This window comes from Pseudomonas sp. Root401 (assembly GCF_001425105.1).
Taxonomy (GTDB): domain Bacteria; phylum Pseudomonadota; class Gammaproteobacteria; order Pseudomonadales; family Pseudomonadaceae; genus Aquipseudomonas; species Aquipseudomonas brassicacearum.
This window is the reverse complement of record NZ_LMDO01000001.1, coordinates 401882-459427: the sequence shown is the minus strand read 5'-3', so window position 1 is coordinate 459427 and position 57546 is coordinate 401882. Positions and strand designations below refer to the sequence as shown.

General features: G+C 62.1%; 49 protein-coding genes and 1 pseudogene (2 of these 50 only partly in view). 19 read left to right on the top strand and 31 right to left on the bottom strand.

The genetic code is table 11. The annotated features are described in order from the left end of the window. Positions 1–902, bottom strand: partial view of a putative bifunctional diguanylate cyclase/phosphodiesterase gene (locus tag ASC85_RS01985; RefSeq protein ID WP_057448029.1) — the 5' end (the start) only. Its footprint begins 1471 nt before the window's first position; the window shows 902 of its 2373 coding nt (coding positions 1–902); it begins with the start codon at positions 900–902; its stop codon lies off the left edge, out of view. A gap of 354 nt (positions 903–1256) precedes the next feature. Here ASC85_RS01985 and ASC85_RS01980 point away from each other — a divergent pair, with 354 nt between their 5' ends. After that, positions 1257–2267 (top strand): response regulator, encoded by a 1011-nt coding sequence (locus ASC85_RS01980; RefSeq protein WP_057448028.1) that lies wholly within the window; start codon positions 1257–1259, stop codon positions 2265–2267. Positions 2268–2270: 3 nt separating this feature from the next. Beyond that, on the top strand, positions 2271–3224 hold the full coding sequence (locus ASC85_RS01975) for a GGDEF domain-containing protein (RefSeq protein WP_057448027.1): 954 nt from the start codon (positions 2271–2273) through the stop codon (positions 3222–3224). A 200-nt stretch (positions 3225–3424) separates the two neighbouring features. On the opposite strand, the gene treA is transcribed toward ASC85_RS01975, so the two are convergent. Both treA and ASC85_RS01965 read right to left on the bottom strand, forming a co-directional pair. Beyond that, positions 3425–5053, bottom strand: a complete 1629-nt coding sequence (gene treA / locus ASC85_RS01970) for an alpha,alpha-trehalase TreA (protein ID WP_057448026.1) — start codon at positions 5051–5053, stop codon at positions 3425–3427. A 201-nt stretch (positions 5054–5254) separates the two neighbouring features. After that, positions 5255–6811: a carbohydrate porin gene (locus tag ASC85_RS01965; RefSeq protein WP_057448025.1), complete on the bottom strand. Its 1557-nt coding sequence runs from the start codon at positions 6809–6811 to the stop codon at positions 5255–5257. 170 nt (positions 6812–6981) lie between these two features. Between ASC85_RS01965 and ASC85_RS01960 the strand changes: the two genes are divergently transcribed. From ASC85_RS01960 to ASC85_RS01935, 6 genes are all read left to right on the top strand, one after another. Beyond that, the gene (locus ASC85_RS01960; protein WP_057448024.1) at positions 6982–8256 is read left to right on the top strand and encodes an ABC transporter substrate-binding protein; all 1275 of its coding nucleotides are present in this window, start codon (positions 6982–6984) and stop codon (positions 8254–8256) included. A 21-nt stretch (positions 8257–8277) separates the two neighbouring features. After that, positions 8278–9243 (top strand): carbohydrate ABC transporter permease, encoded by a 966-nt coding sequence (locus tag ASC85_RS01955; RefSeq protein ID WP_046065723.1) that lies wholly within the window; start codon positions 8278–8280, stop codon positions 9241–9243. Next, positions 9240–10082: a carbohydrate ABC transporter permease gene (locus ASC85_RS01950; protein WP_018600596.1), complete on the top strand. Its 843-nt coding sequence runs from the start codon at positions 9240–9242 to the stop codon at positions 10080–10082. The genes ASC85_RS01955 and ASC85_RS01950 overlap by 4 nt, the downstream gene beginning before the upstream one ends. 31 nt (positions 10083–10113) lie before the next feature. Further along, positions 10114–11253 (top strand): ABC transporter ATP-binding protein, encoded by a 1140-nt coding sequence (locus ASC85_RS01945; protein ID WP_057448023.1) that lies wholly within the window; start codon positions 10114–10116, stop codon positions 11251–11253. Beyond that, the gene (locus tag ASC85_RS01940; protein WP_057448022.1) at positions 11250–12752 is read left to right on the top strand and encodes a glycoside hydrolase family 32 protein; all 1503 of its coding nucleotides are present in this window, start codon (positions 11250–11252) and stop codon (positions 12750–12752) included. The genes ASC85_RS01945 and ASC85_RS01940 overlap by 4 nt, the downstream gene beginning before the upstream one ends. A 75-nt stretch (positions 12753–12827) precedes the next feature. After that, positions 12828–13820, top strand: coding sequence for a LacI family DNA-binding transcriptional regulator (locus ASC85_RS01935; protein WP_057448021.1), 993 nt, complete (start codon positions 12828–12830; stop codon positions 13818–13820). 250 nt (positions 13821–14070) lie between these two features. Here ASC85_RS01935 and ASC85_RS01930 read toward each other — a convergent pair whose 3' ends face one another. After that, on the bottom strand, positions 14071–14673 hold the full coding sequence (locus tag ASC85_RS01930; protein ID WP_057448020.1) for a TetR/AcrR family transcriptional regulator: 603 nt from the start codon (positions 14671–14673) through the stop codon (positions 14071–14073). A 170-nt stretch (positions 14674–14843) separates the two neighbouring features. Here ASC85_RS01930 and ASC85_RS01925 point away from each other — a divergent pair, with 170 nt between their 5' ends. The 4 genes from ASC85_RS01925 to ASC85_RS32020 all read left to right on the top strand — a co-directional run bounded on the left by ASC85_RS01925 (position 14844) and on the right by ASC85_RS32020 (position 18061). Next, on the top strand, positions 14844–15938 hold the full coding sequence (locus ASC85_RS01925) for an alkene reductase (protein WP_057448019.1): 1095 nt from the start codon (positions 14844–14846) through the stop codon (positions 15936–15938). A 76-nt stretch (positions 15939–16014) separates the two neighbouring features. Further along, entirely contained in the window at positions 16015–16803 is a 789-nt protein-coding gene (locus tag ASC85_RS01920) for an SDR family NAD(P)-dependent oxidoreductase (protein ID WP_057448018.1), read from the top strand. Positions 16804–16902: 99 nt separating this feature from the next. Continuing rightward, positions 16903–17919 carry an NADP-dependent oxidoreductase gene (locus ASC85_RS01915; RefSeq protein ID WP_057448017.1) on the top strand — a complete coding sequence of 339 codons (1017 nt, stop codon included), beginning with the start codon at positions 16903–16905 and terminating at the stop codon, positions 17917–17919. Further along, positions 17912–18061 (top strand): hypothetical protein, encoded by a 150-nt coding sequence (locus tag ASC85_RS32020; protein WP_156395603.1) that lies wholly within the window; start codon positions 17912–17914, stop codon positions 18059–18061. The genes ASC85_RS01915 and ASC85_RS32020 overlap by 8 nt, the downstream gene beginning before the upstream one ends. An 18-nt stretch (positions 18062–18079) precedes the next feature. On the opposite strand, the gene ASC85_RS01910 is transcribed toward ASC85_RS32020, so the two are convergent. From ASC85_RS01910 to ASC85_RS01880, 7 genes are all read right to left on the bottom strand, one after another. Then, a complete protein-coding gene (locus tag ASC85_RS01910) occupies positions 18080–20164 on the bottom strand; it encodes a 3-hydroxyacyl-CoA dehydrogenase NAD-binding domain-containing protein (RefSeq protein ID WP_057448016.1) in 2085 nt (694 codons plus the stop codon). A 27-nt stretch (positions 20165–20191) separates the two neighbouring features. Continuing rightward, positions 20192–21442, bottom strand: coding sequence for an OprD family porin (locus ASC85_RS01905; protein WP_043042832.1), 1251 nt, complete (start codon positions 21440–21442; stop codon positions 20192–20194). A 76-nt stretch (positions 21443–21518) separates the two neighbouring features. Then, positions 21519–22517, bottom strand: a complete 999-nt coding sequence (locus tag ASC85_RS01900) for an ABC transporter substrate-binding protein (RefSeq protein ID WP_057448015.1) — start codon at positions 22515–22517, stop codon at positions 21519–21521. 38 nt (positions 22518–22555) lie between these two features. Then, complete coding sequence (locus ASC85_RS01895; RefSeq protein WP_053184098.1) at positions 22556–23323, bottom strand: ABC transporter permease; 768 nt, start codon at positions 23321–23323, stop codon at positions 22556–22558. A gap of 26 nt (positions 23324–23349) precedes the next feature. After that, complete coding sequence (locus ASC85_RS01890; RefSeq protein WP_043042833.1) at positions 23350–24180, bottom strand: ABC transporter ATP-binding protein; 831 nt, start codon at positions 24178–24180, stop codon at positions 23350–23352. A gap of 104 nt (positions 24181–24284) precedes the next feature. Further along, positions 24285–26366 (bottom strand): acetate--CoA ligase family protein, encoded by a 2082-nt coding sequence (locus ASC85_RS01885; protein ID WP_057448014.1) that lies wholly within the window; start codon positions 26364–26366, stop codon positions 24285–24287. 3 nt (positions 26367–26369) lie between these two features. Beyond that, a complete protein-coding gene (locus ASC85_RS01880; protein WP_053184094.1) occupies positions 26370–27176 on the bottom strand; it encodes an enoyl-CoA hydratase/isomerase family protein in 807 nt (268 codons plus the stop codon). An 82-nt stretch (positions 27177–27258) separates the two neighbouring features. Here ASC85_RS01880 and ASC85_RS01875 point away from each other — a divergent pair, with 82 nt between their 5' ends. Continuing rightward, positions 27259–28095 carry an IclR family transcriptional regulator gene (locus ASC85_RS01875; RefSeq protein ID WP_057448013.1) on the top strand — a complete coding sequence of 279 codons (837 nt, stop codon included), beginning with the start codon at positions 27259–27261 and terminating at the stop codon, positions 28093–28095. Positions 28096–28111: 16 nt separating this feature from the next. On the opposite strand, the gene ASC85_RS01870 is transcribed toward ASC85_RS01875, so the two are convergent. The 5 genes from ASC85_RS01870 to ASC85_RS01850 form a co-directional block, all read right to left on the bottom strand. After that, positions 28112–29722 carry a gamma-glutamyltransferase family protein gene (locus tag ASC85_RS01870; protein ID WP_057448012.1) on the bottom strand — a complete coding sequence of 537 codons (1611 nt, stop codon included), beginning with the start codon at positions 29720–29722 and terminating at the stop codon, positions 28112–28114. Between the two features lie 42 nt (positions 29723–29764). Continuing rightward, positions 29765–30544, bottom strand: a complete 780-nt coding sequence (locus ASC85_RS01865) for an amino acid ABC transporter ATP-binding protein (RefSeq protein ID WP_028236534.1) — start codon at positions 30542–30544, stop codon at positions 29765–29767. 2 nt (positions 30545–30546) lie between these two features. Beyond that, entirely contained in the window at positions 30547–31323 is a 777-nt protein-coding gene (locus ASC85_RS01860) for an amino acid ABC transporter permease (RefSeq protein ID WP_014337982.1), read from the bottom strand. A 12-nt stretch (positions 31324–31335) separates the two neighbouring features. Further along, on the bottom strand, positions 31336–32142 hold the full coding sequence (locus ASC85_RS01855; protein WP_057448011.1) for an ABC transporter substrate-binding protein: 807 nt from the start codon (positions 32140–32142) through the stop codon (positions 31336–31338). Between the two features lie 76 nt (positions 32143–32218). Beyond that, positions 32219–32887, bottom strand: a complete 669-nt coding sequence (locus ASC85_RS01850) for a GntR family transcriptional regulator (protein WP_057448010.1) — start codon at positions 32885–32887, stop codon at positions 32219–32221. On the opposite strand from ASC85_RS01850, the gene ASC85_RS32015 reads away from it, so the two are divergent. After that, on the top strand, positions 32886–33095 hold the full coding sequence (locus ASC85_RS32015; RefSeq protein WP_156395602.1) for a hypothetical protein: 210 nt from the start codon (positions 32886–32888) through the stop codon (positions 33093–33095). The two genes, ASC85_RS01850 and ASC85_RS32015, sit on opposite strands and share 2 nt — an antisense overlap. A gap of 77 nt (positions 33096–33172) precedes the next feature. Here ASC85_RS32015 and ASC85_RS01845 read toward each other — a convergent pair whose 3' ends face one another. From ASC85_RS01845 to ASC85_RS01800, 10 genes are all read right to left on the bottom strand, one after another. After that, positions 33173–34114 (bottom strand): helix-turn-helix domain-containing protein, encoded by a 942-nt coding sequence (locus ASC85_RS01845; RefSeq protein WP_057448224.1) that lies wholly within the window; start codon positions 34112–34114, stop codon positions 33173–33175. Between the two features lie 262 nt (positions 34115–34376). Next, positions 34377–35141: a 2-keto-4-pentenoate hydratase gene (locus tag ASC85_RS01840; RefSeq protein WP_057448009.1), complete on the bottom strand. Its 765-nt coding sequence runs from the start codon at positions 35139–35141 to the stop codon at positions 34377–34379. Continuing rightward, entirely contained in the window at positions 35138–36745 is a 1608-nt protein-coding gene (locus tag ASC85_RS01835) for a bifunctional 3-(3-hydroxy-phenyl)propionate/3-hydroxycinnamic acid hydroxylase (protein WP_057448008.1), read from the bottom strand. The genes ASC85_RS01840 and ASC85_RS01835 overlap by 4 nt, the downstream gene beginning before the upstream one ends. A gap of 2 nt (positions 36746–36747) precedes the next feature. Beyond that, positions 36748–37611: an alpha/beta fold hydrolase gene (locus ASC85_RS01830; RefSeq protein ID WP_057448007.1), complete on the bottom strand. Its 864-nt coding sequence runs from the start codon at positions 37609–37611 to the stop codon at positions 36748–36750. A 25-nt stretch (positions 37612–37636) separates the two neighbouring features. After that, positions 37637–38239 carry an amino acid synthesis family protein gene (locus ASC85_RS01825; protein WP_057448006.1) on the bottom strand — a complete coding sequence of 201 codons (603 nt, stop codon included), beginning with the start codon at positions 38237–38239 and terminating at the stop codon, positions 37637–37639. Positions 38240–38253: 14 nt separating this feature from the next. Beyond that, complete coding sequence (locus ASC85_RS01820) at positions 38254–38703, bottom strand: VOC family protein (protein ID WP_003200799.1); 450 nt, start codon at positions 38701–38703, stop codon at positions 38254–38256. An 11-nt stretch (positions 38704–38714) separates the two neighbouring features. After that, positions 38715–39755 carry a VPS10 domain-containing protein gene (locus tag ASC85_RS01815; protein ID WP_003200797.1) on the bottom strand — a complete coding sequence of 347 codons (1041 nt, stop codon included), beginning with the start codon at positions 39753–39755 and terminating at the stop codon, positions 38715–38717. A 12-nt stretch (positions 39756–39767) separates the two neighbouring features. Continuing rightward, positions 39768–40562: an SDR family NAD(P)-dependent oxidoreductase gene (locus tag ASC85_RS01810; protein ID WP_003200796.1), complete on the bottom strand. Its 795-nt coding sequence runs from the start codon at positions 40560–40562 to the stop codon at positions 39768–39770. 26 nt (positions 40563–40588) lie between these two features. Beyond that, complete coding sequence (locus tag ASC85_RS01805; protein WP_057448005.1) at positions 40589–42079, bottom strand: aldehyde dehydrogenase family protein; 1491 nt, start codon at positions 42077–42079, stop codon at positions 40589–40591. 10 nt (positions 42080–42089) lie between these two features. Further along, positions 42090–43631, bottom strand: coding sequence for an acetolactate synthase large subunit (locus ASC85_RS01800; protein WP_057448004.1), 1542 nt, complete (start codon positions 43629–43631; stop codon positions 42090–42092). 275 nt (positions 43632–43906) lie between these two features. On the opposite strand from ASC85_RS01800, the gene ASC85_RS01795 reads away from it, so the two are divergent. Next, on the top strand, positions 43907–44659 hold the full coding sequence (locus tag ASC85_RS01795) for an IclR family transcriptional regulator (protein ID WP_003200792.1): 753 nt from the start codon (positions 43907–43909) through the stop codon (positions 44657–44659). A gap of 186 nt (positions 44660–44845) precedes the next feature. Here the strand turns inward: ASC85_RS01795 and ASC85_RS01790 are convergent, their stop codons facing one another. The 4 genes from ASC85_RS01790 to ASC85_RS01775 form a co-directional block, all read right to left on the bottom strand. Next, a complete protein-coding gene (locus ASC85_RS01790; protein ID WP_057448003.1) occupies positions 44846–46171 on the bottom strand; it encodes a hypothetical protein in 1326 nt (441 codons plus the stop codon). Positions 46172–46253: 82 nt separating this feature from the next. Continuing rightward, positions 46254–47603 carry an aminotransferase class III-fold pyridoxal phosphate-dependent enzyme gene (locus ASC85_RS01785; RefSeq protein WP_057448002.1) on the bottom strand — a complete coding sequence of 450 codons (1350 nt, stop codon included), beginning with the start codon at positions 47601–47603 and terminating at the stop codon, positions 46254–46256. 11 nt (positions 47604–47614) lie between these two features. Continuing rightward, positions 47615–49036 carry an aldehyde dehydrogenase family protein gene (locus ASC85_RS01780; protein WP_046063952.1) on the bottom strand — a complete coding sequence of 474 codons (1422 nt, stop codon included), beginning with the start codon at positions 49034–49036 and terminating at the stop codon, positions 47615–47617. Positions 49037–49120: 84 nt separating this feature from the next. Next, on the bottom strand, positions 49121–50569 hold the full coding sequence (locus ASC85_RS01775; protein ID WP_057448001.1) for an APC family permease: 1449 nt from the start codon (positions 50567–50569) through the stop codon (positions 49121–49123). Positions 50570–50880: 311 nt separating this feature from the next. Here ASC85_RS01775 and ASC85_RS33675 point away from each other — a divergent pair. The 4 genes and pseudogenes from ASC85_RS33675 to ASC85_RS01760 all read left to right on the top strand — a co-directional run. Further along, a pseudogene (locus ASC85_RS33675) lies at positions 50881–52074 on the top strand (PDC sensor domain-containing protein); the annotation flags it as partial. A 102-nt stretch (positions 52075–52176) separates the two neighbouring features. Continuing rightward, positions 52177–52932, top strand: coding sequence for a methyl-accepting chemotaxis protein (locus ASC85_RS33670; RefSeq protein ID WP_442966192.1), 756 nt, complete (start codon positions 52177–52179; stop codon positions 52930–52932). Positions 52933–53027: 95 nt separating this feature from the next. Continuing rightward, entirely contained in the window at positions 53028–54197 is a 1170-nt protein-coding gene (locus tag ASC85_RS01765) for an efflux RND transporter periplasmic adaptor subunit (RefSeq protein ID WP_057447999.1), read from the top strand. Positions 54198–54200: 3 nt separating this feature from the next. Beyond that, positions 54201–57296, top strand: a complete 3096-nt coding sequence (locus tag ASC85_RS01760; protein WP_057447998.1) for an efflux RND transporter permease subunit — start codon at positions 54201–54203, stop codon at positions 57294–57296. 135 nt (positions 57297–57431) lie between these two features. Here the strand turns inward: ASC85_RS01760 and ASC85_RS01755 are convergent, their stop codons facing one another. After that, positions 57432–57546 carry the final stretch of an ureidoglycolate lyase gene (locus ASC85_RS01755; RefSeq protein ID WP_057447997.1) on the bottom strand. It continues 734 nt past the right edge of the window, so 115 of the gene's 849 nt are visible here — the last part of the coding sequence; its start codon lies beyond the right edge, outside the window; its stop codon occupies positions 57432–57434.

Below are 57546 nucleotides of genomic sequence, written 5' to 3'. Positions count from 1 at the left end.
GCCAGCTGTTCTTCTTCGGATAAGCCGACAATCACCGCCAGCGGAAAATCGTAGAGCTGACGGGCGCTGATATAGCGCCGCACACCGTCCGGCCCGTTGATCAAGCGTACGGCTTCAGCGTTTTCAATGTCTGGCACCACGGCGGCGTAATCGACCTCGTCGCCCGCCGATATCGCTTCGCCGCTGCGCCGTGCCCGAAAGACGCCGTCGATGCCCAGCAGACCGAGCAAGCCCTGATTGCCAAGCTTCGAGGTGTCATAACTGCTGACAAAATAGGCCGCATCGACTTCGACCATGGCAATCCCGGCGAATGCGCCATCCCCCGTGTCGAGCCGCCGGCTGAAACGCAATTTCCACTCCCCCGTCGCCGGGCTTTTCCACGGGCGGCTGATCGACAGTGCAGTGTCACGCCCCACCGTTTGCAGCTCATCCTTGGCGATCCGGTTTCCGACCTCGTTCGACTGGGTGCTGGCAACGACCAGGCCACTGGCATCGACCACGCTGACATCAAACAAGTAGGGTGAAGGCAGCAAGGCGCGTGCCTTGAGCTTGGGCAAAGGGTTTGGCTCGCGCTCGGACTCGTAGGTGTACTTGACGAGCTTGAGGGTCTGGTCGATTTCACGCACCGCCCGCAGGATCTGCGCTTCGTAGGTGGCGCCGATTTCCAGGCTCGCCTCGGCGATGCCCCGCTGCGCGCGGGCCTGTTCGAACTTGATCAGGTACAGGGTGCCTGCCCAGATGATCGACAGCAGCAGAACCGCCAGCAGCGGGAACAGAATGTAGGCTTCCTTGACCTGGTCGAAGCGGCGCCGAAACAGATCGCTCGCCGCATCGGACAGGGCGTTTTCACGAGGGGCAACATCCTGGGCCGACGTCAGTACACTCGCCCGTTGGATCGCCATGGTGTGCTCCCTGCATTGTTCACTGCTGACGGCCTGCGGGTATCCAACGCGGCAACGTTGCGAGGCGTCCGTGGTTCCTGATCGCCGACACTGAAGGGTTCCGGACCTACAGAAAACTATAGACCACAAACTGCGTCTGCCACTGCCAATCGGCACGTCGTCCGTGGCTTTGCGCTGGTTGTAATGACGAAGTGCAGTTGACTCCCCTGACTTATTGGTCCAGTTTTTAATACAACAGTGTCCTGCGGGTCTTTCATGCAGGACGCAATGCCTGATAAATCCCGTTCGTTAATCAAAGGGCCCCTGCCAGCCTATGAATGATGTACGTAGGACCTCCCCTGCCATTGAACGCCAATGGATGCCCCTGTGCCGTTGATTCCCCTGGTTGTGTGTGACGACTCCAACATGGCGCGCAAACAGGTGTTGCGCGCGTTGCCAACAGACTGGCCGGTTTCGGTCACCGAGGCGGTCAACGGGCGCCAGGCCATGGACGCCATACGCCAAGGCCTGGGGCAAGTGGTGCTGCTCGACCTGACCATGCCGGAGATGGATGGCTACCAGGTGTTGAGCGCCTTGCGCGCCGAGGGATTGCAGGCGCAAGTCATCGTGATTTCCGGTGACGTCCAGGACGAGGCGGTGCGCCGCGTGCTTGAGCTGGGCGCGTTGGCGTTCCTGAAAAAGCCTTTCGACGAAAACGAACTGCGCCAGACCCTCATCCGGGTGGGGCTACTGACCCAATCCGGCCAGGTGCCGCTGCAGAATCGTTCGGCCACGAACGCGGCCATCAGCTTTCACGATGTGTTCCGCGAGACGGTCAACGTTGCCATTGGCCGGGCAGCGGCCCTGATCGCCAAGGTATTGGGGGTCTTTGTGCAGTTGCCGGTGCCGAACGTGAACATTCTCGAGGTCGGGGAACTGCATATGGCGCTCAACGACGTCGGCAGCTCCCAGCAACTCACGGCCATCTGCCAGGGTTTCATCGGCAGCGGCATCGCCGGCGAAGCCCTGCTGATATTCCATGACTCGGAAATCGCCGACATCGCGCAATTGATGCAGCGCGAGAGCGCCGATTATTCGGACCTGGAAATGTTGCTGGACCTTTCCAGCGTCTTGATCGGTGCGTGCCTGAGCAGCATTGCCGAACAGATCGATGTGGTGTTTTCCCAGGGCCATCCGCAAATCCTCGGCCAGCACGCAGCCATCGAGGATCTGATCCAGGTCAACCGCAAGCACTGGAAAAAGACCCTGGCGGTGGAAATCAGCTACAGCCTGGAAGGGCATGATATTCGCTTCGACCTGTTGCTGCTGTTCACGGAAGACTCCATCGAACGGTTGACCCACAAACTCGCCTATCTGATGAGCTGAGCCATGAACGATTCCATCGATCTGAACGAGTTTCACTGGTTACTGGCCATCGTTCAGAGCATCGACGTCGGTGTCGTGGTGCTCGACCGCGAGTACCGCGTGCAGGTCTGGAACACCTTCATGGAGAACCGCTCCGGGGTGCAGCCCAAGGACGCCCACAATCAGCATTTTTTCACTCTGTTCCCTGAAATCGATCGCCAATGGTTCAGCCGCAAGGTGGAAAGTGTCGCGACCCTGGGCACGCCGGCGTTCACGGTCTGGGAGCAGCGCCCGTACCTGATTCGGTTCAAGAGCTACCAGCCGATCACCGGCCAGGAAGCGTTCATGTACCAGAACACCACGCTGCTGCCGCTGCGCTCGCCTGACAACACCATCAAGCACATCTGCCTGGTGATCTATGATGTCACCGACGTCGCCACCAACCGGCATCAACTCCAGGCCGCCAACGCGCAGTTGCAAAAACTCTCCAGCACCGATCGGCTGACGGGGCTGTACAACCGCGGTCATTGGGAAAGCAACCTGAAAGCCGCCTACGCCCGGCACCAGCGCTACGGCCATGCGTTGAGCCTGGTGATGCTCGATATCGACCACTTCAAGCGGGTCAACGACACCTACGGTCACCAGGCCGGCGACAAGGTCATCGAGCACGTCGCCGGGCTACTGCGCGAGCATGTGCGCGACGCCGACGTAGCCGGGCGTTATGGCGGTGAAGAGTTCGGCGTGGTGCTCTCAGACACCGACAAGGCCGGCGCGCAGATTTTCGCCGAGCGCCTGCGCAAGGCCGTCGAAACGCTGGAAGTGCACTACAACAACCAGGCGATCCGTTTCACCATCAGCCTGGGGGTGGCCGACCTGAGCCACCCCTCGAACGACCACGCCGACCTGATCGCCAGGGCGGACCAGGCGCTGTACACGTCGAAGAAGAGTGGGCGCAATCGGGTGACGATCCATGAATAGCCAGGCCACAACGGCTCCCTGTGGCGAGGGGATTTAGCGAAACGTCGCACCGCCCCGCTGGGCTCTGTAGGAGCTGGCGAAGCCTGCGATCTTTTGACCTTGATCTTTCCCTTCAGACTCAATTGGCAGTGGAAAGATCGCAGCCTCGTTGCACTCGACAGCTCCTACACAGCGTTCGCTCCCACAGGGGCCATTGGCATTTACTCACCCACAAGCCCTGGGGAAGCTTCGTCATATTTACCCAGCAGTTTGAGCGTCACCCCGTTCGTCCAGCCGAAGCCGTCCTGCAGTTCATATTCGCCGCCTCCCCCGCCGTCACCGCGCCCGGACAGATCGTATTTCTCCACCAGTTTGTTTTCCTTGCGGTAAAGGTTCTCGACTTGCTGCAAGAAGCGGCTGCCAATTTGCTGCGCCAGGGCGGTTTGCCGGTATCGGTCCAGCCCCTCCACCGCCACCCACTGCAACGGTGCCCAGCCATTGGGCTCGTCCCACTGCTGGCCATTACTGAACTGGGTGGTGGCAATGCCGCCGGGGCGCAACAGGCCGTCACGTACCGCATCGGCGGTGCGATTGGCATGCTCGACAGACGCCAGCCCCGTATATAGAGGGAAAAGCGTCGCGGCCGTGAGCTGCTGGCGTGGCTGGTTGCGTTGCCAGTCGTAGTCCACGTAGAAGCCTTTGTCGGCATTCCACAAGTGCTTCTCGATGGCACGCTGACGCAGTTCAGCGCGCCGGCCATAAGCCTGCACGCAGGGGTTGTTCTGCACCGTCTCGCAGGCTTTGACGATGGTGTTTTCCAGATGATAGATCAGGCTATTCAGATCCACGGGCACGATAGCGGTGGTGCGAATGCTCGCCAGGTTCCGGCCATCGTCCAACCAGCGCGAGCTGAAGTCCCAGCCACTTTCGGCGCCGGCGCGCAGGTCTCGCCAGACCTCTTCCCTGGGCCGGTCCGGCGCCTGCTCGGCGGTGCTGACATCTTGCAGCCAGGATTCCTGTCGTGGCGTCGGGCTGGCATCCCAATAGCGATTGAACACACTGCCATCGGCGAGCTTGACCACGTGCCGCTCAGCCGTGCCGGGCTTGAGCGCCTGGGCGCCCGCCATCCAATAGGCATATTCCTTCTGCAATTGTGGCAGGTATCGTCCATAAGCCTGGTCGCCCTCGATACGCGCCTGCAACTCCACCATGTAAGCGAAGAATGGCGGCTGCGACCGGCTCAGGTAGTAGGTGCGATTGCCGTTGGGAATGTGGCCGTAGGTGTCGATCATGTAGGCAAAGTTGTCGGTCATCTGCCGGACCTGGGCCTTATCACCGCTCTGCTCAAGCCCCAGCATGGTGAAATACGAATCCCAGTAATACATCTCGCGAAAACGTCCGCCGGGCACCACATAGGGCTGCGGCAGCGGCAACAAGCTGCTGTAGGCCGGCACCTGGCTGTAGGATCGACTCAGTACCGGCCAAAGGCTGTCGATGTGTACCTCGATCGCAGCGCCGGGCTTGGGAGCCGGGCTTTCGGCTGCGCCGGATTCGATGAAGTTGTCTTTCACGAAAGCCTTGATATCGAAGCCATCGCTGTTACGTCGGGCCAGGTAATCGGCGCGGATCTGCGCCGGATCACGGTTGGGCAGTGCGTCCACGAAATGCTTCTGGTCGGTGAACACCTGCTCGCGTTGCACCGCTTCAAAAAGCTCGGGGTAGGCTTGGTCGGGGGGGAGATTGGCCCGGTCCTGGGCGTCTGCGTAGCTCCAGGTTGCGGGTGGTTGGCTTGAACAGGCCACGCACAGCAGCGCGGCAAAGGAAAGGCTGGTGAGATCAATAGGTCGCATCAGAGGGTCCGTCCTGTTTTCGTTCCTGACAAACGAGTGACCTGCCCGGATGGACCTGGGTTCATTAAATGCGCTTCGATAGCCCCAGCTCCTGTGGGAGCGGGCGTGCTCGCGATGACGACGGCACACCCAACACCCATTCAAACTGACCCACCGCCATCGCGAGCAAACTCGCTCCCACAGGTCTTCAGCTGGCTGGCATCAGAACCAGGTTTCCATCTGGATGCCGTACTGCCAGGTACCGCCGGCGTTGAAGTCAGTCTTGCCGAAGGAGTCGGTGGTGCTGTACCGGTCCAGGTCCGACGACCAGTTCATGACGCTGGCGAACAGGCGTAGCTCAGGACGCGTGAGCAGATCGCCCAGGTCGGGCTTGAAGGTCGGGGCGACCGTGAACTTCCAGAAGTTGCCGTCGACCGCATTGCGTTGCAGGTAGCCCTTGGGGTCGAGTTGCATGGTTTGCCAGCTCATCTCGTAGGCCATCTCGAAATTGCTGTTGATTTCATTGGCCAACCGCACGTTGAGGGTCATCCAACGGTAGTCGTCACCCTTGACGTAGCGGTCCTTGCTTTGCTCGGCCAGCAAGCTCGGGCCGATGCGCCAGTCGGACGCTATAGGCGTCTCGCCGTAGAGCGCCAGACGCAGGGCACGGGCATCGTCGATCAATTCGCCATCGGCACCGACGTTCTTGACCTCCGCCCCCAATCCCTGGCCATAGAGCAGCGCCGTCTTGAAGAAGCCTTCGCGGCCGAAAAAGTTTTTCTGGTGATTGGCGACCATGCTGTGCAAGCCGGAATCGGCTGGCGTCAGCCCCGCTTCATTGGTGCGGGTAGCAAAGTCGTTTTTCTTCGAGCCGATGGCGTTGAACATCCACTGCCACTGCCCACCGTCGAAAAACTGGTTGGACGTCAGGATGTAGCTTTCCACATCGGCATTGACGCCGCCCTCACTGAAATCCCCGTAGTTGCGACCGATCAATGAGTAGTTCGAGCGCCAGTTCTTGTTCATCTGTATATCGTAGATACCGCCACCGGTACCGGCCAGATAGACGACGTCAGAGTCCAGCCAGTGGATGTCGAAATTGTCCCTGTCGAAGCGCTTGCCGGCCCACAAGGTGGAATTTTCGAACATCGAGTTGCCCTTGAATGCCGCCAGGTGATCGAGTTCGGTAAACACCTGGCGCACGTTCAGGTTGCTTTCATCGGCGGTCCAGTCGTTGGAGCTCTCCACCCCATCGGCGATGGACACCGTGAACTTGGAGTGGGTGCCGTTCTGCGCGTACTGCTCTTTCGACAGGTCGATACGCATGTAGGTATCGTCCTCGTTACCGAGTCGCCCGACAGCGCCACCGACAGAACCGGCCGGAGTGGTGTACGGACCGCCACGACCACCGCCCAACCCATCATTGATCAGCAACCCGGAGCGGGCGTAGCCCTTGAAGCTGAAACCGTCGGTAAGGTGTGCGCCACTGCCCTGCTTTTCTGTGCTTTGCTGGCTGGCTTCGAGTTTTGCCAGGCGAGCATCGAGCGTGGGGACCGTAGCGGCGGACGCCACCGGTTGTGTGGCGGGCGTGGCGAGTTTGAGTTGCTGCAATTCCCTGGCGAGTGCCTGGGTTTGCTGTTCGGCGGCGGCGGCGCGTTTTTCCGCTGCGCTGGCACGGGCCTCGAACGCGGCCATGCGCTCTTCCAGAGTCGCGGCCTGAGAAGTGGTCGCCGCGGCGCCGAGCACGCCTGCGAGTAGCCAGCTTGATGCTTTCTGCATGTGGATTTTCCCTGTTTTGTTTTTATTGTTCTGCTGCCGCGACCGGCCTTTTTCGCCCTGGTTCTGAATTGTCAAACCAAAGGAAAAAAAGGATGCCTCATCGCAAATACACTGCTACATTTGGCGATGTTAACGTTAACTTTTCTAAAAACAAAAATAAAGAGGGCTTTATGAAACAGCTCAAATCGATCCTTCCCGCGGCACTGCTCGGCCTGTGCGTCGGGTTTCCATCCCTCTCCACAGCCGCCAGCCTGACGATTTCCTGCGGTGCCGTGGGTGCTGAATTGCAACTGTGCAAGGAGGCCGTCGAGGCGTGGTCGAAACAGACCGGCAACAGCGTCGAAGTGGTTTCCACGCCTAACTCGGCGACCGAGCGGTTGTCGTTCTACCAACAGATCCTCAGTGCGCAATCCAGCGACATCGACATCATCCAGATCGACATGGTGTGGCCGGGGATGCTTGCCAAACACTTGATGGACCTGCGCGAGGTGCTTCCTGCCAACGCGACCCAGGGTTACTTTCAGGCCCAGGTGGACAACGCCACGGTGAATGGGCGCCTGGTGACCATGCCGTGGTTCACCGACTCGGGGCTGCTGTATTACCGCAAGGACCTGCTCGAGAAGTACAACAAGCCCGTGCCCCAGACCTGGGAAGAAATGACCACGACTGCCAGGGCAGTCCAGCAGGCCGAACGCGATGCCGGGAACGCCAATGCCTGGGGTTATGTATTCCAGGGGCGCGCCTACGAAGGCCTGACGTGTAACGCACTGGAGTGGATCAGCAGCCAGCCGCAAGGTGGGCTGGTCAACGCGCAAGGCGACATCGTGGTCAACAGCCAGGCCTCAAGGACCGCATTGACCCTGGCCAAAAGCTGGGTGGGAGACATCTCCCCGCGTGGCGTACTCAATTACACCGAGGAAGAAGGACGCGGCGTCTTCCAGTCGGGCAATGCGTTGTTCATGCGTAACTGGCCTTATGTCTGGGCCCTGGTGCAAAGCCAGGACAGCGTCGTGAAGGACAAGGTCGGCGTCGCTCCCCTGCCCCGCGGCGGCGCGACGGGCACCCATGCGTCCACCCTTGGCGGCTGGGGCCTGGCGGTGTCGCGCTACAGCGCCAATCCCAAGCTCGCCGCAGAACTGGTGAGCTACCTGAGCAGCGCCCAACAGCAGAAACACCGCGCCCTGGTGGGTGCCTACAACCCGGTGATCGAGTCGCTCTACCAGGATCCCGAGTTGCTCGCCGCCATGCCGTACTACAGCCAACTGCGCAGCATCCTCAATGATGGGGTCATGCGCCCTGCTTCAATCACTGCCGACCGCTATCCACGGGTCTCCAATGCGTTCTTCGATCAAGTGCACGGCGTGCTGGCGGACGAACGGCCGGTCGATCAGGCGCTGGCCGAACTGGAAAGCGAACTCACGCGCATCAAACGCCGGAACTGGTAAGCCACAAGGAAGGAAATCACCATGTCTGTCTCCACTACACTCGCCCCCGGCGACGACGAGCACCTGCTCACTCGGGAAACGCCGGTACAACGCCGTCGCGTTCGCGCCGCCTGGCTGTTCCTGAGCCCGATGTTGCTGTGCCTGGCCCTGGTGGCGGCCTGGCCGCTGCTGCGCACATTCTGGTTCAGCCTGACCGACGCAAGCCTGGCCGACACGGGCGATGCAAGCTTTGTCGGCTTGAGCAATTATCTGTTTCACAGCAGTGCCGGCTGGTCGGGCATCCTGGTCGATCCACAGTGGTGGAATGCGGTGCGCAACACCTTGCATTTCACCGTGGTGTCAGTGGGATTGGAAATCGTACTGGGGCTGCTGGTGGCGTTGCTGCTGAACGTCAAGTTCACCGGACGCGCGCTGGTGCGGGCGTTGATCCTGATCCCCTGGGCGATCCCGACCATAGTCTCGGCGAAAATCTGGTCATGGATGCTCAACGACCAGTTCGGCATCATCAATCACCTGATGCTCGGCCTCGGCCTGATCGATGCGCCCCTGGCCTGGACAGCCGACGCGGACCTGTCGATGTGGGCAGTGATCATCGTCGACGTCTGGAAGACCGTGCCCTTCGTCACGCTGCTGATGCTGGCGGCCTTGCAGATGTTGCCCAGCGACTGCTACGAAGCCGCCAGGGTCGATGGCATTCACCCGGTGAAAGTGTTCTGGTGGGTCACGCTGCCGCTGTTGATGCCGGCATTGCTGGTGGCGGCGATCTTTCGCATCCTCGATTCCTTGCGGGTGTTCGACGTCATCTATGTGTTGACCTCGAACTCATCGAGCACCATGAGCATGTCGGTCTATGCCCGCCAGCACTTGGTGGAATTCCAGGACGTCGGTTACGGCAGCGCCGCTTCGACCTTGCTGTTCCTGGTCGTGGCGGTCATCGCCATGGCGTACCTGTACCTCGGACGCCGTCAGCTGGAGGTCCGCTCATGAGCCCGCGCCTGCTGAAAAAAACCCTGCTGCGCGCCGGGTTCTGGTGCCTGATCGGGATCTTGCTGCTATATGCGGTCTTCCCGTTCTACTACGCCATCGTGACGTCGCTGAAGCCGTCCAGCGCCTTGTTCCAGGTGAGTTACTGGATCGACAACCCCGACTTCTCCAACTATGCCGCCGTGCTGAGCCAGGCCTCGTTCCTGCGGGCCATCGGCAACTCGCTGGTGGTTGCGCTGAGTGTGGTCGCGCTGGCCTTGTTCCTCAGCCTGACCGCCGCCTATGCCCTGGGCCGGGTGAAGTTTCGCGGACGCGGCGTGGTGTTGATGATGGTCCTGGGCGTCTCGATGTTTCCACAAGTCGCGGTGCTGTCGGGATTGTTCGAAGTGATCCGTGCCCTGGGCCTGTACAACACGTCCTGGGCGTTGATCCTGAGCTACACGATTTTCACCCTGCCCTTCACCGTCTGGGTGCTGACCACCTTCATGGGCCAACTGCCTCATGAGCTGGAAGAGGCCGCGATCATGGACGGTGCGTCACCCTGGGTCACGCTGACCCGCGTGCTGTTGCCGCTGCTCTGGCCGGCACTGGTCACCACGGGGCTTCTGGCCTTTATCGCCGCCTGGAACGAGTTCCTGTTCGCCCTGACCTTCACCCTGACCGACTCGCAACGCACGGTCCCGGTCGCCATCGCGCTGATTTCCGGCGGCAGCCCTCATGAACTGCCTTGGGGCTTGTTGATGGCGGCGTCGGTGCTGGTCACGGTCCCATTGGTGATTCTGGTGCTGGTCTTCCAGCGCCGCATCGTTTCCGGCCTCACTGCCGGTGCGTTAAAGGGTTGAGGCCCAACACAGACAAGAAAGGAACAGCATCGTGATCAAGTTGAAGCTGGACAACGTGAACAAACAATTGGGCGGCGCACGCATTCTTCGCGACGTCAGCCTGGAAATCTCGGCGGGTGAATTCGTGGTTTTCGTCGGCCCTTCGGGCTGCGGAAAGTCGACCTTGCTGCGGCTGATCGCCGGACTGGATTCGATCTGTGACGGCGACCTGCTGATCGACGGACGCCGGGTCAATGACCTGGAACCGCGCGAGCGTGGCGTCGGCATGGTGTTCCAGTCCTATGCGCTGTACCCGCACATGAGCGTCTACGACAACATCAGCTTTGGCCTCAAACTGGCCAAGACCGAAAAGACCAGCCTGCGCGAGCGAGTGCTGAAAACCGCGCAGATCCTGCAGTTGGACAAACTGCTGCAACGCAAGCCACGGGAACTGTCGGGTGGACAACGCCAGCGGGTGGCCATGGGCCGGGCCATGGCGCGGGAACCGGACATCCTGCTGTTCGACGAGCCGCTGTCCAACCTCGACGCCTCACTGCGCGTGCAGATGCGCAACGAAATCGCCCGGCTGCATGGCCGACTGGGCTCGACCATGATCTACGTGACCCACGATCAGGTTGAAGCGATGACCCTGGCCGACAAGATTGTCGTGCTCAATGGCGGCCGCATCGAGCAGGTCGGCTCGCCGCGCGAACTCTACGAGCGCCCGGTCAGCCGTTTTGTCGCCGGTTTCCTGGGGTCGCCCCGGATGAACTTTCTTTGCGCGTTCCTGCATGCGCCAGGCGAAACCAGCCAGGTTGAAAGCCTGGTGCTGGGCAGGACGTTCCTGCCCTTCGACAGCTCGGGCCTGGCGGCGAATACGCAACTGAGCCTGGGGATTCGTCCGGAACATATATCCCTCAAGGCGGCACAGGGACCTGCCGGCCTCGTGGTGAGCGGGGTCGAATACCTGGGGAGTGAAACCTATGTGCACCTCGACACCGGCCAGGACGATCCTATGGTCTGCCGTTGTGAGGTCAACGCCGGATGGCGGGTGGGTGACCGGGTCGAGTTGCAACTGGATATCGACAATCTGCACGTGTTCGACGCCCACGGCACGGCGTTGAAGCGCCGCGCCATAGAAAACCTGCCCGATGGCGTCGCTCCACGTTCGGCACATGCGGGCGCACTATGACCTTGTCCTTGAATACCATGAGCAATCCAATACCCGCTTCTCTCGAAATGGCCCAGCAGGCCCTGAATGACGGCCTGCCGCGCCTGATCCACGACTATCGACCCGACTACCATCTGGCCCCGCCAACGGGCTGGATGAACGACCCGAACGGGGTGGTGTTTTTTCGTGGCGAATACCACGTGTTCTACCAACACCACCCCTTCGACGCCAAATGGGGTCCGATGTACTGGGGCCATGCCAAGAGTGCCGACCTGGTCCATTGGCAGCACCTGCCCATTGCCCTGGCACCGGGCGATGACTTCGACCGCCACGGCTGTTTTTCCGGTAGCGCGGTGGTGTGTGGCGACACCTTGGCGCTCATCTACACCGGGCATACCTGGCTGGGCGACGTGGGTGACGAACGCTTTATCCGCCAGGTCCAGTGCCTGGCCACCAGTGACGACGGCATCCGGTTCGTCAAGCATGGCGCCGTCATCGAGAGCGCGCCGCAAGAAACGATCATGCACTTTCGCGACCCGAAGGTCTGGCAGGAGGACGGCTATTGGTACCTGATTGCCGGCGCGCGTCTGGGCGACAAACCGCTGCTGCCGCTGTACCGCTCCACCGACCTGCACAGCTGGGAATTCCTCGACTACGTGTCCAGCGGCAATGAGGGCGATGGCTACATGTGGGAATGCCCGGACCTGTTTCGCCTCAACGGGCGTGACGTGCTGCTGTACTCCCCCCAGGGCATGCACCCCGAAGGTTACGAACGGCTCAACAAGTACCAGACCGGTTATCGCATTGGCCGGCTCGACAGCGAATGGCACTTCACCGGCGGGCCGTTCATCGAACTGGATAACGGTCACGATTTTTATGCCGCGCAAACGTTGGAGGCCGCCGATGGTCGGCGCCTGGTATGGGCCTGGCTGGACATGTGGGAAAGCCCGATGCCGAGCCAGGCCCATCACTGGTGCGGCATGCTCGGCTTGCCCCGCGAGCTTGAACTGCAGGGCGATCGCCTTGGCGTGTTTCCAGCACGGGAACTGACCGCGCTGCGCCAGGCGCCGCTGCCGAGCGTCGCACCGTGGGGCGAATCGGGCAGTTGCTGGGTGCCGCAAGTGAATGGCGACAGGCTGGAAATCCATGTGCATCTGGATCTGCTCGGCTGCACCGAAGGCCACCTGGGCATCGCCTTGCGCTGCAGTGCCGATGAGCAGGAACAAACCCTGCTTTATTACGACGCGTCACTGCAACGCCTGGTGCTCGATCGCAGCCGCTCGGGTGCGCAAGTGAGCGGTCAGCGCAGCGTGTCGATCGAGCCGACGCAAACACAACTGCACCTGCGGGTGTTTCTCGATCGCTCGTCCATCGAGGTGTTCGAGGAAAACGGCCGCTTCAGCTTAAGCAGCCGCCTCTATCCGCGGCCCGACAGCCTCGGGGTGAAACTGTTGGCGAACGGGACTGGCGGGCGCGTCGCCATTGCCAAGGCATGGCCGCTGGACTCGGGCTGGCTGTGAGTACTGCCATTGGAGTCGCGAGAAGCCCAGGGCCTGTGTCATGATTCTGCGTCAACCTGACTGGCCGCACTTCGCATGACTTCCGTGAAAGACGTTGCACAGCTGGCCGGCGTATCCCTGATGACGGTTTCGCGCGCGCTCAACACGCCGGAAAAACTGAGCCCCGAAACCCTTCAGCGGGTACGTCGCGCCATTGAGGAATTGCAATTCGTACCGAGCCTGTCGGCGCGCAGGATGCGCGGCGACAACCTGCAGGCGCGCACCATCGGTGTGTTCGCACTGGACACCGCGACCACGCCGTTCGCCGTCGAGTTGCTGCTGTCCATCGAACAGACCGCGCAGCAGGCAGGCTGGAACGTCTTCATCCTCAACCTGTTGAGCAACCCGCCCACCGACCAGAACATCGACCTGATGCTGTCGCACCGCCCCGACGGGTTGATTTTCAGTGCCATGGGATTGCGTCAGGTGAGCATTCCCGAGCGACTCAAGAGCAAACCGCTGGTGCTCGCCAATTGCCTGGCCGATGACAGCCACCTGGTCAGTTATGTGCCGGATGATGAAGCCGGGCAGCATCGAGCCATGCAGCATGCGTTGAGCCAAGGCTACCGACGCCCGCTGTGTATCAATTTGCCGAGGAAGAGTCTTGCCTGGGGCCTGCGCCAGCAAGGCTTGCAACGCGCCTGTCAGGCCGTCGGGCTGGCACCTGAAGCACTCCTGCAATACGACCTTTCCGATCACGATGCCTACGGTGAAACCGCCGCCATTCTCGACCGGCACATCGTTGACGGCCGTCCGCAATTCGACATCCTGGTCTGCGGCAACGACCGCATTGCCTTTTGCGCCTATCAGCTGTTGTTGGGACGCGGCCTGAAAATTCCCGGCGATGTCGCGGTGCTCGGCTATGACAACATGATCGGCATCGCCGAACTGTTCATCCCGCCACTGACCACCGTACAACTGCCGTACTACGAGATCGGTCGCCAGGCGGCCCGGCACCTGATCGAGAACCTCGAGGTATCGGGCGCCCAGCCGGTGGATTGCCCGCTGGTGGTCAGGGCGTCGCTATAAGACCGCCGACAAACCCGTGGCGAGGGAGCTTGCTCCCGCTCGGCTCTGTAGGAGCTGGCGAAGGCTGCGATCTTTTGATCTTTCGCTTGAGATTCAATTGTCAGTGGAAAGATCGCAGCCTCGTTGCACTCGACAGCTCCTACACAGCTCCTACACAGTTCCTACACGGCTCCTACACAGCTCCTAAGACCCAGCGGGAGCAATCTCTGGCCACGGGTGCACCGTTTGTCTTAAGTGAACAGCATTATGATCACTCAGGCTGTTTGGCGGGCGACGGCGGCAACGCCGCGATGATCCGGGCGCGGCAAACCTCGAGGATTTCATCGGCCAGCGCGGAATCGTCCGGGCAGGCCCGTGACAACATGATCGCCCCGACGGCATGCGCCAACATGTCGAGCATTTTTGCCCTGATCGCTTCCTGCGGTGCTTCCTGCGACGCGTCTTGCCCGGCCTCGTACCGGCTTTCGAGCGCGGCCAGCGTGTTTTCGATGCCGTTGGCAAAGGTAGCCTTCAGTTCGGGCGATTGACGGGCCGCGTCGCCACATAGTGCCGCCATGGTACAACCGCCACCCCGGCCGTCGCGGTGATCCCTGGACACGTAAAGATCGACGAAACCAGCCACGTCGATACCCGCATTGTCGGTCAGCGACTGCGCAAGGCTGTTCGCCGCCGCTTCGGCCATCAGGTCGGCCTTGGAGCCGAAATGCTTGTAGAACCCGCCATGGGTGAAGCCGGCGGCCGCCATCAAGTCCGCCACACCCACGCCGTCAAAGCCTCGCTCGCGAAACAAGACAGAGGCCGTCTCGACGATGTGCTCCCTATTTGCCTGGGCCTGGGCCTTGGTCACCCTCATTTTTCACTCCCTCGTGCCGCTCGAAAATCATGCTCACATCATACATAGATGTCGAGCATAATCAAATTCGTTGACAGTTTAGATTTCGATCATCATCCTAATGAAAAGCCGTGCTCACCTCGCCGGGCTGCACGTGCTCCCTTTATCCAAATCTACGGAAACAAGACGTCATGACCGACCAGATCCTGTTCACGCCCTACACATTGGGTGATCTCACGCTTTCCAACCGAGTGGTCCTGGCGCCGCTGACACGTAACCGTGCGGGGCAAGGTTTTGTACCGAGCGAGTTCGCTGCCACTTACTACAGCCAGAGAGCGTCGGCAGGCCTGCTGATCTCCGAGGCGTCACAGATTTCCCAGCAAGGACAGGGTTATCAGGACACACCCGGGATCTACACCCAGGCGCAGATCGACGGCTGGCGCATGGTCACCGAGGCCGTGCATGCCAAAGGCGGGCGGATTTTCCTGCAACTGTGGCATGTCGGCCGCGTTTCCCACGTCGACCTGCAAGCGAATGGTGCGGCGCCAGTAGCCCCCTCCGCCCTGCGTCCGGCGACCAAGGTCTTCGTCAACAACAGTTTCGAGGACGTTTCCGAACCGCGAGCGCTGGACATCAGCGAGTTGCCGGGGATCGTCAACGATTTCCGCCAGGCGGCGGCAAACGCCATCGCGGCAGGGTTTGACGGCGTGGAGATCCACGGCGCGAACGGCTATCTGCTGGACCAGTTCATCAAGGACGGCGCCAACGTGCGCACCGATGCCTACGGCGGGTCGATTGAAAATCGTGCGCGCCTGCTGCTGGAAGTGACCGCGGCAGTGGTGGACGAAGTCGGCGCCAACCGCACCGGCCTGCGCATCTCGCCGGTCTCGCCGGCCAATGGTGTGTCCAGCAGCGCCCCACAGGCGCAGTTCGACTACCTGGTCGACCAACTCAACGCCCTCGACATCGTTTACCTGCACGTGGTCGAAGGCGCGACCGGTGGGCCACGCGACGTTGCGCCCTTCGACTTTGCTGCCTTGCGCCAGCGCTTCAAAAAAACCTACATCGCCAACAACGGCTACGACCTGGACCTGGCCACCTCACGACTCGCCGAGGACAAGGCTGACCTGATCGCCTTCGGCCGGCCGTTCATCGGCAATCCGGACCTGGTGGAGCGGCTCAGAACCGGTTCGCCTTTGGCGGCATTCAATCCCGCTACCCTCTATGGCGGTGGTGCGACGGGCTACATCGATTATCCAACGCTCGCTGAATCCAGCGCGCGGTAACACTGGCCAGACCCGACTGCGCGCCTGAACAACAGCGCGCGACTCGCTCATCAATACCTTGAAGAAGAGAATCTCCATGGACACTCGCACAACTGTTCTCATCACTGGCGCCTCCACCGGCATTGGCGCTGTCTATGCCCAGCGCTTTGCGCAACGTGGACACGATCTCGTCCTGGTGGCCCGCGACAGCGCACGCCTGCAAGCGCTGGCCGCCAAGCTGCGCAGCGAACACAACGTTACCGTCGATATTCTCCAGGCCGACCTGACCCAGATCAGCGACCTGACAACCGTCGAAGCGCGGCTGCGCGATGACGCCAACATCGGCATCCTGGTCAATAACGCCGGCGCCGCCCAATCCGGGACATTCATCGAACAGTCGACCGATAGCGTCGCGCACCTGGTGTCGCTCAATACCACCGCGCTGGTCCGGCTGGCCAGCGCCATCGCCCCACGCCTGGTCAAAGCGGGTGACGGCGCGATCATCAACATCGGCTCCGTCGTTGGCCTGGCACCGGAGTTCGGTATGTCGGTCTACGGCGCGACCAAGGCGTTCGTGCTGTTTCTCTCCCAGGGACTCAGCCTGGAACTCTCCCCGAAAGGCGTCTACGTACAAGCCGTCCTGCCAGCGGCCACCCGTACCGAGATCTGGGAACGCGCGGGCATCGATATCAACACCCTGAATGAAATCATGGAAGTCGGTGACCTGGTCGATGCCGCGCTGGTCGGTTTTGATCGTCGCGAGCCGGTGACCATCCCGCCCTTGCATGAAGAAGCACGCTGGGATGCCTTGCAGGCCGCGCGTCAAGGCCTGCTCGGGCAAATCCGGCAGTCCCATGTTGCCGAACGCTATCAAGACCCGGCGTGATCATTGTCTAGCGGGCGCCGGCGCGAAGGACAGCGCCGGTATTTCCGGATGCCTGGCCAGGTGATCCCTGCGCTGCATCCCTTATGAGAGCAAAGCACCATGAAGGCATTTTTAATCGACCGCTACGGCAAGCACAGTGGCCGTATCGGCGAGCTACCGGCCCCTGACGTGGGTGACCATGAGGTTCTGGTCCGCGTGCAGGCCGCCAGCGTCAATCTGCTGGATTCAAAGATCAGCAAAGGTGAATTCAAACTGATCCTGCCCTACTCATTTCCCTTGGCATTGGGTCATGACTTGGCCGGGGTCGTGGTCCGCGTGGGATCCCGTGTCGAGCAATTCAAGCCGGGCGATGAGGTCTATGCCCGCGCCCCGGATGGGCACATCGGCACCTTCGCCGAGCAGATTTCAGTGAACGAAAACGCCCTGGCCATGAAACCGGCAAACATCAGCATGGAAGAAGCCGCTGCCCTGCCCCTGGTCGCCCTGACCGCCTGGCAGGTACTGGTTGAAACCGCCCGACTGAAGCAAGGCCAAAAGGTCTTCATCCAGGCCGGTTCAGGCGGCGTCGGCACCCTCGCCATCCAGCTTGCAAAGCACCTCGGCGCCTTCGTTGCGACCAGCACCAGCACCGGCAATGTGCCGTGGGTCAAAGCCCTGGGCGCGGACGTTGTCATCGATTACAAGCAACAGGATTTCGCCAACGTTCTGCAGGACTATGACGTCGTGTTGAACAGCCTGGGCGCCGATGAGCTGGAGAAATCGCTGAAGATCCTCAAACCTGGCGGCCAGCTCATTTCCATCTCCGGACCACCCACCCCGCAGTTCGCCCGGGCCCAGGGATTTTCCTGGGTGCTGAGACTGATCATGGGCCTGTTGAGCAGTGGTATACGTCGCAAGGCCCGCCGAAAAGGTGTGGGCTATACCTTCGTGTTCATGCGCGCCAGCGGTCCTCAACTGCGTGAAATCACCACGCTCGTCGAGGCCGGCAGCATCAAGCCGGTGATTGATCGGTCCTTCTCCTTCGATGCGACGGCCGATGCCTTGAGCTACGTCGAGCAAGGACGCTCCAAAGGCAAGGTCGTCATCAAAGTCCGCTCAGGAATGGCCGATGAGTGAAATCGTATCCACCTCAGACAGCGACCAGGATCCAGCAACGGAGGTGACCCCTTCGGCCCCGGCCCCCTTGGAGGAAGACAAGGAGGAGCAAGACTTCGTTGCGCCAGTGATCGTCTGGCGCACGTTGATGCTCGAGCAATGAAGCGTGACCTCATTCGCCTCATGGCCGAATGAACGACGCCTCCTGCGCTGCCATTGTCCGAAGCAACGGAGCCACCCGCAGCCCTCGCTCAGGAAGTAAGGCCGCCCAGCCGGAAAGCGCCTCGACGATCCCAGGCAGACCAATTCGGTCGGCATGGTAAAGCAGTCCGCCCCGGTAACGGGGAAAGCCGTAGCCGTGAATCCAGACGAGGTCGATGTCATTGGGGCTGTCCACGATGCCTTGCTCAAGCAAGTGCGCAGCCTCATTGATCATGGCGAACAGGCACCTGTCGAGAATTTCCTCATCGTCAATTGCACGCGGCTCGATGCCACGGTTCTGTCGATGAGCCACGAGCATCCTGGCCACATACGGGTCCGGCAGGCCTCGGCGCTGGCCTTCCTCGTATCGATAGTAACCGGCCGCTGTTTTCTGTCCGAGACGCCCTGCCTCGTGAAGCTGTTCGATCCAGTTGCAACGGCGCTCCGATGCACTCAGTAGATCGGCCCGACCCTGGCGGTTTCGCCAAGCGATATCCACGCCCGCCAAGTCACGCAGTTCGAAGGGGCCCATGGGGAAACCGAACTGCCGGATGACCCGGTCCACATCCTCTGGAGCCGCCCCCTCCTCCAGCAGGAAACCCGCCTCGCGCTCGCGAACGGCCAATAGACGGTTGCCGACAAACCCATAGCAATTGCCCACCGCAACAGCGGTCTTGCCCAGTCGGCCACCCAATTGCAGCACCGTTGCCAGGACATCAGGTTGGACCCGGGGCGTCCTGACCACCTCAAGCAGCTTCATGACGTGTGCCGGGCTGAAGAAGTGCATGCCGATGACATCGCCCGGGCGGGTGGTCACGGCAGCAATGGCCTCGATATCGAGGTACGAGGTATTCGTCGCGAGGATGGCGCCCGGCTTGGCAAAGCGGTCCAGTTGCCTGAACACGGCCTGCTTGACGGCGAGGTCCTCGAACACGGCTTCGATAATCAGATCGGCGCTGGCAACGCCTTCAATGCTTGAGTCGAACTCGATCAGGCTGGCACGCCGGGCGGCTTCGTCGGTATCCAGCCGACCTTTTTCCACGGCGCTGGTGAAGTAGCGGTCGATGGTCGCGCGACCGCGCGCCAGGGCTTCGGGCTGCGTGTCGATCAGGCGTGTAGAGATGCCCGCGTTAGCCAGGCACAGCGCAATGCCGCTGCCCATGGTGCCCGCGCCAATCACGGCGACCACTTCGACGGGGCGCGTGGGAGCTTGCCTGGCCAATGCACGACATCTGGAGGCCAGGTCCCGCTCGGCAAAGAACACGTGCCGCAACGCCTTGGCCTGCTCGCTATGGCGGCGAGCGATGAAGCGCTCACGCTCGTTCGCCATCCCTTCGGCGAAGGGAAGCTGCCCGGCACCTTGCAGTGCTTGCAGGGCAATAGCGGGCGCTTCCTGGCCCGCTGCCTTGCGAATGATCGCCTGGGCGCGTTCGTGGATAAGCTGCGGGTCGAATGGCGCGACCGACAGGTCGCAGACCCGCGGGATGGGCTTGTCCCTGACCTCCCTGGCAAAGTCGCTGGCACACGCCAGCACCGAGGCGTCGCTCAACCGATCCAACAAGCCGATCGACAACGCCTGTGCCGCACCGATACGTTCGCCCTCCAGCACCATCGCCAGCGCCACCTCCATGCCGCACAACCGTGGCAAACGCTGCGTGCCCCCCGCTCCGGGTATCAGGCCCAGGCTGACTTCCGGCAAGGCGAACTGCGCATCAGGTGCGGCCACTCGGTAATGGCAGGCCAGGGCCAGTTCGAGCCCACCACCGAACGCCGAGCCATGCAGCGCCGCAACGACGGGTTTCGACGCCTGTTCAATCGCAACCAACACGTCAGGCAGATGAGGTGCCTGCAGGGGCAAGTCAAACTCCTTGATATCGGCGCCGGCGACGAACGTCCGCCCCTGGCACGCAATGACAATCGCTTTGATGGCGCTGTCCGCCAACGCTTCCTGCAGCCTTTCGAGCAACTGCTCCCGAACCTCCTGCGACAGGGCATTGACCGGTGGATTGTCGATGATGACCTGGCCGACATCACCTTCACGTTGGAGCACTACAGTGGCGTGCATCGGTTACCTCCCGTTGAATGGCTTGGATTACAGAAGCGACAGTGGGTAGCTGACGATCACGCGCACATCATCAGCGTCCCGGGCGAAGTCCGCTCGATAGGTGGCGCTGCGCACCCGCATGCTCATGCCTTTCATCGAACCGTTCTGCACCACGTATTGCAGTTCGACGTCGAGCTCGCGTTCACCGTCGGCATCCGCGCCTGTCACGTCGGCCCGGCTGCCGCGCACATAGCGGGTCATGAAACTCAGGCCCGGCACGCCGACGCTGGCGAGGTCGAAGTCATAGCGCGCCTGCCAGGAGCGCTCGTCCTTCTCGGCAAAGTCGCCCACCTGGACGAAGTTCACCAGGTAAGGATCGGTGCCGGCCACGTAGGGAAACGCGGAGTCCCCGGACATCTTCTGGTAGCCCAGCCCAAACGAATGGCCTTTCAGCTTGTAAGTCCCCAAGGCGCTGAAGGCGCGGTTGTCGATGCGCCCGCCTCGTGCCTGGCCGTCGCTGTCACTGTCGAAAAAGCGCACATCGCTGGTGAAGGCGCCCCAGTCGCCTTTCCTGCGGTCGGTCAGGCCCAGGAAGCGCTGCTTGTAGACGTCTTCGAAGACGGCGTACTGGGCAATCAGATCGGTCGTCTCACTGGCGTGAAAGGTCCCGCCGAGAAGGTTGAAATCGCCGCCATCGAGGGGGCCACTGAAACGTCGGTTCTTGTTGTTCAGCTCAAGACCGGTAGAGCCCGACTGATCCCTGTACACCGTGCCCTGGATCTGTGCCGCGGTGAGTTCAAGGGGCTTCCATTCGTTGACCTGCACCTGGGCACCTTCAAAGGTCTGCGGCAACAAACGACCGTTGTTGGCGGCCAAGGTCGGCCATTTCGGCAGCAAGGTCCCGACCCGCAACTGGCTCTCCGAGACCTTGACCTTGAGGGTCCCGCCGGCCTTGGAATAACTGTCGGGGACATCCCCATCGTCCTGGACAGGCAGCAGGCCGGTGCCGGAACGTCCTGGTCCGGAATCGAGCTTGATGCCCAGCATACCGATCGCATCGACACCGAACCCGACGACGCCTGGGGTAAAACCGGACTCATAGCGCAGGATAAAACCCTGGGCCCACTCCTGGCGTTTTGACTGGCCCGAGCCCTCGCGAAAATCCCGGCTCATATAGAAATTGCGCATTTCCATGGAAGCCTTGCTGTCCTCGAAAAAACCTTCGGCGCCTGCCATCGGCAGATACACGGCAAAGCCAACCCCTGCCGCGCAGAGCGGCATTGTTTTTATTGATTTCATGACTGCTTACCGAGAAGAAGCCGAGCGCTGCCAATGTGCTCCTTGACGCGCCGGCCAAGTGGAATTCAAACGCGTTTCAGCGCACCTGGGTCAGGTAGTCCTGGGCCTTGCCCGGAATTTTTTCGTTCTGGACCGCGCCCAGGAACTTGATCGCCCGCTCCACGTCGGTATCCGTCAGGTACGGGGTTTTCGGGAACGACTTGCGATTGCTTTCCCAGGCGGCGGCATAGACCTTGTCATTCACGCCGTCGAAGCGACTGCGCACGGCTTTCATGGCTTGCTGCGGTTGTTCGTTGATCATCTGAGTGGCATCACCCAGGGCGGCCAGGAAGGCTTTCACGATGACCGGGTTGTCCTCGGCCCATTGCCGGCGAGCACTGAGGGCGATCGAGGGGTAGCCATCCAGCTCGGCAACCATGCCCTCGGACATGTCCAGCAGGGTGAAGCCTTTGTGATCAATGACCGCACTATCTGATGCCGGCGATGACAGGGCAAAACCATCGATCTTGCCTTGGGCGAACGCCGCCAGCATGGCCGCGCCGTTATTGAGGTAAAGCAGCGTGAAGTCTTTTTCCGACTGCAGGTGAGCCTGCTGGCCGAGGAAACGCACCAGGAAATCGGCGCTGCCGCCAGCCCCGCTCACAGCCAGGCGCAGGCCCTTGAAAGCGGCCAGGCGTTGCTCGACGGTGGAATTGGCATCCAGGCCGAGCCGATCGGCCACCTCTTGGCGAATGACGACGTTGCTGGCGTATTGACCAACCATGCGCCCCAACAGCGTGATGTCGGCACCCTTGATCTTGGCGTTGATCGCATTCTGGGTGGCGCATGAGCAGAACTCCACCGAACGGCTGGCAAGGCCCGAAGCCGCGGCTCCGCCGCCCTTGAATTTCACCAGTTCGACATCCAGGCCATGTTTCTCAAACAAGCCGCCATCGAGCGCGACGAACAACGGCATGTGCACGAAACCTTCCGTCCCCAAGGCGACTTTTACGCTTTCGGCAGCTTGCGCCTGGAACGAGACCGCACTGAGTACGACGCTGAGTCCTAAAGCAGAAATAAAACCTTTGATAGACATGATGCGACCCTCTGTTTTTGTTGTTGTGATGGTTTTGCTCAGACCGAAATTTCTCGCTCGTCCTGTTCTTTCTTCCACGGCATCAGGTACGTCTCCAACGCGCGAACCGCCGCCTGGAGCAGCAATGCCAAGGCGATGATGGCGATCAGTGCGGCGAATACGCCGGCCGTGTCCAATTGCCCCGCCGCGTCCTGCAACAGGTAGCCCAGGCCGCGGTTGGCGGCCATGATTTCACCGACGATGGCGCCGATCAGGGCATAGGGCACCGACAGCTTGAGGCCGGTGAACACCCACTGGATGGCCGATGGCAGTACGACCTTGGTGATCAGGTGGTGCTCCTTGGCGCCCATCAGGCGCAGGATTTCCAATTGCTCGCGCTCCACCGCACGGACGCCGCTGTAGGTGTTGAGGAACACCAGGAAGAACACGATGGTGGCGGTCAGGATGATCTTCATTTCGATGCCGATCCCGAACCACATGATGAACAGCGGCGCGAGGGCGACTTTCGGCAGGCTGTAGATGGACGTCAGGATGGGGTCCAGCAGCTTGGCGAGCAGCGCGTTGCGCCCCAGGATCAAGCCCACCGTGATACCTGCCAAGGCACCGAAGAAAAAGCCCACCAAGGTTTCCACGACGGTGATCCAACCGTGGGCGAACAGTCGACCGCTGGCGACCAGCTCAATGAAGCGCCGGCCAATTTCCAATGGTGAGCTGACGAAGAACGGGTCCACCAAGGGACCGGAAGCGAACTGCCAGGACAAAAAAATCGCAGCGAAGATGGCGAGACGACCGAGAAAGATATTCATGTGCAGGGTTCTCCAAAACTGGGCCTTTAGGCGTCGTGATCCGGCGTGATGATTTCCCAGAGGTCGCCACAGAGCTGGTGGTAACGCGGGTTCTTGCGCAGCTGGATGATGTTGCGGTCATCCCCCAGGGGAATGGGCACATCGCGGACAATCGTGCCCGGCCGACCGGAGAAGACCAGGCAGCGATCGCCCAGGGCCACGGCTTCGTCCAGGTCATGGGTGACGAACAACACGGTTTTCTTGAGCTGGCGGCTCAGCTTGAACAGCTCGGTCTGCATACGGATCCGCAGTTGCGCATCCAATGCGGCAAACGGCTCGTCCATCAGCAGCGTCTCCGGGTCATAGGCCAGCAAGCGAGCAAGGGCGGCGCGCTTGCGCATGCCACCGGAGAGCTGGCTCGGGTAGGCCTTTTCATGCCCATCGAGGCCAACGAGGGTCAGCAACTCGCGGATACGCGCTTCACGCTTGGCCTTGGGTACGCCCTGGATTTCCAAGGGCACGGCGATGTTGCCGGCCACATCCCGCCACGGCAGGAGATGATCGCTCTGGGTCATGTAGCCGGTGCGGCCGTTGACGCCGTGTACGGCCTCGCCTCGGTACAGCACCTCGCCGGTGGTGGGGCAAAACAGCCCGGCGACCATGTTGAGCAAGGTCGACTTGCCGCAGCCGGAGGGGCCGATGATGGTCACCAACTGACCTTGCTGGATATCGACGTTGATGCTGTGGGAGGCCTGCTTGGCGACGCCTTTCACCGTGAAAGACTTGGACACGTCACGGAAAGAAACCACCGTCGGAGCGGTCGCCGTGGCGCTGATCGGGGAACTGCGCGACTGAATGGCAATATGGGGACTGTTCATAGAGACCTGCTTGTTTTTATGAGTCTTAAATGAGCGTTCTTTGATTATGCGAGCGTGATTTCCAGGGTAAAGACAGCTGTTCCACAGAGTGGAACAGCCCTCCCTTACGCCATGATCGTCAAGCCGTCCAAGGCCATCACCCCGCTTCCGGCGGGACGCACCAGCAACGGATTGATCTCGGCTTCAATCAGGCGCTCGCCCAACTGCATGGCCATGTCCGAGAACGCGACGATGCAGTGCGCGGCGGCTTCGATGTCGGCCTTGGGCATCCCGCGATAGCCGTCCAGCAACGGGTAAGTGCGCAGCTCGCGCAGCATCTGCCGGGCTTGTTCGAGGTTTACCGGAAGCAAGTGCAAGGTGGTGTCCTGGAACAACTCCGCCGTCACCCCGCCCATTCCAAGCAGGAGCGCCGGGCCCAGTTGCGGGTCGCGGTGAAAACCGAGAATGAGTTCCTGCCCGCCCGTGACCATTTCCTGGACGAGAAAGGTCGGCGGCTCGAACCCCACATGGCCGCAGACCTCGGCACGCATGCGATCCAGCCGCGCGCCGATATTTCCGGCGTCCAGATGCAAGGCCACGCCACCCACTTCGCTCTTGTGCGGGATCTGCTCGGAAAGGACCTTGAGGACGACGTGACCGCCCAGTTCCTGCGCGGCCTGAGCGGCTTGATACCCATCACCAACCACCCGCTCCCGCGTCACCGGGATGCCGAAGCTGGCGTACAAGCGCTTGCTGCGCTCTTCATCGAGCGGGCCACTTGGCAGGTCCTGGACAACCTCAGGCCGAGTCTGCGCACTGCCAGGCTCAGGGGATGGCTCGCTCCATGTGGCCTGCGCCGCCAACGCCTTCAGTGCGCTGGCGCAACTTTCCGGCGCGCTGAACGCCACGCCACCCGAGCCGTTGATACGTTGGGCCGCAGCCGGAGCATGGGGGCTGATGTACGCCAGCACCGGTTTATCGGAACTGGCCAGGCTGTCGCGAATGGCATCGGCCATCAGGTGGGGCTGGGCAACACCGGAAGAGCCCACGACGCTGATCACCGCATCGAAATCCGGACTGTCGAGCAGGATGCCAATGGCCGCGCGCATCAACTCCGGCTGCAGCCCTGCCAAGGTCAAGTCGATCGGGTTACGGTCCAGGACCGCCTGGTCGCCAATATCCAGGTCACGCAGTTTCGCTGCGGTCTGCGCGCCGGGCGTGGGGGTTTCGAAACCGCTGACGCCGAGGCTGTCGGCGATCAAGGTGCCCGCGCCACCGGTCGAGGTCAGAATGGCGACCCGTCGGCCACGCATGACCCTGCCACTGGCCAAGGCAAAGGGAATGTCCAGCAGGTCGGCAAACGTCTCGGCCCGAATCACCCCAAGCTGACGGAAGTAGGCGCTATACAGTGCATCGGAGCCGGCCATGGCCCCCGTGTGGGAGGCTGCCGCATGGGCACCGGCTTGGGAGCGTCCCACTTTGAAGACCACCACAGGCTTGCCGGCATCGCGGGCCTTGCGCGCCGCACGGGAAAACTTTTCACTGTCGCGCAAGCCCTCCAGATAAAGGGCAATCACCGAGGTCGCGGGATCGTCGGCCAGGTAATCGACGAAGTCGGCGACATCCAGGTCGACCTCGTTGCTGGTGGAGATCAGCTTGGAAAAACCGATGCCGGCAGCGACGCCACGGGACAGCAGCGCGCCCAGGATCCCGCCACTTTGCGATACCACGGCTACACGGCCGGCCAGCAGCTCGTCCATGTCCAACGCGCCGCTGGCCGACAGCGTGATCCGCTCGGTCAGGTTGACCAGGCCGATGGTGTTCGGGCCCAGGATCCTCATCGACCCACGGGCCGCTTTCAGTTCCTCCTGGCGCACTGTACCTGCCGTACCGGTTTCACCATAACCACCGGCCAACACAATCGCTGCGGGGCAACCCAATGCCGCCAGCTCGGCGACGGCCTGGTTGGCGCGCGCCGGCCCGAGGAGAATGATCGCTACGTCCGGCACTTCCGGCAGCTCGGCAATGCTGGGGTAGCAGCGCAGCCCATCGATGTCTTCATAACGTGGATTGACGGGATACAAGCGCCCCTGGAAACCGTGCTTGCGCAGGAACGCGATGGGCCGGCCCGAAGTTTTGCGAGCATCGCCCGAGGCGCCGATGACGGCGACGCTGGCGGGACTGAGAAGGCGTGCAATCTGGTTCATGGTTCAGCTCCGCTCGGCCTTGCGGGCAAGGAAGGCGGCAACCGATTCCTGATGCTCGCTGGAGGTGTAGCAAATGCCCTGGGCCTGGCTGCCCATGGCGAAGATCTGGCTCTGGGTGAGCTCGAAGGTGTTGTTCAGGATCGACTTGCTCAACGCCAGGGCCGTGGCGGATCCCCCCGCGAGTTGCAACGCCCAATCGTGGGCCGCCGGTAACAGATGATCGTGCTCGACGACGCGATCGATCATGCCGATCCGCTGGGCCTCCACCGGCGCCACCGTGCGTCCGCTGAAGATCAGTTCCTTGGCCTTGGGCAAGCCGACACGACGGGGCAGGAAATACAAGCCGCCGCCATCCGGGATCAGGCCGCGAGCGATATAGCTCATCGCAAAGCTGGCGTGCTCGGAGGCCACGATGAAATCGCAGCTCAACGCCATGTCGCAGCCCAGGCCCGTCGCGGCGCCATTCACCGCGGCAATGGTCGGCTTGGGCAGGTTGTGCAGCAGCGACACTGCATGATGAACCCGTTGCTGGCGTTTCCAGCCATTGAACGCCACGGAACCGGCCGGAGCGCTCATGCGTGCTTGCATGCCCTTGATGTCGCCACCGGCGCAGAAGCCCTTGCCGGAGCCAGTCACGATCAACGCCTTGATCGAATTGTCGGACGCAATGTGCTCCAGATGCTCGATCAACAACGAGCGCATGTCGTCGCTGATTGCGTTGCGCGCTTGAGGACGATTGAGGGTCAGGGTGGCGATGCCTTCGACAACAGACAGTTCGACCGGGCAAGACAATTGCTCAGGATTGGTCATACGGTGCCTCTTTTATTATTCGGTTGATTGACTGCCCGGCGCTGAGCCAAGCTTGGATTCAATCTGCGGGAGAGCGAACCTGATGACAACGCGACCGTTCCACCTGTTGGAACAGGGTGACACTGGCCTTGCTTCGGCAAACATTCCCGGGCAAGGCAAGGCGCCGCTCAACCGATCCCTTGAGCGCGGCCTCGATTTGTTGAGGGCATTTCGGCCGGGCACCGAGTCCCTGACCAATGGTGATCTGAGCGAGATCGCCGGTTTGTCGAAATCCACCGTGAGTCGGTTGACCCAGACCCTGGTTCACGCCGGTTTCCTGGATTACGACCCGACAACGGGCACCTACCGACTGGCGCCCTCCCTGCTTGGGCTGGCGCATTCGATGTACCACGCCAGTACGCTGTTGCAGGTCGCCACGCCGTTGATGTTGCAAGTGGCTCGCGAACATCAGGTCAACGTCAGCCTGGCCGCCGCCGATGGCGACGAGATGATCTACCTGGAGTCGATTCGCTTGGGCAAGCGCAAGTCGCCGCGCAATGTGCTCGCCGGGCAGCGCTTGCCCATGGACGTGACGTCCCTGGGCCGGGCTTATCTATCGGGGCTTGAAGAAGGACAACGCCGGCCATTGCTGGAACTGTTCAGCTCGCGCCGATGCGAGTCCCGCGCCAGCCAACTGATCCAGGAGATCGACGATGCGGTGAGGCATGTATGGGCAAGCGGGTACTGCGTGGCCTCATGGCAGCCGGAGGTCATGGCGATTGCCACCCCGCTCGGACACCCGGCCTATCGGAGCCATGCGCTGAACATCAGTCTGGCGACCGTTGCAACAGCGCAGGAAGTGGAAGAACGTTATGCAGCGGTGCTGCTGGATCTGGCGCAAGCGATCAGGCAGGCACTGGCAGACGCCCGTGCCGACTGATCGTCTGTGGCAGCCCTTACCAAACAGCAATATGCGAATCCGCCCGGGGTTCGGTACCACCACACAGCACCCCGCTGGCCGGGTCGCGCAGGATGATCTGGCCGCGGCCATAGTCGGTCAGGTCGCTGGCGATCTGCACCTCATGCCCCCGTCGCGCCAAGGCATTGGCCAGGTCCCGTGAGGCCCCGTGCTCGATCCCGACCTTCATCCCCCCCAGCCATTGCCAGCGCGGTGCATCCAGTGCCGCTTGCGGGTTCAGGCCGAAATCCACCAGGTTCATGACCATCTGCACATGCCCCTGGGGCTGCATGTAGCCGCCCATCACCCCGAAGGGGCCGAGGGCCTCGCCATTGCGGGTGAGGAAACCGGGAATGATGGTGTGGAAGGTCTTCTTGCCTGGGGCCAGGCAGTTGGCGTGGCTCGAATCGAGGCTGAATTCCTGCCCACGATTCTGCAAGGCAATACCGCTGTCGGGCAGCACCACGCCAGAGCCGAACCCGTGGTAGTTGCTCTGGATGAACGAGACCATATTGCCCTCCCCATCCGCAGTCGCCAGGTACACCGTGCCGCTGGCGTGGGGGTCGCCGGGCGCGGGCGGTTGGGCCTGTTCGCCGATCTGCTCGCGCCGGTGGGCACTGTAGTCATCGCTGAGCAGGTCAGCCACCGCCACGCGCATGTGCAAAGGATCGGTGATGTAGTGCAGGCCGTCGCTGTAGGCCAACTTCATCGCTTCCAGTTGGCGATGCCAGGTCTGTTGGCTGTCACGGTGATCGAAGTCGAAGCCTTCCAGGATCTTCAACGCCATCAAGGCCACCAGGCCCTGCCCGCTCGGCGGGATTTCCCAGACATCCACGCCTCGGTAATTGACGTGGATGGGGTCCACCCACTGGGCGCGATAATCCTTGAGGTCCGAGGCCCGCAGGTAGCCGCCGCTGGCCCGGGAATGGGCGTCCAGGCGCTCGGCCAACGCACCGCGATACAGGCTCTCGCAGCGGGTGTCGGCCAACTCCTGGAGGGTGCGCGCCTGGGCCGGGTTGCGAAAAACTTCCCCGGCCCATGGTGCCCGGCCTTCGATCAGGAAAGTCTCGAACCAGGCCTCGAGGACAGCATCACGATGGGGCGTGAACTCGTTCACCGCGACCTGCCATTGATGGGCAACCACCGGCGACAGCGCAAAGCCGTCCCGGGCCAGGCTGATAGCCGGTTGCAGCAGCTCGGCAAAGGGCAGCTTGCCAAAGCGTCGGGACAACTCGGCCCAGGCCGACGGGCAGCCCGGGACGGTCACCGGTGTCCAGCCATAGAGCGGCATCTGCTCGTGGCCGGCGGCCTTGACCGCCTCGATGCTCAAGGCGGCCGGCGCATGGCCGTTGCCGTTGAGGCCGTGCAACTGGCCCTTGCACCAGACCAGCGCGAAGGCGTCACCGCCAATGCCACAACCGGTGGGTTCCACCACCGTCAGCGCGGCCGCGGTGGCGATGGCGGCGTCGATGGCATTGCCGCCCTTTTGCATGATTTCGATGCCCGTCTGGGCAGCCAGGGGCTGGGACGCGGCGACCATGCCCCGACGGGCGAAAACGCTTTGGCGTTGCGACGGATAAGGATATTCGTGAGCAGAAAATTTCAGCATGGTGAAGGCTCTTCGATACAGGAATTCAGTGGCCGGGAAAGGTCATAACACGCGACTGAGAAAAGCCCGGGTACGAGGATGAATGGGGTGACAGAAAATCTGCTCCGGCGGCCCCTGCTCGATGAGCTCGCCCTGGTCCAGGACCACCACACGGTCGGCCACTTCCCGGGCAAAGCCCATTTCATGGGTCACCACGACCATGGTCATCCCCTCCTCGGCCAACTCCTTCATCACTTGCAACACCTCGCCGACCGTCTCCGGGTCGAGGGCGCTGGTGGGTTCGTCGAACAGCATGGCCTGGGGTTTCATCGCCAGGGCCCGGGCAATCGCCACCCGCTGTTGCTGGCCGCCGGAAAGCATCGACGGGTAGTGATCGGCCTTGTCCGCCAGGCCGACCCGCTCCAGCAGGCCGCGGGCCTGCTCCAGCGCGGCGGCGCGAGTCACGCCAAGCACCTGGATCGGCGCCTCGATGATGTTTTCCAGGGCCGTCATGTGAGGAAACAGGTTGAAGCGCTGGAAGACCATGCCGATGTCCCGCCGTTGACGGGCGATGTTGCGCTCCGACTCACGCACCAGGCTGCCATCGGCCCGCTCGCGATAGCCCATGGCCCGGCCGTTGACACGGATCCGCCCGCCCTGGATGTCCTCCAGCAAGTTGATGCAGCGGATGAAGGTGGTCTTGCCGGAGCCCGAAGCGCCGATCAGCACCACCACTTCGCCGCGCCGCACTTGCAGGGAGATACCCTTGAGAATCTGCAGCTCGCCGAAAGACTTGTGGACATCCAGCGCCTCGATAATCAGCTCTTCGCTTTTATGCGCCATGGTTAACGTGCCCTCAGCAGGTTCAGGGTGCTGCGACCGAACATCCGCGTCGAAGCCGGCGGCGGTGACGAGGGTCGGTCCGATTGACCGAAACGGGCCTCCAGCCAGCGTTGGAAAAAGCCCCACAACGTGGTCAGCAACAGGAAGTAGATCGCCACCACCAGATACAGTTCGAACACCCGGAACGTCGCCGACGTGACCATCTGGGTACTGAGCAACAGTTCCTGTACGCCGATCACGCTGACCAGCGTGGTGTTCTTGAGCATCACGTTGAACTCGTTGCCCAGCGGCGGCACGATGACCCGGAACGCCTGGGGCAGCACAATGCGGCGCATCAGTTTGGCGAAGGTCATGCCCAGCGAGCGCCCGGCCTCGTATTGGCCCTTGTCCACCGCACCGATGCCGGCGCGGATGATCTCGGCCATGTAGGCGCCCTCGTTGAGGCCCAGGGCAATGATCGCCGCCTGGATATTGCCGGGGATCACCAGCCCAAAGAGGTCGATGTCTTCGAAGCGGAAAATCCCGCCGGCGGCCAGCGCGGTGTAGAGAAAGACGATCTGCACCAGCAACGGCGTGCCGCGCATCAGCCACACGTAAAAGCGCACTGGCAAATGCAGCAACGGGTTCTTCGACAACCGCAACAGCGCGGCGGCCAGCCCGAGGGCACAGCCCAGCAGCATCGCCAGCACACTGATCAGGCAGGTCAGCCAGAGCCCGGTGAGGTACACCCCACTGGGCTGCAACAGGTACTGCCAGAATACATCCCAATTGAAATTCATCGGTGGTTCACCTCAATCAAGCGTGTCACTGGCGACATGCCATTTGCCCAGCAGTTGGCTGTAGCTGCCATCGCTGCGCATATCGCCGATGACCTGCTGCACAGCCGCAGTCAGTTGCGGATCGTCCTTGCGAATGCCCAGGCCGGTGAGAATCCGGCTGAAGGCCGGCACCCCTTCCTCGAACAGGTCGGGCGCCATGGTGGCGTAATAACCGGCGGTTTCCACGGTGGTGCCGTAGGCGTCGACCTGGTTGATGCGCAGGGCCTGGAAGGCATCGGTATCGGAGTTGTAGACCACCAGTTTCATAGGCGGTTTGCCGGCCTTGGCCAGGGTCTCGTTCTCGGCGTCGAGCAGGGTCTTGATGGTGGAACCGTTAAGTACGGCGACCTTGTGTCCGGAGAGATCCGGCAGCGTCTTGAGGCCCTTTGGATTGCCCTTGGGCACCACCACCGCCTGGCTGGAATACATGTAGTTGACGATGTCGATCACCTCGCGGCGCTCGGGCTTGTCAAACAGCTGGTCGACGATCATGTCGCACTGTCGGGCCAGCAACGCGGGGAGCAGCCCGGAAAAGGGAATGACCCGCCATTCCACCTTCTTGTCGCCCAGGCGCTTGGCGATTTCCAGCCCCAGGTCCACGGTCAGTCCCTTGGGTTTCTGCGCCTCATCGAAGGACACCAGCGGCGGCGAATCCATGCCCGAGCAGTAGACAAGTTTATCGACCTTGAGCAAACGCTCCGGGACAACGGGCGCGGCAACCGCCCACTGTGCACAGAAACCCAAGGATAAAGCGGCAACCAACAGGCGAGGCTTATGCATGACCAGACACTCCAGTTCAGTAAGTAACGGGCAGTACTCAAAGTCAGAACACGGGCAGGCTCGGAGCCCGCTCTCGTTATTTTTTCGATTGCAGGAACTCGATCAATTCAGGGACGGTGCCTTCGATGTGCGCACGCACCACCGCCTCGGCCTTCTCGGCATCGCCCGCACGCAGGGCGTCGAGAATCAGCATGTGCTCCTGGCGCGCGCTCAGGGGTTTTTCCACATGCTGCAACCACAGGCGCATGGGCGCTTCGATCAGGGAATAAAGCGCACTGATCTGCTTGAGCAATCGCGGGCGACCGCTGAGGCTGCACAGGTATTCATGGAACGCGCGATGGCGGCTGACCCACTCGGCGCTTTCCTCGCGGTAATCGTCCATCTCGTCCAGCAAGCGCTCCAAGGCGGCCAACTGGCGTTCGCCAATTCGTGCTGTCGCGACACGGACCGCCAGGCCTTCCAGGGCGCTGCGCATCTCGAAGACTTCGTGCAACTCATCGATGTCCAGGCCGCTGACAATCGCCCCGCGATTGGGCCGCAGAGTCACCAGGCCCTGGGCATCCAGACGGCGAAAGGCTTCGCGCACCGGCATCCGGCTCATGCCGATCTCGTTGGCGATGTCCTCGGCAATCAGCCGGTCGCCCTTGCGTAACCGACCGCCACAAATGGCATCGAGCAGGAAGTTGTAGGCCTCCTCCTCGGCGGTCATCGGCGGGCGTTCAGCGTAAGTCGGGACAAATTGCATGGCAGCACCTTCTGCATTTTTGTATCCAATTATCCATGAATTCAAAAAAGCAGAATGCGTGCCAAGCACACGAATAATCGTGCAAGCGTTTGATTTAAAGGAATTTGCCGAGGAAAACGACTGCCTGCCTGAAGCCCTGGATCGCACACCTGTGCTACCAAACAGCTCAGTGGTTGCCCTTTATGTGTGCAGGATGACGCTTCGGTAACACCGCAGGTGGCCGCTCACTTAAGGCTTGTTAGATTAATTGTGGCGAGGGGATTTCGCCTGCGCATCTGGAGCCCATCATGCAGGTGCCCTGGGCGTATCCGAGGGTGACTCGCCAAACAGCGCCCGGTAATGGGCCGCAAAATGACTCAGGTGGAAAAACCCCATCGCCACGGCGATTTCACTGACGTTGAGTGCCGCCGCACGGGTCGTGATCAAACGCCGACGCACGGCATTGAGCCGCAGGTTGCGCAGGTACTCCACCGGACGCATCCCGGTGACCGCCTGGAAACTGTTCTGCAGGGTCCTGCGACTCACCCGCAATTGCTCGCACAAGTCGAGGATGCTCAAGGGCACCTCTGCGCTGGCGACGACCAGCTCCTGGCAACGCTTGACCAGATAGGCACTGACGGCAAAATTGCCGCGCCGGCCACGCACCTCGTCCGAAGCGTGACTGAACAGGTCGAGAAAGGCGTTGAGCAGGACGTCTTCGAGGATTTTTTCCGAGGCCGGATTGACCGCGTCCGCCTGTTCCAAAAGGTGACGAAACAGTGGGTGGATCCTTTGTTGCACGCGGCGCAGTACCACCTCATCCACGCTGACCTGGGACACGCTTTGCAGGCGCTTGAGCTGTTCGCTCGACAGTTCGTAGGCCGCCAGCTTGGCGAACCGCACCGTGTCGACATTGGCCGCAAAGAAGTGCGTGCCTTCCGGGGCATGCAAGACGAAGTCCTCGCCATCGCGCAACAGCACGACACTGTGGGCGCCCACTTGGTGCCCCTGGACCACCGGCGCACCGCCCAGCGACATGGCAATGCACAAGCGCCCTTTGGGCGCGCAACCGCGCTGCACCACCCGTTTATCCAGCACCTCCTGGAAGATCTGGAAACGATCGGCGCACACCTGCCGCAGCTCGCTGGAAAGGCAGCCACGCCCGAGTTGGTCATAGACCTGTTGCCAGCCCAGGATCGAACCGGCGTGTTGCTGAGGATCATTGAAGGTACGGACTTCGGCGAACATGATCATTGTTCCTCGGTGACGCGTGCTTGTTACCTGATGCTGCGCAGGAGCTGTGCCGAACGCTGTGCCGGACGCTATGCCAATGCTGTGCCAGACGCTGTGTAGGAGCTGTGTAGGAGCTGTGTAGGAGCTGTCGAGTGCAACGAGGCTGCGATCTTTCCCCAGACACTTGAATCCCAAGCGAAAGAAAAAAGATCAAAAGATCAAAAGATCAAAAGATCAAAAGATCGCAGCCTTCGGCAGCTCCTACGGTGAACAGTGTTTATCGCTGGAAAACCAAAGCCAGTTCCGTGCCAAGCATGTGCAAACGATATTCGCCGACCCTGACGTCCATCGGCGCCAACAACGCCCCGGACAGCACCACCTGCCCCGCTTCAACGCGCTGCCCGTCGGCCAGCAACCGCCGGACCAGCCAACACAGATTCGCCAGAGGGGTGTCCTCGCGCGCCAGGACGTTACCTTCACCGCAGGACACGCCGTCATGCACCAGGCGATAGTTCACTTCGGGCAGTCGATCCGGATCGAACCCCACCCTGGCCCCGAGGCAATACAACCCCGCGGCGGCATTGTCGGCAAGAAACGCCCCGACACCGAAACGCCAGCCCTGCCAGCGACAATCGGCAATTTCGAATGCCGGCGCGACCTCGGAAATGGCGGCGAGGATGTCCTCGTCGCTGTAGAAATCCGGCACCAGCGTGCGCCCCAGGACAAACGCCAGCTCGATCTCCAACTTGGGCTGGATCAGCCGTGCCAGGGGCACCGTGCTGCCGGGTTCCACAGCCATGGCATCGGTCAGCGCGCCCAATACCGGTTCATCAATACCGAAACGGTCCTGGGCGGCGCGGCCGGCGAAGGCCACTTTCCACCCGCTCAACCGCTCACCAGCGGCCTGGCGCCGGCGCAGCGCCTCGCGTTGCAAGGTGTAGCCCGCCGACAGGTCGAGGGCCTGTGGCTCCAACGAAGGCAAGGCGTGTACGGCCTGCGCAGCATCGTGGAGCCGGACCAGGAAATCATCCTCACGCTTCATGAGAGTTGCTCCGCCAGTTTGCGCAAGACGCCTTCGAGCCGCTCGGGTGTGGTGATCGCGGCAACGAACCGATCCGGCCGCACCACCACAACGCAGTCACGCACCTTGGCAAACCATTCGCCCAAGCGGTTATCGACGTCCTCGACGCAAATGGCACCGCTGGCGGACAAGGGCTGGTTACGCCCCACGCCACTGCGCGAGCGATTGATCTGGATGAAACGCGTCTCCCAGCGCGCCCAATAAGCGGCGGTTTGTTCGCTGAGCTGTTCGCTCGGATTGACCCGATACCCCAACACTGCATAGGAATGCCCCAGCACTTCGTCCAGGCGTCGGCGCTGGCCCTGGGCATCTTCGATGGACGGTTGGATGAACAATTGCCCGACCAGATCATCCTCATGCAACTCGGCACGCTCGTGATGAACCAGGCCTTTGGTGATGGTCGCCTTGGGCTTGAACTTGAATTCCAGCAAGTGCGAACGAAGGTTGTCGACGCTGTTGACGGCCTGGAACAACCAGTCTCGCACACCGGCCATCAACGGGTTGGTCAGCCCCAGGACCGCGCCCATGTTGTCGGCCAACGCGATGAGATCGGTCGCGTGCCCGCGGCGCTCCTGGTCGTAACTGGCAAGAATCGCCGGCGACGCCCGCCCTTGGAGGATCGCGGCGAGCTTCCAGGTGACGTTGGCAACATCACGCAGGCCCGAATTGAGCCCCTGCCCGGCCCAGGGCGGGGAAATATGCGCCGCATCCCCCACCAAGGCCACACGGCCCTGGACAAAGCGCGCCGCGACCCGAGAGTTATGGGTGTAGGCACGGATCCGGATGATTTCCAGTTGATCGACCGCATCGCCGATATGCCCACGGATCAAGTCCCGGATCGTCGCCTCTTCGCACATCCGGGTCTCGTCTTCGCCCTCCAGGAGCATGAACTCCCAGCGCCGCTGCTGATACGGCAAGTAGATGCAGACGAAAGGTCGCTGAGGGTCGGCATGCAGGGCCGTATACGGTGCATCCAGGGAGTCGTTGGCCGTGTCGATCACCACCCATTTGCGCGGATGGGTCAGCCCCAGCAGTTCGATGCCGAGTTTCTTGCGCACGCTGGAACGTCCGCCATCGGCGCCGATCACGTACTGCGCCTGCAGTTGATAGAGCTCGCCCTGGGCATCGCGCACCTGCAAGGTCACGCCCTCGGCATCCTGCTCCAGATCGAGCATTTCATGGCCCTGGCGCAACTCGACACTGGCGTGCTTGCCCAACTGCTCGCGCAACGTCGTTTCCAGCAACTGTTGCATGAAGATGTTGCGCATCGGCCAGCCATAGTTTGCCGTGCTCGGTTTGACCTCGGCAAAACACACGCCTCGCGCATTGTAGTAACGCAGGGGCACGTTGCAGATCATGTCGCGCGCGGCCAGTTCGGCGATGCCGATGCCCTGCAACACACGCAGGGCCTCGTCATCCATGCCCACCGCGCGCGGATACGGCAGGACGCCGTCAGCCAACTCAAGGACGATGCAGTCGATGCCGTACAGCCCCATGTAATGAGCGGCCGTGATCCCGTTGGGGCCGCCGCCCACGATGACAACCTGGGTTTTCTCCTGCTTCATCGCTATTCACCGCTTTGTTGTTGTGGTTGTAGGCACTGGTCATACAAATAGTCCATGACGACAAGGTTGAACATCTCGCTCTGGTCATCATGGACGTAATGGCTGGCGTCGGCGATTTCCTCTGTGCGCACCCATTTATTGGCCTGCTTTATCGACTCGAGGGTCGCCAGGGGCAGGAAATCGGAACGGGCGCCACGAATGAACAGCGTCGGGCAATCCAGCGCCCGTACCGCCGGCCACAGGTCGGTCGGGGTAATACTCAGGCGCGCCTGGGCAATACCTTGCTGGTCGTGACGCCATTCGATTCCAGCCAGCGTTTCCTTCATGGAATACATCAACCTGGAAGCCAGCCCCTCCTGGGAGAGGCCAGGTCGCGCTTGCAGCCAGAACTGGGCGGCACTCTCCCAGTCAGGAAACAACAACGGTGTCTGGCTCATCTCGCGCCGAATCCGCTCGGCGCCGTCACCGCTGACCGAAGAACCAGGGCCGATGTCCTCGATCACCAACGCTTGCAGTCGTCCCGGATTGAGCCGCGCATACTCCAGTGCATTGGTGCCGCCAAGGGAATGCCCCACCAGGACGAAACGCTGCAACTGCAGATGCGCCACCAGATCTTCAAGATCGTTGACATAGGCCTCGGTCCGGTAACTGGCGGCATCCGCCCAGTCACTGTAGCCACGACCACGCTGGTCAAGGGCATAGCAGCAGTACCGCTCGCCCAATGCATTGACCAGGCCATCCCAGGTCTGGGCATAGGAGCGCAGCCCGTGCAGCAGCACCACCGCAATGCCCGACGGATTGCCCCAGGACAGATAATGCAGGCGCAGCCCCGATCGATTGGTGAAGAACTGGCTGTTTGCAGACATTCGTTTGCTTCCCACGATCCGTACCTCAATACAGGCCGTCATTGCCCTTGACGTCGGCAGCCTCAAGGCCACCCAGGCGCGCATGCAAGCGCCCACGCGTGGCGAAGGCCCAGATGATGATCAATTCGTCGGCCGCCGGACCATCGCCGAACGACAACGAAATGCTGTCGTAGTGCGAACGGACATACAGCGCATCCTTGTGAGCCAGCGGCACATCGATGGTCACGCCAGGCCCGCCACGCTTGCCGGTGGAAGGCACCCAGGATTTGCCGCCGCCCAATGCAACGCGGATCGGATCCGCCGCCGGATTGGTCAACAATGCATTGCCATGTTCGTACTCGCCCTGGCTGCCGACCAGGCACGCCTTGCCATAGCTGACGATCTTGTGCTGGCCCGCCAGTACCCGGATGCGCCGACCAAACTCCTGGCCCAGCAAGGGTGACGGCTCAATCAGCTCGTCCAGGCTTTCACTGAAACGGCCGGCATAAGGGTTGGCGATCACCGCGCCAATGGCGTACTTGAACAGCGGCTCACCATCGGCCAACTGGCCCGTTTCGTTGGCCAGGGTTTCCTCGACGAAGGTGTACCATTTGCGGATGTGGTAACTGGCGAAATTTGCGGTTTTCATAAGAGAAGTCTCTTTCAAAGTGGGTCGAGATCGAAATGCCGGCTGGGGGCTCCAGCGGCCTTGAAGCGGGCCTTGCCGCGTGCATCGTCGTGTTCGGACTCGAGGAAGAATTCCAGGCGATTGCCATCGGGGTCGTTGAAATACACGCCGTTACCGATCTCGTGGTCGGTGATCTTCACCACCTCGACGCCCTTCTTCAGCAACATGCCGTAGAGCTTGCGCAGGGTGGTCATGTCGCCCGCGATCTCCAGCCCGTAGTGCTGCAGCCCCAGGCCGCCCTGGTGGGCCCCGGGTGCTGCGCGGAGCAACGCGATGTCGTGGTGCTTGGCACCGAAGGCCATCATGATCCAGCTTTCACCCCGGGCGCTTTCATGCATGCCCAGCACGTCGGCGTACCAACGCGCCGACACTTCAGGGTCGCTCACGGACAGCGACAGGTGAGTACGAACGACTTCGACTTTCATCGCGCGATACCTCAGTTTTTCTTGATGATGGATTGATGCCCGGACTTGATTTGCGCCACGGCGGGCGTCCAGAGCACATCAGCGATTTCACTGAATTCACGCCACTGCTTCTGCCAGCCGTCACCGCCGTTCTCGGAGGTGAACAGATGCCCGTACTTGGTGCCGGCGACGATCTGGCGAGGGTCGGCAGGGTTCAGGGCAATCGCCCAGACGCAGGAGTTGGGCTGTTGCGGCAGTGGCAGCACTTCCCAACTGAGGGCGGCATCCCGGGAGACCAGCACCTTGCTGGTCGTGCCAGGGGTGCCGTCGGAAATGCTCAGGTAGAGCGTATCCTCGCTGCCCAGCGCTGCATTCATGGCGCGCACGTAGTACAGGCCGAAGGTTTCCCGGGCGACGATGCCGGTCCAGGTCTGCCCCTCGTCGAGGCTGCGGTAAACGGCGTTGACGCACACCACCACGATGACCTTTTGCCCATGGTTGGGCAGGACCACGATGTTGTGCACGTCCGAGTTGAAGTCCCACAGCAGGCGGTCATCGACACGGGTCCAGCTATCGCCACCGTCACGGCTGTGGAACAACCCGCCCTCTTCCAGGCCGAACCAGAGCTGGTTGCGATCGGTCGGGTCGTAGGCGAAAGCCAGCAAGCGCGGACGGCTGACCCCTTCGCAAAACTCCGGGATTTCCACCGGGGCACGTTCCCAGGTCTGGCCACCGTCGAGGGTGCGCCACAGCACCGCGCGCGACGGCGCACCGGTGCCGACGAAAATGCGCTGTGCATCCTGAGGATCCACGGCCACCTTCCAGACGGTCTGGCCGTTGAAGGGCGAATCCACCCGCTGCCAATGGCCTCCGGTATCACGGCTGATGCACAGGCCGACATCGGTGCCGGCATAGATCACCTCAGGCGTCCCCGGATGCAAGCTCAGGGAGCGGGTGATCGCGTCGAATTCCAGGTCCTGGCCCAGGCCCAGGCGATGCCAGGTACGGCCATCGTCGGCGCTGCGGATGACCGCCTGCCCTACGGTGGCGACCAAAAGGGTTCCGTTACTCATCACTGCTGCTCCTCAAATGAAGATGCCGCGGGTCAAGCCGCCGTCGATGCCAATGGATTCCCCGGTCACCGCACCGGCCTTGGGGGATGCGAGGAAACCGATCAGCCAGCCCATTTCGATGGGTGCCAGGGTGCGTCGGATCGGTGTTGCGTCGATGTAGCCCTGCTCCACCTGCTCGGGCGTCTTGCCCTGCTTGATCCCTTCGCGCTCGTAGAGCTCCTGGATGTGGGGGGTGTCCACGACGCCGGGGTGGATCAGATTGACCGTGATGCCGGCTGGGCCCAGTTGGTCGGAAAGCGTCTTGGTCATGTGGGCGATGGCCAGGTTGCGCATGCCCGAGAGGACCTTGCTGCCACGTCCGGTCAGGCCACCGATGTTGATGATGCGACCGAAGCCACCGGCCTTCATGTGCGGGGTCACGGCCTTGGCGCAACGGAAGTAGCCGATCACCTTGGTGTTGAGGTCCGAGAGCAATTCGTCGTCGCCGGCGTGCTCGATGTCGTTGCGCACCACACCGGACGGGGCCGCGGCGCCGTTGACCAGGATGTCGATGCGACCGAAGTGCTTGTGGGCAGCCTCGACCATGTCGGACACCGCCGACATCTGGTTGGTGTCACAGAACAGCGGCAGCACCTCGTTGCCGGTCTCTGCGGTGATTTCCTCGGCGGCTTGCTGGAGGTATTCCATGCGCCGCGCGCAGATCACCACCTTGCAACCTTCCTGGGACAGAAAGCGCGCGACTTCCTTGCCGATGCCCATGCCACCGCCAGTGACGATCGCCACGCGGCCTTGTAATTCCAGATCCATAGCAGTTCCTCTTGTGATTGTTCGGCTCAGGCGAGATCGACGAAGACACTTTTGGTTTCGGTGTAGGCATCGATCACGTTCTTACCCATTTCCCGGCCCCAGCCGGATTGCTTGTAGCCACCAAATGGCGAGGCTGGGTCGACGACGTTCCAGCAGTTGATCCACACCGAGCCGGCCTTCAACTGGGCGGCCACGCGATGGGCGGAACGCAAGTCACGGGTCCAGAGACCGGCGGCCAGGCCATAGGGCGAGTCGTTGGCGCGCAGCACCAGCTCATCGATCTCGGTCCAGCTCATGACGGTCAGCACCGGCCCGAAGATTTCCTCCCGGGCGACACAGGCGCGCTCGGCGCGGTCGAGAAACACGCTGGGCCGGATGAAGTGGCCGCGCTCCAGGTGGGCCGGCCGATCACCGCCGCAGATCAGCTCGGCGCCTTCTTCCTGGCCCCGTTGCAGGTAGCCATGCACCGTGCCCAGTTGCCGGGCCGAGACCAGCGGGCCCATGCTGCTGGTCGGATCCAGGCCAGGCCCCAACACATGGGCGGCCGCGTGACGCTCGAGTTCTTCAAGCACCTGATCGAGGACGCTGGCATGCACGTAGAGACGCGAGCCGGCGGTGCAGACCTGCCCCTGGTTGTAGAAAATGCCGTCGGCAGCGCCCTTGGCGGCACGAACGATATCGGCGTCCGGCAGGATGATGTTGGGGGACTTGCCACCCAGCTCCAGGGAGACCTTCTTCATGTTGCCGGTGGCCGCCTGGGCGATCAGCCGCCCCACCTGGGTCGAACCGGTGAAGGCGATCTTGTCCACGTCCGGGTGCTGGGCCAGCGGTGCGCCGGTATGCACACCCAGACCGGTGAGCAGGTTGACCACCCCGGCCGGGAAACCGGCGGCCTCGATCAACTGCACCAGGCGAATGGCAACCAGAGGCGTCTGCTCGGCGGGCTTGAGCACCGCGACGCAACCGGTCGCCAGCGCCGGGCCAAGTTTCCACACGCACATGGTCAGCGGGAAGTTCCACGGCACGATCAAGGCGCAGACGCCCACCGGCTCGCGCAAGGTGTAGTTGAGCATCGGCGCGCCACTGGACGGCGATACCGGCAGCGTGCTGCCTTCGATCTTGGTCGGCCAGCCCGCGAAATAACGAATGATATTGGCCGCACTGGCCGCTTCGCCCCGGGCCGCGGCGATCGGCTTGCCGTTTTCCAGGGTGATCAGTTGCGCCAGCTCTTCGCGATGCTGGTCGAGCAGTTCCGCCAGGCGAAACAGCAACAACCCGCGCTGGGCCGGTGAGTGCTGCGCCCAGGGGCCGGTGAAGGCCGCGCGGGCGGCAGCGACGGCGGCATCCACGTCGCGTTCGCCGCCTTCGGCGACTTCCGCCAGAATGTTCTCAGTGGCCGGGTTTTCCACGGCAAACCGGCGGCCGTTGGCGGCGTCCTGCCAGGTCCCGCCGATAAACAGGCGCCCGGGTTGCGACAGGAACTTCTCGACCGCAGGTAACAATTGAATCGGGTTCATATCCGCTCCTTCACAGGGCCATTTCAATCAGGCAAGGACCGCCATCGGCCTTGGCGTTGGCCAGGGCTCGCTGCAACTCACCATTGGTGTGCACGGTGCTGGCCGGCAAGCCGTAGCCCTTGGCCAAGGCCTTCCAATCGATGCGTGGACGGTCCAGCACCGTCAGGCTCAGGGCCTCGGGGCCCAGCTCGGTCATGCCGAAGCGGCGCAGCTCGTTCTGCAAAATGGCGTAGCGATGGTTGGCCGCGATCAGGATCACCACCGGCAGTTGCTCGCGGGCGATGCTCCACAAGGTCTGGATGGTGTACTGGGCACTGCCGTCCGATTGCAGGCAGAACACGCGATTGCCGCGCTCGGCCATGGCGGCGCCAAAACCCACCGGGATGCCCTGGCCGATGGCGCCACCGGTGTTGGTCAAGACCCGATGCCGTGCGGCATGGGCCGAAGCGGTGAAGAACGGATAGCCGCACGTCCCGCCTTCCACCGAAACGATACAGTCGTCGGGCAGCGACGCAGCCAGCACCTGACCCACGGACTGCGGTGTCAACGTAGCTTCGCTTGGCGGCAGCTCGATGCCGGTTGGCGTTGGCACATAAGCCGGCGCTTCAAGCGCATCGGCAAGCGCAGTGAGTGCGCCGGCAACATCGTCCCCTACTTCCGCCAGGCAGAGCAGGCGTTCACGTTCGGCCAGGCGAGAAGCAATGCCTTCGTAGCCGAAATAACTGATCGGGTCCGGCACGCCGGCGCACACCACCGCGTCGTACTGGTCAAGAATCTCAATGGCCACTTCGGGGAAGTAAGGCAGGCGATCCAGGTCAGGCAAACCACCGCCGCGATAGCTCAGGCGTGGAAAGGTTTCGGCGAACAGGCGCACGCCTGGCAGTTGTGCCAGGCGCCCCGCCGCTTCAAGTCCGGCGACGGACAAGCCTTGGTCACCAACGATAAACACCAGGCGCTGGCCATCACGCAGGGCCTGGGCGACCGCCTCGATCCGGTCGCCGGCAAAACGGCGAACCGGAGCCTGCAATGCCGTGAAGGCTTTCTCGTGCAGCACCGTGTTGGCTTGCAGATCCATCGGCAGAATCAGGCTGGCGATCTGTCCTTTGGCTTGCCAGGCGGCACGCACTGCCTCTTGGAAATCTTCGCCGACACCCGATGCGGTGCGCGATGTGCGCACCCATCCGGAAACACTCCCGGCCAGCGCCTGGATATCACTGGCCAGCGGCGGATCGTAATTGACGTGCCATGACGCGTGATCGCCGATGACGTTGACGATCGGGGTGTTGGCGCGACGCGCGTTGTGCAGGTTGGCAATGCCATTGGCAAAGCCTGGCCCCAGGTGAGTCAGGGTCATCGCCGGCTTGCCGGCAATCCGGCCATAGCCATCCGCAGCACCGGTGCATACCCCTTCGAACAAGGACAACACCGGCTTGAGGGCTGGCGCACTGGCCATGGCTGCCACCAGGGGAATTTCAGTCGTTCCGGGATTGGCGAAGCAGTATTCGATACCGCTCGCCACCGCCGCTTTCACTATCAGTTGCGCACCATTCATTTCCAGCCCTCTTGATCGAGCGTTTGCAGTGGCTGAGATTTATCACACAGAAAAACCCTACGCTCAAGCACTTTTTATACATAAAAACTCTTATTTTGAGATTTATGCAAAATTATGACGTAAATACAGCCTGCAATATGTATGTTTTTCTCAAGCACTGACGTATCGTGGCAACGCCCTGTACGCCGAGCGAGCGGGCTTTTCATCATCGGCGCACCTACCTATAGTGCTCACCCAACGACCACCTACGCGCCACTCCCCCCTTTAGGAGCGAAATGAGCAGTCTGAGCAAAATGCTGAGTGTGCTGGACCTGTTCGACCCGGCAACGCTGAAGATCGACCCCGACACCATCGCCGAGCGCATGGGCCTGTCACGGGCGACCGTGTACCGCTACGTCAAGGATTTGTGTGATGCGGGCCTGCTGGTCAGGGTGGATGCCGGCAGCTACGGCCTGGGGCCACGGATCATCGAGCTCGACTGGATGATGCGCCAATACGACCCGATCCTCGTGGCGGGCCGCGAGTTGATGCACCAGCTGTCCGAAGCCACTGGCCTGGCGGTGTTCGCCAGCGTTTTCTATGACGGCCACATCATCAACACCTACATCGCCGAACCCAATGACACCTACCAGTTCGCATTCGGTCGCGGCCAGCCGCTGCCGTTTTTTCGCGGTGCGCAATCCAAGGTGCTGATCGCCTTCCAAAAGGGACGGCGCCTGCAACGCCTGTTCGAAGAACACATGGCCAACGACCCCGACAACGGCTATGACTGGGCAAGCTTCTCCAAAGTGGCGAAAAAGATCCGCAAGGACGGCTATTGCATGACCCACGACGAACTCAACCTGGGACTCACCGGTATCGCGGCACCGATCATCAACCCTGGGCTGGACGAGGTGGTGGGCAGCCTTTCAGCCGTCGGCAGCACCGACAGCTTCAAACTGCTGCGCCAGGAAACCGTGATTGAAATGGTGATGGACACCACCCGGCGGATTGCCGAGAGAATGCAGAATCCGCCTGCCATCGGCTAGAAACCGGAGGTGCGCCCTTACCGCCGCCCTGTAGGAGCTGTCGAGCGAAGCGAGGCTGCGATCTTTTCGCCCCCATTGAGTCTCAAGCGAAAGATCAAGATCAAAAGATCGCAGCCTTCGGCAGCTCCTACAGGTCCCGGCGGGAGCAAGCTCCCTCGCCACAGGGTTTACCGAGCAACCCCAGCTTCAGAACGGAACGGCCACCGTCACCTGGCTGTACACGTTGGTGCCATTGCCCGCCACTTGATTGCCCCCGGTCGTTGCATCCCGATCCGGCTTGTAGAGGCCAATCAACGGCGTGATGATCACATGCTCATTGACGGCCCACTCGGCATACAGATCCAGTTCCCGGGCATCCAGGTTCAGGGCGTTATCCTTGCGTACCGTGTTGAAATCGAAATACAACACGCCGAGGGTCAGGTTTTCCAGTGGCGTGGCCTTCAGGCCGACATGGTGGATAGCCGTGTTGCTGTTGAAGGGCCCTGCGTAGTTACCCGCGACTTCGCCCTGGAACCAGGTGCCATAGCCGGTGCTCTGCCCGGTGAACAGCGAGTCCCACTTCTGGGAATAACGGCTGTAGCGGTACGTCAGCTTCGGGGCCCAGGCCAGATCGGCAAAGGTGTAGCCGGCCTCGGCGTACCAGGCGTTCTGCGGGCCGGCGTCCTTGTCCTGCCAGGCGTATTCGAATGCCAGGCTGGCGTTTTCGATGCCCGCGTCGCCTTCACCACGGATGCTGTAGACGTCCATGCCCTTGCGTTGCTTCTGGAAATCGCTGGCCCACTGCTCGTTCACGTCGAGGCCATGTATCCAGGTCAGCCCCAACGTGCCCGCCTTGGCGGTGTAATCGAGCGTACCGGCGGCCAGTTCGGTTTCGGCCTGGGCGCGGTTATCGGACTTGATCCACACCACACTGCCATGCAGCCCATCCTGCCCGCCCAGACGTAATACGGCGGTTTGATCGAACGCGTGCCGGGCAGCCAGGTAATAGGCTCCACCGCGATTCAAGCGACCATCGGCAGGCCCCTTGCCCAGGTTCGGCCCGTCATCGTTGATCAGGAAGCCCCTGCCCAGCTTGACCACCTGGCGGCCGCCGGAGATATCGACACCGTCCTGTCCCAATACGGGGAACAGATCGGCGGAACGCCAACCCAGGTAAGCGTCTTCAATCTTCGTCGTGCGCTCGCTGCCCAGTGTATTGCCGGCCGCGTCGCCATCGCCCCAGGTGGCGGAACTGACCAGGCTGAACGCCCCGTAGGCGGTGCCATGGCCGGCCAGGCCCTGGTCGCCGCTGACGCCATACTTGATGAAGCCTTCGCGCCAGGTTGAACCACCTGGCCGGCCGTCGTAATTCTTGCGACTGTTGAAAAGACCGAACACGGCCAGCATGTCGGCGTTGAGGTGAGTGTCGTCATCGGCATACAACTCATAGGCCTGGACCTGACTCGCAGCGCAGAGCGCCAGCGTACAGGCAAGGCCACTGCCGAAAAATCCCATACGCGATAGATTTCGCATGGCTGGAGCTCCTTGTGGTGCGCCCTTATAGGCTGTTTTTATATGCAGGAGCCGGCACCGCAAGCGGCACCGGCTGGCCGGGCTAACGGCAGTCAGCGAGCGCGCTGTCCAATGCGCCGACCATCATGGCGGCCTCGTCGGACGTGAGGGTCAGCGGCGGCGACATCACGATTTTGTTGCCTATCGGGCGCATCAATACGCCGGCCAGGCGCGCCTGCTCGGCAATGCGCGAGGCCAGGCCCGTAGCAGGGTCAAGCGGCTCGCGCGTGGCCTTGTCCGCCACCAGGTCCACGGCGATCATCAAGCCCTTGCCGCGCACTTCGCCCACCACGGCATAACGTTCGGTCAGCGGTTGCAGTTGCTCCAGCAACTGGGCACCGACCTTCCCGGCGTTGCCCGGCAAATCCTCGGCCTCGACGATGTCCAGCACCGCCAGGGCCGCCGCACAGGCGGTCGGGTGCCCGCTGTAGGTGTAGCCGTGCATGATGACGTTGCTGAAGCCCGGGCCGTTCTCGATGGCATCGACCATGCGCTGGTTGAAGACCGTGGCGCCCATGGGGATGTAACCGGCGGTGATGCCCTTGGCCAGGCACAGCACGTCGGGGGCGACACCCCAGCCACGACTGCCGAGCATGCAGCCGGTGCGGCCGAAGCCCGTCACCACTTCATCGGCGATCAACAGGATGCCGTGGCGATCGCAAACTTCGCGCAGCCTCTTCCAGTAGTACGCCGGCGGCACGATCACGCCGCCGGCGCCTTGCACCGGTTCAGCGATCAGCGCGGCAATGGTCTGCGGGCCGAGCAGCGCGATCTGGTCTTCCAACTGACGAATGCAGTGAGCGGTCAGTTCTTCCGGATCGCGGCAGTCCCAGGGGTTGCGGTACAGCCACGGCGTGTCGAGCAGATGACAACCAGCCAGCAGCGGCCCGTGGTTGTAGTGATACACGCCGTTGCCGCCCACGGAGGTGCCGCCCACGTGCACGCCATGGTAACTATTGCGTAATGACAGAAAGCGCGTGCGCCCTGGTTCGCCGCTGGCGATCCAGTATTGGCGGGCCATTTTCAGGGCCGTCTCGACCGCATCGGAACCGCCTGAGCTGAACAACACCCGGGTCATGTTTTCCTGGGCGAACATCGACGTCAGCCGCTCGGCCAGGTCGAACACCCGCGGATGGGCGATGCCGTCGAAGGTCTGGTAATAAGCCAGTTCGTCCAGCTGCGCGGCAATGGCCGCCTTCACTGAAGCCCGGTTATGGCCCACGTTCACGTTCCACAAGCCGCCGACACCATCGAGCATGCGATGGCCTTCGATATCGGTGATGTAGTTACCGTCGCCACGGGCGATGATCAACGTCTTGGACCGGTTCGCCGGCGCCGAAGAACTCATCGGGTGCCAGAATTTTTTTGGTGCTGTCTTGTATTGCTCGTACATGGTTGCACTCCTCACTCTGTTTCACGCTTGCGTACGTACAGCAGTTGCTGGCCGGTGAACTCCAGCAACCCTTCAAGGCCGAACTCGACGCCGAACCCGGACATCTTGCTGCCGCCAAACGGCGTATTCGGCTGGATCTGCGCATGGCAGTTGACCCAGGCCATGCCACATTCCAGGCGACTGGCCAGGGCCTGTGCCTGCTCGCTGTCGCGTCCCCAGACCGATCCACCCAGGCCCATGTCGCCAGCATTGGCGCGACGCAGGACATCCTCGACATCCTGGTAGGCAATCAGCGGCAACACCGGGCCGAACTGTTCCTCATCCACCAGGCGCTGCCCATCGGTCACATCGGCGACCAGCGTCGGCGGATAGAAGAAGCCGGGGCGGTCCAGGCGAGCACCGCCACACAACACACGCGCCCCCTGGGCACGGGCATCCGCCACCAGCTCCTCTACCAGTGCCAGCTGTTCAAGGTTCTGCACCGGGCCAAACGTGACCCCGGGCGCCAGGCCGTCACCCACCACCTGACGCCGGGCGATCAGGGTCAGGGCCTCGGCAAAGGCCTCGTACTGGGATTGGTGGATGTACAAACGCTTGAGGGCGGCGCAGGTCTGCCCCATGTTCAGGAATGCAGCCTGGAAAATATCTTCGGCGACCGCCTCGACCGAGGTGCCTGGCAGCACGATGGCGGCATCGTTGCCGCCCAGTTCCAGGGTCAGGCGCTTGAGGTTACCGGCGGCGCCGCGCATTACGCTTTGGCCGGTGGCGGTGGAGCCGGTGAAGACAATCTTCTGGATACCTGAGTGGGAGGTGATCGCACTGCCGAACCCTTGCTCACCGGTCACACTGTTGATCACGCCCCGAGGCACGTGGCGAGCGATGACTTCCACCAGGCGCAGGGTGCTCAAGGGGGTCAGGCTTGACGGTTTGCTGATCACGCAGTTACCGGCCCGCAATGCCGGCATGATGTGCCAGACAGCGATCATGAACGGCCAATTCCAAGGCGTGATCGACGCGACCACGCCCAACGGCTTGCGGTGCAGTTCGATACGCTGGGTCGGGGTTTCTTCCACCAACTCCACGGGAATCTGCTGCTCGGCGGCATAGCGCGTCCAGGCCACCGCGCCCATCACTTCGGAGAACGCCAATTCCAGTGGCTTGCCCTGTTCCAGGACAATGAGCCGGGCCAACGCCTCGGCTTCCTGCTCGAGATCGGTAGCGATGCTCAGCAGGCGCTGGCGGCGATCTTCATGGGTGCTGTGTCGCCACTCGACAAAGGCCGACTGCGCCGCTTCGACGGCAAGGTCCAGCTGGGCCAGGGAACCGGCCGCGCATCGAGCGAACACCGTACCGGTCGCCGGATTGAGCACATCAAAGTGCCCGTTTTCACCGTCGACCCGAGCCCCATTGATGAGCATTTGATAATCGTGCATAGAACCTTCCTTTCACGCGCTGACGAACCGTCCCGAACGACAGCGGACTTGTTTTCTGGGTGGATTGACGTTGTGCCTGACGCCTTAGAGCTTGTGGCTTCCCAGCGCCATGAACCGCTCGGGCGATACCTTGCGCAATCGAGCGGCGAGGAACACGCCGACGATCAGCGCGGCGGGAATCACAGCGCATAGGCCATAGGACAGGAGCTGGCTGGCGCCGGTCAGCACGTCGAAATGAATCACCGCAAGGGCCAGGACCACCAACAATGCCAGGCACGAAAAGACCGGCAGAATCCGACCGCGCCAGAGCCCCAGCTTCAGCTCCGGGTGAGCGCGGAAATAGACAAACACCGCCGCTGAGGTCAGCGCCATGAGCAGGATCACGCACAACGTGGCCAGGTTGGAAAACCAGGCGAACAGCTGAAGGATCGGATCGGCGTCCAGCGCGGCGAAGATCAGCACCACCACCGCCGCGATCAGGCTTTGCAGGACCGAGCCCATGTGCGGACTCTGGTGCACCCGATGGGTGGTGCCCAACCGGCTGTGCAGCAAACCGTCACGGCCGATGGCATAGAAATAACGCGCCGCGGCATTGTGGAACGCCAGCAGCCCGGCGTAGATGCTGACCATGAACAGCACGCGGATGATCTGGGTCAGATGCGTGCCGACAAAATGATCGGACATGCCGTAGATGAACGTGGTGGGATCCTGGAGCGCCTGCAAGGTCGGTACGATCTTGTCCGCCCCGACGCCAATCACCATCGCCCAGACCGACAGGGCATAGAAACCACCGATCAACAGCACCGAGCTGTAGGTGGCGATGGGAATCGTGCGATGCGGATTCCTCGCCTCCTCGCCGTAGATGGTGGTGGCCTCGAAGCCGATGAACGCCGCGAAGCAGAACAGCAAGCCGATGGACGGTGTGCCGCTGAACACATGGCTGCGATCGAACGAATCGAGATTGATGCCACTGTCGCCACCGGTTTTGAGAATGGCGAAATCCAGCGTCAGGATCGCCAGGTACTCGGCAATGACCACCACCGACAGCACCCGGGCCGACAGGTCAATCTTGCGATAACCAAGAATCGCGATGCTCGCCATTGCCAGGAGCGAATAGGTCCACCAAGGCAAGTCCAGGCCAAAGACGCTGGCCATCGTGCCACTGACCACGCCGCCGAACATGCCGTAGAGGCCAACCTGGAGAATGTTGTAGGCAAACATCGCCAGCACCCCCGCCGCCCCACCGGCCAGGCCACCCAGGCCGCGGGAGGTGAAGGCATAGAACCCACCGGCGTTGGTCATGTGGCGGGACATGGCGGTGTAGCCCGCCGAGAACGCCAGTAACACCAGCAAGGCCAGGAGCAGCAATGCCGGCGTGCCAGCGCCGTTGCCCAGCATGATGCCAATGGGGAAACCGCCGGCGATGACACTCAAGGGACTCGCCGCCGAAATCACAAAGAAGATGATGAAACCGACACCCAAGGCGCCGCGCTTCAACTCCGTCGAGCTGCTGATCGGGAAAGATACACTCATTGTTCTTGACCTTATTGTATGAGGCAGTTGTTGCTGGATCGCAGACGCCAGCTTCGCCGACATCCAAAAGCTTATTGTTCTGCTTGCACGCTGGATTCGATCCTAGGCCCTTGCCAAAACCCTTCGCTATCCCAAAACGGCAGCATCCAAAGCGGCGCCCCAAAACAGGTCAACACTCCTGCATGCAGCGCGCAGCGGCTGCCGATTCGGGATAACCGGCAGGCGTTTCCTCCCGCAAGATAGCCTTACCCGTCCTTCAAACAGTGCTGGGCCCAAAACAATAAAAATCCCTAAGCGCAGGAAACTTCAGCATGTTCTTCGCTCGTCTCTCTATCCAATGGCGGATCACGCTCTTGAGTGGCCTGTGCTTGCTCGCCGTCGTCGGGGCATTGACCGGCGCTTCCCTGTATCAGAACCAGCAAGGCGCCACGTTGCTCAAGCAGCAAAGCAGTCAACTGCTGGGGCGCTCGGCCCTGGAAGGTTTGCAGGCACAGGGCCTGGCCCATGGTCAGCGGGTGGAACGTTTTTTCAGCGAAACGGCAATCTATGGGGAAGGTTTTGCCCAGCAGGTCTTGCAACTGCGCGCCCAAGCGTGGAGCGGGCGACTGACGCCTGGGCAACTGCGCCGGGACCTGATCGCCGCGACCCGCCAAGCCCTTCAAAACCGCGAAAAAGTCCTCGGCTTCTACGTGGTACTGCTTCCCGACGCGCTGGTCGGTGAAGACGTCGGTTTCACTGGCCAACGCGATCTGGCCGGCAATGAAAAAGGTCGCTTTGCCCTGTACTGGTCGCAAAGCCAACCCGGCCATTTGGTGCAAGAGGTGCTCAGCGAAGCCCAGATCAGCGCCAACACCGCTCCTCCGGGCAGCGAGCCGGCCAACGCCTGGTACGTCTGCCCGCAGACCCAGGGGCGCACCTGCGTGACAGAGCCCTACGCGATCGAGGTCGAAGGCCAGAAGACGTTGATGAGCAGTATCTCCATACCGTTGCTGGACCAGGGCAAAGTCATCGGCGTGGTGGGCATGGACATCAGCCTCGATACCCTCCAGCAACTGGCCGCCAGCCTTGCCAACGACCTGTACCCCGGCCACAGCGAGATCAACATTCTTTCCCCGTCAGGGCAAGTTGCCGGCCATAGCGGCACGGTTGACGGCATCTCCATCGACGTTCAGCAAGCCGTGCAAACCGTCCCCGACAATACCCCCTGGCAATTGCAGATACGCGTGCCTGAGTCGCTTGTGCAAGCGCCGGCCCTGCAAATGCAGGCCCAGTTGGACGACAAGCGTCGCCAGTCCAATTGGTTCAACCTCAGCCTGGGCTTGCTCGCCAGTTGCCTGGGCTTATTGCTTATCTGGCTGACGGCCTACGGCGTCACACGCCCCTTGCTCAGGGTGGCGCACATGCTCGACGCCATTGTCGAGGGCGACGGCGATCTCACCCAGCGCCTGCCCAACGACCGCCACGATGAATTGGGCCAACTGGCGAAGGGATTCAATCGCTTTCTCGACAAATTGCAGCCCATCATCCGCGATATCCAGCAAGCGTCCCTGGACACCCGCGACACCGCCGATACGTCGGCGCAGGTGGCCCGGGAAGTCAGCGCAGGCATGCACACGCAGTACCGGGAGGTCGAGCTGGCCGCGACCGCCCTGCATGAGATGAGCACCAACGCCCAGGAAGTGGCCCGCCACTCCCACCAGGCGGCCGATGCCGCCACCGTTGCCGAGAACGCCAGCCGATCGGGGCGTGAATTGTTCGCCAACGCGGTCACCAGCATCGACAGCCTGGACCGGCGCCTGGAGACCACGCTTGAGCAAGTGCAGGCGCTGGCCGGCAACAGTCAACACATCGGCCAGGTGCTGGACGTGATCTGCGCCATTGCCCAGCAGACCAACCTGCTGGCCTTGAATGCCGCCATCGAAGCCGCCAGGGCGGGTGAACAGGGGCGCGGCTTCGCGGTGGTGGCTGACGAAGTTCGCCATTTGGCCAGCAACACCCAGAACTCGGTCGAGCAGATACGAACGGTGATCGAAGCGTTACAACAGTTGAGCCAGGAGGTCGTGCACAGCACCCAATTGAGCCGCGAGCAGGCCAGGGACAGCGTCGTTCAAGTCGAAAAGACCCAGGCGGCACTGCAACACATCAGCGACGCCGTGGAAGTGATCGAGCACATGAACCAGCAGATCGCCAGCGCTGCCCTGGAGCAAAGCGCTGTGGTCGAGGACATCAGCCATCGCGTCAGTGACATTCGCGGGATCAGTGAAACCTTGACCAGCCGCATGGAAGAAGCCTCGCAGGCGAGCCACTCGTTGCGTGCGATGGCCAATCATCAACAGCAACTGGTAGGTCACTTTCGGATTTAGGGGCCATTACACAATTTCACATCCCCCCTACAAAGCTTCACCCCTGTCGTTGGCCTCGCCCCCTACCATGGGCGGCTCAATATTGGGGAAGCACCATGTCCAAGATTCCTTTCGTCACACTGGGCCTGTTGGTCGGGGCACTGCTGCTCAGTGGCTGTGATAGCGCCTCGACCCCGGAGGCATCCGCTCCGCTGGCAAGCGTGCGCGTCGAAACCGTCCAGGCCCGGCCACTGTCGATCAGCAACGAGCTGAGTGGCCGGATCGCCGCGCCGCGGGTCGCCGAAGTCCGGGCGCGGGTGGCCGGCGTGGTCTTGCAGCAGGTGTTTCGTGAAGGCCGCGACGTCAAACAGGGCGAGGTGCTGTTTCGCATCGATCCGGCACCATTCAAGGCCGACCTGGACAGTGCCGAGGCGGCATTGCGCAAGGCCGAGGCGAATGCGTTCCAGGCCCGCTTGCAGGCACAACGTTACGCCCAGTTGATCGATGACAAGGCGATCAGTGGCCAGGATTACGACAACGCCCGGGCCAGCGTGCGCCAGACCGCCGCTGACGTCGCTGCCAGCAAGGCCGCGGTGGAGCGGGCAAAACTGAACCTGGGGTACGCCACGGTGACCGCGCCGATTTCCGGACGGATCGGTCGCGCCCTGGTGACGGAAGGCGCCCTGGTCGGGCAGAACGAAAGCACGCCGTTGGCGTTGATCCAGCAACTGGACCCGATCCACGCCGACCTCACGCAGTCGACCCGCGAACTCAACGACCTGCGCCGCGCCTTTCGTTCAGGGCTTTTGCAAGCGGTCGGCCAGGGCCAGGCCAAGGCCACGTTGATTCAGGACGATGGCAGCCCCTATCCGCTGCCCGGCAAATTGCTGTTCACCGACCTCAGCGTCGACCCGAGCACCGGCCAGATCACCCTGCGCAGCGAATTTCCCAACCCCGACCTGGACTTGCTGCCTGGCAGCTTCATTCGCGTGCGCCTGGAACAGGCGGTCAATAGCCAGGGCATCACCGTGCCGCAACGGGCGATCCTGCGAGACAGCGCCGGAGTCGCCCAGGTGTTGCTGCTGGACGCCGAGCAGAAGGTCAGCCAGCAACCGGTGCAACTGGGCGTCGCGCAAAACGATCGCTGGGTCGTCACGCAAGGTTTGAAGCCCGGCGACCGCATCGTCATCGAAGGCCTGCAACACGCCCGTCCCGGCGAGCACGTCCAGGTCGATAACACCCCACTTCCCCTCGCCCAGGTTCCCGGGCCACAGGCAGGACACTAAGCCATGCCGCAATTCTTCATCGACCGCCCGGTGTTCGCCTGGGTCGTTGCGTTGTTCATCCTGTTGGCCGGTATCCTGGCCATTCCGCAACTGCCGGTAGCGCAATACCCGGTCGTGGCCCCGCCACAAATCGAGATCTACACCGTCTACCCGGGTGCTTCGGCGCAAACCGTGGACGAAAGCGTGGTCAGCCTGATCGAGGAAGAGCTGAACGGCACCGACAACCTGCTGTATTTCGAATCCCAAAGCAGCCTGGGCAGCGCCACCATCACCGCGACCTTCCAACCCGGCACCAACCCGGAACTGGCCCAGGTCGACGTGCAGAACCGCCTCAAGGCCGTCGAGTCGCGACTGCCGCAAGCGGTGACCCAGCAAGGCCTGCAAGTGGACAAAGTCTCCGCCGGCTTCCTGTTGCTGATCACCCTCACCTCCAGCGACGGCAAGCTCGACGACGTGGCCCTCAGCGACTACCTGGCGCGCAACGTGATGAACGAGATCAAGCGCCTGGACGGTGTCGGCAAGGCCCAGTTGTACGGGGCCGAGCGGGCCATGCGGATCTGGATCGACCCGCAGAAACTCGTCGGTTTCAACCTGACCCCGGCCGACGTCAATGCCGCCATCGTGGCGCAGAACGCCCAGGTGTCGGCCGGCAGCCTGGGCGATTTGCCGAGCCGCAGCACCCAGGAAATCACCGCGACCATCGTCGTCAAAGGCCAGCTCAATACGCCGCAGGAGTTCGCCGACATTGTGCTCAAGGCCAACCCCGATGGCTCGACGGTGCGCATCGCCGACGTGGCGCGGGTGGAAATCGGCAGCCAGGAATACCAGTTTTCCACGCGTCTGAACGGCAAGCCGTCCACTGCCGTGGCGGTGCAACTGTCGCCGGGCGCCAATGCCTTGAACACCGCGACCCTGGTGCGCAACAAGATGGACGAGCTGTCGCGCTACTTCCCGGCCGGCGTGGAGTACAAGATTCCCTATGACACGTCGCCGTTCGTCAAGGTCTCGATCACCAAGGTGATCTACACCCTCGGCGAGGCGATGTTGCTGGTGTTCGCGGTGATGTTCCTGTTCCTGCAGAACATCCGCTACACCCTGATCCCGACACTGGTAGTGCCGGTGGCGCTGATGGGCACCTTCGCGACGATGCTCGCGCTGGGGTTCTCGATCAACGTGCTGACGATGTTCGGCATGGTGCTGGCCATCGGCATCCTGGTGGACGATGCCATCGTGGTGGTGGAGAACGTCGAGCGGATCATGGCCCAGGAAGGCTTGTCGCCCAAAGAGGCCACGCGCAAGGCCATGGGGCAGATCACCGGGGCGATCATCGGCATCACCCTGGTGCTGGTGGCAGTGTTCATTCCGATGGCGTTCATGCAGGGCTCGGTGGGGGTGATCTACCAGCAGTTCTCGCTGTCGATGGCGACCTCGATCCTGTTCTCGGCGTTTCTCGCCCTGACCTTGACCCCGGCGCTTTGCGCGACCTTGCTCAAACCGGTCGCCAAAGGTGATCACCACGCCAAGACCGGTTTCTTCGGCATGTTCAACCGTGGGTTCGACCGATTCGGCGAGCGCTATCAAGGTTGGGTGGCCTATGCGGTAAAACGCAGCGGCCGTTATCTGCTGATCTACGGCGTGTTGCTGGTGGGCATGGGCCTGCTGTTCAGTCGCCTGCCCTCCTCGTTCCTGCCGGTGGAAGACCAGGGCTATACCATCACCGATATCCAGCTGCCACCGGGCGCCAGCAAAAACCGGACGGTGCAGGCGGTGGAGCAGATCGAAGCCCACAACGCCGGTGAACCGGGGGTCGGTGACAGCACGATCATTCTCGGTTTCAGCTTTTCCGGCAGCGGCCAGAACGCGGCCCTGGCCTTCACCACCCTCAAGGACTGGTCGCAACGCGGCGCCGATGATTCGGCGGCGTCCATCGCCGACCGCGCCAACCTGGCGCTGAGCCAGATCAAGGACGCCATGGCATTCTCGGTGCTACCGCCGCCGGTGGACGGCCTGGGCACGTCCAGCGGTTTCGAGTTCCGTTTGCAGGACCGTGGTGGCCTCGGCCATGCCACCTTGATGCAGGCCCGCAGCGAATTGCTCGCTGCCGCCGACAAAAGCCCGATGCTGATGAATGTGCGTGAAAGCGCCCTGGCGGAGGCGCCGCAGGTGCAATTGGAGGTCGACCGCAAACAGGCCAATGCCCTGGGCATTTCCTTTGCCGACGTCGGCAGTGTGTTGTCCACGGCGGTGGGGTCGACCTACATCAACGACTTCCCCAACCAGGGGCGCATGCAACGGGTGGTGGTCCAGGCCGAGGGCGACCAGCGCAGCCAGGTCGAAGACTTGCTGAAGATTCATGTGCGCAACAACAGCGGAAAAATGGTCCCGTTGTCAGCCTTCGTCCAGGCCCGCTGGACCCAGGGGCCGGCGCAATTGACCCGCTATAACGGTTATCCGGCGGTGAGCATTTCCGGTGAACCGGCACCGGGCTACAGCACCGGGCAAGCCATGGCTGAAATCGAAAGGTTGGTGGCCCTGGGGCCGACGGGCCTGGGCCAGGAATGGACGGGGTTGTCGTTGCAGGAACGCTTGTCCGGCAGCCAGGCGCCCATCCTGTTGGGCCTGTCGCTGCTGGTGGTGTTCCTGTGCCTGGCGGCGCTGTACGAGAGTTGGTCGATCCCGACCTCGGTGTTGCTGGTGGTGCCGCTGGGTGTGCTCGGCGCGGTCTTGGCTGTGTCGTTGCGCGGCATGCCTAACGATGTGTTCTTTAAGATCGGGCTGATCACCATCATCGGCCTGTCGGCGAAGAACGCGATCCTGATCATCGAGTTCGCCAAGAGCCTGTACGACGAAGGCCACGACCTGATCGACGCCACGCTCCAGGCGGCACGCCTGCGCCTGCGGCCGATCATCATGACCTCGCTGGCCTTCATCCTTGGGGTGGTACCGCTGGCGATTGCCACGGGCGCCAGTTCGGCAAGCCAGCAGGCCATCGGTACCGGAGTAATCGGCGGGATGATCACCGCGACGCTGGCGGTGGTGTTTGTGCCGGTGTTTTTTGTGGTGGTGATGAAGCGTGTCAGGCGTGTTGATCCCAAGTGAGGCTAGGCCAGACCATCGCTATCGCGAGCAGGCTCGCTCCCACAGGGGTCGTGCCGTGCCAGAAAAACCGCTGGCAATCACAGATCAAAACTGTGGGAGCGAGCTTGCTCGCGATGACGGAAGTGAGCCCTGCTCTCAGTCCGCCTGCACCGTGACCTGGCGCTGTTCGCCCAAGCCCTGGATTCCCAGGCGCAGGGTCTGGCCCGGCCGCAGGAACACCGGGTTGGGCTTGATGCCCAAGCCGACGCCA

What these genes read in the sequence shown, in the direction of transcription:
- ASC85_RS01980 (WP_057448028.1), top strand. Translation starts at nt 1,257, where the DNA reads ATGGATGCCCCTGTGCCGTTGATTCCCCTGGTTGTGTGTGACGACTCC.
- ASC85_RS01975 (WP_057448027.1), top strand. Translation starts at nt 2,271, where the DNA reads ATGAACGATTCCATCGATCTGAACGAGTTTCACTGGTTACTGGCCATC.
- treA (WP_057448026.1), bottom strand. Translation starts at nt 5,053, where the DNA reads ATGCGACCTATTGATCTCACCAGCCTTTCCTTTGCCGCGCTGCTGTGC.
- ASC85_RS01965 (WP_057448025.1), bottom strand. Translation starts at nt 6,811, where the DNA reads ATGCAGAAAGCATCAAGCTGGCTACTCGCAGGCGTGCTCGGCGCCGCG.
- ASC85_RS01960 (WP_057448024.1), top strand. Translation starts at nt 6,982, where the DNA reads ATGAAACAGCTCAAATCGATCCTTCCCGCGGCACTGCTCGGCCTGTGC.
- ASC85_RS01955 (WP_046065723.1), top strand. Translation starts at nt 8,278, where the DNA reads ATGTCTGTCTCCACTACACTCGCCCCCGGCGACGACGAGCACCTGCTC.
- ASC85_RS01950 (WP_018600596.1), top strand. Translation starts at nt 9,240, where the DNA reads ATGAGCCCGCGCCTGCTGAAAAAAACCCTGCTGCGCGCCGGGTTCTGG.
- ASC85_RS01940 (WP_057448022.1), top strand. Translation starts at nt 11,250, where the DNA reads ATGACCTTGTCCTTGAATACCATGAGCAATCCAATACCCGCTTCTCTC.
- ASC85_RS01935 (WP_057448021.1), top strand. Translation starts at nt 12,828, where the DNA reads ATGACTTCCGTGAAAGACGTTGCACAGCTGGCCGGCGTATCCCTGATG.
- ASC85_RS01930 (WP_057448020.1), bottom strand. Translation starts at nt 14,673, where the DNA reads ATGAGGGTGACCAAGGCCCAGGCCCAGGCAAATAGGGAGCACATCGTC.
- ASC85_RS01925 (WP_057448019.1), top strand. Translation starts at nt 14,844, where the DNA reads ATGACCGACCAGATCCTGTTCACGCCCTACACATTGGGTGATCTCACG.
- ASC85_RS01920 (WP_057448018.1), top strand. Translation starts at nt 16,015, where the DNA reads ATGGACACTCGCACAACTGTTCTCATCACTGGCGCCTCCACCGGCATT.
- ASC85_RS01915 (WP_057448017.1), top strand. Translation starts at nt 16,903, where the DNA reads ATGAAGGCATTTTTAATCGACCGCTACGGCAAGCACAGTGGCCGTATC.
- ASC85_RS32020 (WP_156395603.1), top strand. Translation starts at nt 17,912, where the DNA reads ATGAGTGAAATCGTATCCACCTCAGACAGCGACCAGGATCCAGCAACG.
- ASC85_RS01910 (WP_057448016.1), bottom strand. Translation starts at nt 20,164, where the DNA reads ATGCACGCCACTGTAGTGCTCCAACGTGAAGGTGATGTCGGCCAGGTC.
- ASC85_RS01905 (WP_043042832.1), bottom strand. Translation starts at nt 21,442, where the DNA reads ATGAAATCAATAAAAACAATGCCGCTCTGCGCGGCAGGGGTTGGCTTT.
- ASC85_RS01900 (WP_057448015.1), bottom strand. Translation starts at nt 22,517, where the DNA reads ATGTCTATCAAAGGTTTTATTTCTGCTTTAGGACTCAGCGTCGTACTC.
- ASC85_RS01895 (WP_053184098.1), bottom strand. Translation starts at nt 23,323, where the DNA reads ATGAATATCTTTCTCGGTCGTCTCGCCATCTTCGCTGCGATTTTTTTG.
- ASC85_RS01890 (WP_043042833.1), bottom strand. Translation starts at nt 24,180, where the DNA reads ATGAACAGTCCCCATATTGCCATTCAGTCGCGCAGTTCCCCGATCAGC.
- ASC85_RS01885 (WP_057448014.1), bottom strand. Translation starts at nt 26,366, where the DNA reads ATGAACCAGATTGCACGCCTTCTCAGTCCCGCCAGCGTCGCCGTCATC.
- ASC85_RS01880 (WP_053184094.1), bottom strand. Translation starts at nt 27,176, where the DNA reads ATGACCAATCCTGAGCAATTGTCTTGCCCGGTCGAACTGTCTGTTGTC.
- ASC85_RS01875 (WP_057448013.1), top strand. Translation starts at nt 27,259, where the DNA reads ATGACAACGCGACCGTTCCACCTGTTGGAACAGGGTGACACTGGCCTT.
- ASC85_RS01870 (WP_057448012.1), bottom strand. Translation starts at nt 29,722, where the DNA reads ATGCTGAAATTTTCTGCTCACGAATATCCTTATCCGTCGCAACGCCAA.
- ASC85_RS01865 (WP_028236534.1), bottom strand. Translation starts at nt 30,544, where the DNA reads ATGGCGCATAAAAGCGAAGAGCTGATTATCGAGGCGCTGGATGTCCAC.
- ASC85_RS01860 (WP_014337982.1), bottom strand. Translation starts at nt 31,323, where the DNA reads ATGAATTTCAATTGGGATGTATTCTGGCAGTACCTGTTGCAGCCCAGT.
- ASC85_RS01855 (WP_057448011.1), bottom strand. Translation starts at nt 32,142, where the DNA reads ATGCATAAGCCTCGCCTGTTGGTTGCCGCTTTATCCTTGGGTTTCTGT.
- ASC85_RS32015 (WP_156395602.1), top strand. Translation starts at nt 32,886, where the DNA reads ATGGCAGCACCTTCTGCATTTTTGTATCCAATTATCCATGAATTCAAA.
- ASC85_RS01850 (WP_057448010.1), bottom strand. Translation starts at nt 32,887, where the DNA reads ATGCAATTTGTCCCGACTTACGCTGAACGCCCGCCGATGACCGCCGAG.
- ASC85_RS01845 (WP_057448224.1), bottom strand. Translation starts at nt 34,114, where the DNA reads ATGTTCGCCGAAGTCCGTACCTTCAATGATCCTCAGCAACACGCCGGT.
- ASC85_RS01840 (WP_057448009.1), bottom strand. Translation starts at nt 35,141, where the DNA reads ATGAAGCGTGAGGATGATTTCCTGGTCCGGCTCCACGATGCTGCGCAG.
- ASC85_RS01835 (WP_057448008.1), bottom strand. Translation starts at nt 36,745, where the DNA reads ATGAAGCAGGAGAAAACCCAGGTTGTCATCGTGGGCGGCGGCCCCAAC.
- ASC85_RS01830 (WP_057448007.1), bottom strand. Translation starts at nt 37,611, where the DNA reads ATGTCTGCAAACAGCCAGTTCTTCACCAATCGATCGGGGCTGCGCCTG.
- ASC85_RS01825 (WP_057448006.1), bottom strand. Translation starts at nt 38,239, where the DNA reads ATGAAAACCGCAAATTTCGCCAGTTACCACATCCGCAAATGGTACACC.
- ASC85_RS01820 (WP_003200799.1), bottom strand. Translation starts at nt 38,703, where the DNA reads ATGAAAGTCGAAGTCGTTCGTACTCACCTGTCGCTGTCCGTGAGCGAC.
- ASC85_RS01815 (WP_003200797.1), bottom strand. Translation starts at nt 39,755, where the DNA reads ATGAGTAACGGAACCCTTTTGGTCGCCACCGTAGGGCAGGCGGTCATC.
- ASC85_RS01810 (WP_003200796.1), bottom strand. Translation starts at nt 40,562, where the DNA reads ATGGATCTGGAATTACAAGGCCGCGTGGCGATCGTCACTGGCGGTGGC.
- ASC85_RS01805 (WP_057448005.1), bottom strand. Translation starts at nt 42,079, where the DNA reads ATGAACCCGATTCAATTGTTACCTGCGGTCGAGAAGTTCCTGTCGCAA.
- ASC85_RS01800 (WP_057448004.1), bottom strand. Translation starts at nt 43,631, where the DNA reads ATGAATGGTGCGCAACTGATAGTGAAAGCGGCGGTGGCGAGCGGTATC.
- ASC85_RS01795 (WP_003200792.1), top strand. Translation starts at nt 43,907, where the DNA reads ATGAGCAGTCTGAGCAAAATGCTGAGTGTGCTGGACCTGTTCGACCCG.
- ASC85_RS01790 (WP_057448003.1), bottom strand. Translation starts at nt 46,171, where the DNA reads ATGCGAAATCTATCGCGTATGGGATTTTTCGGCAGTGGCCTTGCCTGT.
- ASC85_RS01785 (WP_057448002.1), bottom strand. Translation starts at nt 47,603, where the DNA reads ATGTACGAGCAATACAAGACAGCACCAAAAAAATTCTGGCACCCGATG.
- ASC85_RS01780 (WP_046063952.1), bottom strand. Translation starts at nt 49,036, where the DNA reads ATGCACGATTATCAAATGCTCATCAATGGGGCTCGGGTCGACGGTGAA.
- ASC85_RS01775 (WP_057448001.1), bottom strand. Translation starts at nt 50,569, where the DNA reads ATGAGTGTATCTTTCCCGATCAGCAGCTCGACGGAGTTGAAGCGCGGC.
- ASC85_RS33670 (WP_442966192.1), top strand. Translation starts at nt 52,177, where the DNA reads ATGCACACGCAGTACCGGGAGGTCGAGCTGGCCGCGACCGCCCTGCAT.
- ASC85_RS01765 (WP_057447999.1), top strand. Translation starts at nt 53,028, where the DNA reads ATGTCCAAGATTCCTTTCGTCACACTGGGCCTGTTGGTCGGGGCACTG.
- ASC85_RS01760 (WP_057447998.1), top strand. Translation starts at nt 54,201, where the DNA reads ATGCCGCAATTCTTCATCGACCGCCCGGTGTTCGCCTGGGTCGTTGCG.